The sequence below is a fragment of the Melghirimyces profundicolus genome (assembly GCF_003054245.1).
Lineage (GTDB): Bacteria > Bacillota > Bacilli > Thermoactinomycetales > DSM-45169 > Melghirimyces > Melghirimyces profundicolus.
Map to the genome: position 1 here is coordinate 1 of NZ_QBKR01000005.1, position 57,671 is coordinate 57,671.

Below are 57,671 nucleotides of genomic sequence, written 5' to 3' on the forward strand. Positions count from 1 at the left end.
ATGAAGGCCATGAGCCACCACATGGCCGGACCCTTCATATGATCCAACAACCCTCCTCCGATCATCGGACCGAAGAAGAGACCCAATTGCCCCAAGTTGTTGGCACCGTAGTAAGTGCCCCGCATCCGATCAAGGACAAGGAGGATTCGATTTGAGAATAGACGATGAAAAATAAAATCCCTGCCAGCACAAAATAGCGTAACGCCCGATCGCGCCGGATCACTTTCCAACATTCACGAAAGGGAACCGTATTGGCTTCGGGCCCCTGTACTTTCGGGAGATCGCGACGGTAACGCAATAAAAAGGTGCTTAATGAAAGAAAGTAAAGGGTATAAATGATTCCGGTGTATAGAAAGATCGTCATTCCGAGCGTGTTATAATCAAAAACCATACGATGGGGTGGTATCCCCTGTATTTGACCCAACGATATTTTTCTTGCCGTGAGAGGGTGCTGGAATTGGAGTGGTAGGACATAGGCACTCTGTGGCTCCCGTCGAAGTAACTTTCATTATGGTATCGGTTCAATCCAATCGGTACAATTCATTCGAAGCACTAAATGAATAATCCAGATAATATAGAAAAGGAGTATCGGGCGTGCTTTGTTGTCTGAGAGGGGATCGAGCTGTTTGTATTACATGACCTCTTTCCGATGAAATAGTGAAAAACCTGACGTTTGACGGATAGTCAGGGGAAGTGAGCTTTGGTACGATAACGATGCACCCAATTCCTATGGGCCTCTACGATTGTTTGAACCATGCCAACAGCGTTGACCCTCTTGCATGCCTCCTCGTTTGAGAGGAGGCTTTTTTTTGTCTTCTGTGTAGGTTGGCATAAATAAAAAAACCCTGAAGAAGGGGGCTCCGAAAAACACTTCCTGTATCTTCTCGTCGAAGTCTGGATTCCTAACTCAATGAAAAATGAAATGAAGCCGACCCAGGGCGTGTCAGGCACTTCAAACGAGGGAACGGTTGACGGGACCTTTTAAAAAATAACCGGTAAATCATCGGTCAAAACAAAAGAACCCCTCCGGAGGTGAGGTCGAGTAAGGGGTTCTTTTGTGTGGGATGTGGTATGACCAAAAAATCTTTGTCCCTTCATCCCAATCGATGTATAAGATCACAAATTTAGAGAAACATAATCCTGTCCACGGTTTTCGAAACCTCCTTTAGATAAAGGTCCCATAAAGGGGCCTTTATTCATGTCAGCTAAAGGAGATCTGATAAACCACTTGCCCAGATGTTCAAATAACTCCAAGTGCTCACCCGCACCGTGAACCAGTACAGCAACAGAGCGGGGGCTGTTGGGAACCCACATCCGATACCGAAGGTGAATCCCGTCCCATGTGCATAGCCTGTCCTCATGAATCTTAACAGACACATTGCTTCCTCCTGTTGGTTAGGGCTTCATCCCTCAGTATGTACAAATAGCGGGAAAACCCTTTTCACAGTTTTACCCAAAACCTATAGCCAAGCCCTTCATCATCAGGATTGATCTTTTTTACCAATGATCACCGGAATATCCGTTTCCATGAATGTGCATCATACCTCTTGTCCATCTGAAAAAAGGAGGGAATGAAGATGACCGTCGGAACGAAAATCCAGCAAACCGTTGCCAGCGCGGAAGGGGTCGCCGCTAATTTAAGGACCTTTGCACTGGATACGGACAATCAGCAGGCCAAACAAATGTACAACCAACTGGCGCAAAACGTGGACTCCGTTGTCCAACAGTTGAAAAGCCGTGAGCAACAAGTGATGACAGAAGAACCTCAGTATAAGCAACAGTAAAAATGTGAACCCATCTCCTTTCCTTGCCAAGGAAGGGGATGGGTTTATTTGCGGTCCCGTAAATCTCAGATTTACGCTCGTGCTATACATAGGGATCCCTATTTAAACAAAAAAATAAGCTCCACCTCTCTTTTTGAGATGGAGTAATGCAGATCGAAGGTGACTCCCACCTGTATGGATCGAATGGAAGATGAATGAATGAGTGCTTCCCCCACTTACCCAAGCAAAAGTGGGGGATGAGAGGTGCATAACAGTCGTCCCCAATCAGCGGAAGAGGAACAGGACTTGCAATACTCACTATACGTATCAAGGGCATATCCAATGATAAGAAACGATGGCGAAAGGTAGTGAAGGATCGGAGAACGCTTAACACACAAACACCCCACCTGAGCAGGGACGAACCTCCGATAGGGTGTTTGCGTCCATTTTGGGAGCTATTCTTGAGGCTTACACAAAATCCATATGCAGGTGTGGTGCATTTGTTTACATTTTCTCTTAATTAAGCGGGAAAGACCTAGCTGATGGAAGCATCCCATTTGAGCAGTTTAATGTGGCATGGAAATCGCTTGATTCCCGGCAAATGGAAACGGCGATATCCGCTAGGGGGTAGCCGGGATCAAACATTGTTAGCCTTCAGGTTGTTCACGGATCCTTTTGTTAGATATAGATCTTTGCCTTGTTCTTGCCATATCGGCATTTTTTTCTGTTTCTTTTTTGGGCCATCGCAATGGCTTTCTTCCCTGCCGGGCGTTTAGGGATGGGAGACAGGAGAGGCGAAATCTGAAGAAGAGGGTTTTTCAATGATATCATCCTCCTTTAGCGTTTTAAAAAAATCCTATTCTCGAAGATGGCTTTTGAAACGGTGAAAACCTATGAATGGTTATATTGAAACGAAACCCGTTTCCCTTTACGCAAAAAACAACTCTCCCAAAGGCTTCAGAGGAATCTTGCGAGAAAAGGCCTCTACTGATTTCCGACTCTCCCTGCAGCTGGAGGGATGGATTTAAAGAAAAAAACCCACCTTTTTGAGTGGGTTAGACATGAGTTTGAACTCCTCCCTTTATCTTTATATGTATTGTCCAATACCCGGGTAACCGAGCAGAAGCCCATTTTCGGCCCTGAAAGGGATGTATGGGACATTCCACATAAAGAAGGTGCACCGTGCGATGACCCGGTTAACCTGGTTGGCTCGTATTCGATCCTCCTGTGTTTATTCCTTCATCAAGGAGATTCGTGATACGGACTGTAGTGGAAATAAGCATTCTTTTTCCCCGCTAACAAAATGAATGACCTTCAACTCTTCATCGAATTCCCTTATCTCTCCCTTAGCTATACGGTAATAATTCCCGAGTGTATAAGTAATCTCTACTTTTTTGTGTTCTTCTGCAAGTTTTTTTAACATGTATTAAATCCTCCTGTTCTCCGGCTACCAGCGTGATCGCTCCGATGGTTTTCCAATAATCGTCGCAACTCGAGACGGAACGACGAAAAAGTCCGCCTTTTACAGGTGCATAGACTGTGGGCGTGTGTTACCCTAAAACTTGATATCCCTTTTCGCACCATGAGCTCCCCGTGTAACCCACGGGGATATTTGTATGTATCCTTACGCACCCGACATGATGAAGGGGCATTAGGGTTGAACCTTGCCATACGGTCTGCGGGAAGCTCAGAACACATCGTTGCCTTATACCATGCGAGAGGTGGTAGCCATCACTGATCTGATCGGCAGGGGAGATGATCCACAGATGGCCGATTGGATGGTGGAATCCTGGGAAGTGAGTGAAGGGGATTTAGCAGGTATCTTGGAAGGTCCCACAGGGTAAGATAAAACCTGCTATTTATAAAAGCACTTTTAAGCAGGTGAAGCACGTTTGAAACCGATCCTGACTCTCATCTTGAGCCTGCTTCTTCACTCCAGCGTTTTTTGTTCGATGCACCCCGGGGACGACCTTTGGATTCACGTCGATCTATGGAAAAAAAGCTTTACCTGATGGATGGAGATCAAATCCTCGATACCTTTCCTGTCGGTGTTGGAAAAGAACAATTCCCCACTCCCATCGGAAACTGGAAGGTGGTTGAAAAGTCCAGAGAATGGGGAGGAGGTTTTGGTCCCCGGTGGTTGGGACTCAATGTTCCATGGGGGAAGTACGGTATTCACGGCATCAACCGCCCCCATTCCGTCGGCCGTCATGCCAGTCACGGTTGTATCCGCTTGCTGAATCCGGATATTGAGGCGCTGTTTCCGAAGGTTCCTCTGGGAACCCGGGTTCACATTGAGGGTCCGATTCTGGGGCTGGGGGAAGGACTTCCGAAAACACTGGTTCGTGGAGACCGGGGATCATTGGTCCTCTTGGTTCAAAACCGTTTAAAAGCAGCGGGATACTATCACGGGCCATTGGATGGATGGTTTGGAGCCGGCTTGGAAAAAGCGGTGAAGAGGTATCAAAAAAGATCATCATTTAAAAATCACAGCCCAAATTCGGTTGGATGAATACCTGCAGTTGGGATTATGGGAATAAACGCGCCAAAAGCCCCTCCGGCCAGCACCAGGAAGGGTGTACGAAAGGGACGGGGAAGGGTGGAATGGGTCGAATAGGGAGACCGGGGATCGGGTTTCGAGGACCGGGAAGGGGATCGATGTTAAACTGGGTACTGAAAGCGTTGTGAAAAAGTGAGCGGCAGCCTTTACCCAAAGCCGCTCCGGATGAGTGCATAGCGAGACCGGGAGCGAAGCGACCCAGGCGAGACTTGTGCTCTGTGAGTGCATAGCGAGACCGGGAGCGAAGCGACCCAGGCGAGACTTGTGCTCTGTGAGTGCATAGCGAGACCGGGAGTGAAGGGACCTGGCGAGACTTGTGCTCTGTAAGTGCATAGCGGGACCGGGAGTGAAAGGACCCGGCGAGACTTGGGCTCCGCTTTGATTACCAATAAACGTATGTTAAGATTAAAAATTAGGATATTAAGGACGTTACCGATTTGAATACTGATCGAGGTGAAGCGGGATGGAAACGGATACGATTGCGGCCATCTCGACCCCCATGGGGGAAGCGGGCATCGCGGTGATCCGTGTCAGCGGACCGGAAGCGATCCAGACAGCCGACCGTATATTTAAGGGAAAGAACCGTCTGGAAAATGCAGAAAGCCATACGGTTCATTACGGATATATCATCGATCCCGAAACGGGGGATCGGATCGATGAAGTGCTGGTGACGGTGATGCGGGCCCCCCGGACCTTCACCCGGGAAGATGTGGTGGAGATCAGCTGTCACGGGGGCATGGTTCCCGTCCAGAATGTGCTGGAAGCCTTACTGACATCGGGGGCCCGGTTGGCGGAACCCGGGGAGTTTACGAAAAGGGCTTTTTTGAACGGCCGGATCGACCTGTCTCAGGCGGAAGCCGTGATCGATCTGATCCGTTCCAAAACCGATCGTGCGGCCCGGGTGGCGATGCATCAGGCGGATGGGAGGCTTTCCCGCCTGGTCCGTCGACTGAGAGACGAAATTCTGGAGACGCTGGCCCACCTGGCGGTCAATGTGGATTATCCCGAATATGATGCGGAGCAATTGACAGCTCAAAAGATTCTGGACCGCTGTCGATCCATCGAAACGGAGTTGGATCAATTATTGAAAACGGCCCGGCAGGGAAAAATTTATCGCGAAGGAATCGCCACCGTGATTATCGGAAGGCCCAATGTGGGTAAGTCTTCTCTGATGAACGCCTTGGCACATGAGAATAAGGCCATCGTGACGGAAATTCCGGGAACCACCCGGGACGTGATCGAGGAATACGTCAACGTCCGCGGGATTCCTTTACGTCTGGTGGATACGGCAGGCATCCGCGAGACGGAAGATGTGGTGGAAAAAATCGGTGTGGAACGGTCCCACCGGGCTTTGGAGGAAGCAGATCTCGTGCTGCTTCTGCTCAACTACGCGGAACCCTTGTCGGAGGATGACCGTAAGCTTCTTTCCATCGCCCGGGAATACACCACCATCGTCGTGGTGAACAAAACCGATCTCGAGCCGAAGCTGGATCTCGGAGAAGTGGAAAAACTGATCGGTGACTGCCCCCTGATCACCACCTCGATTGTCAAGGAGGAAGGTTTGGACCGTTTGGAGGAAGCCGTCGCCAATCTCTTCATGGAAGGAAAAGCCCAGTCCGCGGATGCCACCTATGTCAGCAACACCCGTCATATCACCTTATTGAAACAAGCGAAACAACAAGTCAGGGACGCCATCGGGGGAGTGGAATCCGGCGTTCCTCTCGACATGGTGGAAATTGATTTGAAAAACGCCTGGCAGTCCCTCGGGGAAATCATCGGGGAAGCCGTGGCGGAAGATTTGATCGACCAGATTTTTTCCCAGTTCTGTCTGGGGAAATAAAGGAGGGAATCCGGATGCCGACTTCGGGTGATCGATTTGACGTGATCGTGATCGGGGCGGGGCACGCCGGGTGTGAAGCGGCCCTGGCTGCAGCCCGCATGGGTTGCTCCACGCTGCTTCTCACCTTGAGCCTCGACACAATCGCTTACATGCCCTGTAATCCGTCCATCGGGGGACCCGCCAAGGGGCATGTGGTCAGGGAAGTGGACGCCCTGGGTGGTGAGATGGGGCGCAACATCGATAAAACGCATATCCAGATGAGGATGCTGAACACCGGGAAAGGGCCGGCGGTATACGCCCTCCGGGCTCAGGCGGACAAGGTGTTGTACCAGCAGGAGATGAAGAAAACACTGGAAAATGAGCCCAATCTGGTTCTGCATCAGAACATGGTGGAGAGACTCTTGGTAAAAGACGGTCGTTGTGAAGGGGTGCTGACCCGGACCGGCGCCAAATATTATTCTTCCACCGTGGTCCTGACCACGGGCACCTATCTTCGGGGGAAAATCATCATCGGGGATCTGACTTACGAAAGTGGCCCCAATAATCAGCAACCCTCCATCAACCTGGCTCACCACCTGCATGAACTGGGCTTTGAAACCGTCCGGTTCAAGACGGGGACACCTCCCCGCGTCAACAAGTTGACTGTGGATACCGATAAGATGGAAATTCAGCCGGGTGACGACGAACCGCGGGCCTTTTCCTATGAAACGAAGGAAACGATTACCGACCAATTGCCTTGCTGGTTGACCTATACCAACGAGAAGACCCATGAGTACATCCGCGACAACCTGCACCGGGCTCCGATGTACTCGGGGGTCATCGAAGGCCAGGGCCCCCGTTATTGTCCTTCGATCGAGGACAAAATCGTCCGTTTCGCCGACAAAAACCGGCACCAAATTTTCCTTGAGCCGGAGGGACGGGAGACGCTGGAGATGTACGTTCAGGGGTTGTCCACCAGTCTTCCGGAAGAAGTGCAGCAGTCGATTCTGCGAACCATTGACGGCCTGGAACGGGCGGAGATGATGCGGACGGGATATGCCATCGAGTATGATGCGATCGTTCCCACGCAACTGTGGCCGAGCCTGGAAACGAAAAAAGTGGAGAACTTGTTTACTGCCGGTCAGATCAACGGGACCTCCGGTTACGAGGAAGCGGCGGCACAGGGAATCATGGCGGGAATGAACGCAGCAAGAAAAGTGCAGGGGAAAGAACCCGTCGTGCTCGATCGTTCCGAGGCGTACATCGGGGTGTTGATCGACGATCTGGTCACCAAAGGGACCAATGAACCGTACCGCCTGCTTACTTCCCGTGCGGAGTACCGTTTGCTGTTGAGGCATGACAATGCGGATCTCAGATTGACGAATATCGGATATGAAGTGGGATTGATTTCCGAAGAACGATACCGTCGTTTCACCGCGAAACGGGAAGCGATCGAAAAAGAGATCGAACGGTTGAGGAATACAAAAGTGAAACCGACCCCGGAAGTGCAAGCCCTTCTTCGGGAAATCGGTTCCAGCAAATTGGATAATGCCGTGGAACTGGCCAAGTTGATCAAACGACCCGAGGTGAAATACGAGCATATCCACCGGTTGGCTCCGTCGGATGTCGCACCGGATTCCGAGGTGGCGGAACAGGTGGAAATCCAGCTTAAATATGAAGGTTATATCAAAAAATCTCTCCAACAAGTGGAGAAGATGAAAAAGATGGAGAACAAACGGATCCCGGATTGGGTGGATTATGATAAAGTGAAGGGAATTTCTTCGGAGTCCCGGGAAAAGTTGAAAAAAGTCCGGCCTTTGTCCCTGGGGCAGGCTTCCCGGATTTCCGGGGTCAACCCTTCCGATCTTTCCATCCTGCTGGTTACCATCGAACAGGGCAGTCATGCCGCCAGCGGTTGAATTCCACCGGCCGTCCGTTTTTCATCTGCCAGAAAGGAGATCCCGATGGAATGCCGAGATTGGTTGGGTGAACAGGTCCGGGTGGGGTTGGGATTGGAACTGAGCGGCGAACAGTTGGACCGTTTCTCCCTTTACTTCCGCCTGTTGGTGGAGGGAAACCAAAAGCTGAATCTGACGACGATCACGAAGGAATCGGAAGTGTTTATCAAGCACTTTTACGATTCTCTTACGGTGGCGGGTCATTTACCCCTGACCAGTATGGAAACCGTCATCGATGTGGGGACCGGGGCCGGGTTCCCCGGACTCCCCCTCAAGATCGCTTTTCCTCATCTTCGCCTGGTTCTGTTGGATTCCCTCAACAAGCGGGTGACGTTCCTGAAAGAGACAACGGAACAGTTGGGTTTAAAAGGGGTCCAATATCTCCATGCCCGAGCGGAGGAAGCAGCACGGAACCGATCCCACCGGGAGGCTTACGATCTGGCTGCGGCAAGGGCGGTGGCCAAATTGAATGTACTGTCCGAGTACTGCCTTCCCTTCGTGAGGAGGGGAGGATGGTTTGTGGCGATGAAGGGCCCGGACGTTTCAGAGGAAATGCAGGAATCCGAGAGGGCGATTCAGGTTCTGGGAGGCACTCCGGTCGAAACCGTCTCCCTGTCCTTGCCGGAAAATCAAGGAAAACGAAATCTGATTCTCATCCAAAAAAAGAGTCCGACACCGAAAACCTACCCGAGGAAAGCGGGAACTCCATTGAGAAAACCGGTGAAGTAAAAAGAACGACTGCCTGCCATACAGCAGACAGTCGTTCTTTTTATCCCAGATTATTGATCAGGTTGTGGAGGCCCCGCAAGGCCAGTTTTCTCTTCTCCAACTGTTCATCCTGTGAGTTTTCTGTGGAAAAAGGGCCCAGAAATTCATCGTAGGATTGTCCGAAGGGATCTTCAATACTGATGTCATCCTTTTTCAGTGCATCGGACTGTCCGGAGTTTTTCAGGACATTCCGGGCAGCTTCCTGTTTGAAGGAGGGCGCGAAATCGGAAGAGGTGTCATCTTCTGTCGTTCGTTGGTGCCGGGCAAAAGGTAAGGATGCACTCTCCTCCGTCTTCCTTCTCCTTCCCTGAAGCGGGCCCCTTTGGGAGGAATCGCCTTCTCTTCTCCGGAAGTTCGCCTGGTTGGAATCGATGAATTCCCGGTTCCAGCCTTTGCCGGAAGCCGGTCGGTTCTTATTTCCCTGGAAAGGTTCATAAGTCAGTTGTTGCGGCCGGTTGGGCGACTCTTCCTTCCGTGAGTCCGGGGTATGATCTTTTCTTTCCTTGGAGTCCCATACCCGGTGTCCGGGGATGTCCGGCTCTTTCTCCGGGTGGGAAGTGTTTTTTCGATCTTGACCCTGCAATAAATCCCGTTGCCGGGAGAACTTTCGGCGTTTCATTTTTTGCTCCATCGGAATGACCGATAAAGCGGGATGTTTTCCCGGAGGAGTTTTCCCCGAAAGCGGTCCGCTTTCGAGAGGACTCCGCGTTTCATCATCCGGTTGCCTCCGGGAGCGGATGTTGTTGGATCCTTTCTTTGTGGGAGGTTCCGCGACAGACGAAGGCGGCTCCTTTCGCACGGCCGGTTCGGTGGACCGATCCGGTGAGGAGGGTTGGTGGATCGGTTCCGTCGGCGACGCAGGGGTTGAATGCCGATTGCGGGCCAATTTTTTTCGCAGCCGCTTTTCCCTTTCCCGGAAGACGGGTTCACTCGAGGATTTCCGTTCTGTTTGATGGAAGGGGGGATGGGATTTCTTTTCACGGGTGGAGGTTTCCCGTTCCCCCGGAACGGGGTCCGGGTGATCGTCCTGAGGTGCGGGTTCCGGCGGGGCCGGTTCAGCGCCTTCTTTTTTTTCCGTTGGTTCCCCCGAAGGAAATTCCTCTCCCGATTCCGTCCATTTCCCCTGTTGGGACGGGGGCGTTTCGGTGCCCTTCCCTTTGGGTTTCAACATCGGTGACGAACCGGATTCAAAAGAAAGGCGGGGGTCCGGGACCTGATCGCTTTGAGGGGCCTCCTCTGTTTCTTTGAACAGCAGGTTGGATTTTTCCGACTGTTCCTGTGCCTGAAGGATATAAACCGAATGTTGGGTTTCTGCCTTTACTCTTTCATAAAGGAGTTTGGGAGACCAGTCATTGTTCTCTTCCAGACGAATGAGTTGAGCTTCCACCCCTTCACGTGGCCCTTGGGAGGAACCCTGTTGCGATGAGCTGCACATGACGGAGGCGACGGAACCCGGATTCAACTTGAGCAAAAGTGCCGTTTTTCCCATACGGGCCGCCTTTTTGGCTGCTTCTCTACCGGCCGGGCCTTTGCTGATGATGATGACATCATATTCTTCTCCCGAATGGGCCATGGTGTTCCCCTCCTTTGCCTTGCCCCGGAATCGGTACCGGGCAGGGAGAGCTCCTTTTTAAATGAAAAGGCTGCGGAATCCCCCAAGGCGATCGACCCTGGGGGATTCTCCCTAGGTTTGCATGCAGTATGGTTTATTTTTTGTTTTGTCCCTTTCTTGCGTTGACCCTTTTTTCTGCGGAGCTGGGAACGGTGAATTCCTCCTGGATGGTGGCGGCCACTTCTTTTTGGGATTTCATCGGTACAGCACGGGACTTGGATTGGGTGAACTTGCACAGCCCAAAGGCATTGGCGAACTGGGCGTCGATTCCGTAATCTTCGGCAAAAATCAGTTTGTCCCCGAAGCGTTCCCGGTAATAGGGTTTGAAGGGGATGGAGGAACCACCGGTCAAAATGATATAAGTGATATCATCGGCATAGTCGAGTCGGTTCCACACTTCATCCACCAAGAGGGTCCCCACTTCCTGAATGCAACCCTTGACGATTTCATTCACATCGTACACTTTACCTTTGAAGCTGATCTCACCGGTACGGATCACTCGATTCAGACTCCAGATGGGATATTCTTTCCCCTGTTTGTCCGGGTCCACTTCCCGGGAAAATTCAATCAAGCGTTTGGACAGGAGATGATAAACATTGATCATGGCATGCCGGGAAGTGAAACTTTGCCTTTTGATGATGGTTTCCCCGTGGAGAGTTTCCACATCGGAGGTTCCGAAACCGAGGTCATTGATACTGACTTTTTGAATGAACAGATCTTCGTTCAAAAGCTGGCCTTCCCGGTCCAATGCAATGTGGAAAAGGGTGGCCATGGGCTGGCTGATCACGTAAAGATTTTCCCGCTTGATTTCGAATTCAATTTTGCGGTAGGGAAGGTTTCCTTGTTTCACTTCAAAGCTGTGTTTCCCCACCAATCGGCGTTTTAATTCTTCTTTGTAGTCGATGTAACTATCCGTGGGCAGAGCGACGGATACGATGGGTTCATGGTTGTCACTGCCCTGAAGCATCAGTCCGGTGCTGACGCGAAACATGATAAGGTACTCTTCTTCACGAAACCAGGTGGGGCTGAACAGGCGGCGTTCGTGGGAATCGAACAGTTCGTCATCTGAAGATTGGTCAATGGCGAGCTTGCCGACAAACCATTCGTTGTCTCCTTCCCGTTCCCGGTACATGATGTTGTGTGGATCATTGTTGTAAGTGATCTCCCCGACCCGGTTGGGGACCACCATGTTGCGGATGAACATCTTCAGAAACTTGTCTCCGTTCCGACTCACAACTTTCGTTCCATAGTAACCTTGGTCATTTCCTATGTAGACGCTCATATCCAGTTCCTCCCGATTTTTGTCGAAGGTCGTCAAACTCTTCTTAATTGATTCTATCAAGGGGAATTGGAAAGGGTCAATAAAAAGAGGAGCGGGATTCCCGGGAAAACAACGCTCTTCGACCGGAATCCTCATGGGTCCTTCTTTTTTCCTTCCAAATTGAAAAAACGAAGATTGACGAATTTCAACATAAAATGGTTGGAAATACCGGAGAGGGAGAGATGAGCTTCGATTCTGACAAGAAAAATGTTTCACGTGAAACATTCCGGGAAGATGCAACCATAACGGGAGGGGGTTTTAGTAAAATATCGAATATATGATAACGGGATCCTATTTGATTTTACCCTGTTTAGGTGGTGTCCGAGAAGATGAGAGAGCCGTTCAGTCGGTTGTTCGGCATGGCGGAAAAAGTAGAAAGCGAAGAAGTGAAAGAGTTGGACGTAACCCGGGTGCAACCCAGCCCTTATCAACCGCGCACCGTCTTTGATGATGAACGGATCAACGAACTGTGCCAGACGATTAAAACCCATGGAGTGATTCAACCGATTGTAGTCCGGCAGGTGGCGGAGGGTTATGAGCTGATTGCCGGAGAAAGAAGACTGCGTGCGGTGAAGCGGATGGGGATGAGGACGATCCCGGCGATTGTCCGGGAAATGACGGATACGGAAGCGGCTTCAGTTTCTCTGATTGAGAATCTGCAGAGAGAAGGGTTGACGGCGCTCGAAGAAGCAACGGCTTATCAGAAATTGATCGAACTGCACGGACTGACTCAGGAGAGCCTCGCCCAACGCCTGGGCAAAGGCCAATCCACTGTTGCCAACAAGCTTCGTCTTCTTTTACTGCCCGGGAAGGTGCAAGAGGCGGTGTTAAACCGAAGCATCACGGAGCGGCATGCCAGAGCTTTGTTGGCATTAAAAGAGGAAGATCTCCAATTGAAACTGTTAAAGGAGATTCTTGACAAGGAACTCAATGTCAAACAAACGGAAGAAAAGGTCCGCAAGTGGACGGAACGAAAACGAAAGTCGAAACCGAAGCGAAAAGCTTTCTCCCGGGACGTGAGGATTGCCTTTAACACGATTCGCCAGTCGGTGGACATGGTAAAGAAAAGTGGACTGGCTGTTTCTTCCGATGAAAAAGAATTCGATGATTTTTATGAAGTCGTTATACGAATTCCCAAGTAAAAAGTGTACAATTTCAAGGTGACAAGAGCGAGCCACAGGCTTGGAACGAACTGCTTTACCTGAATCCTGCCAAGAAACGAGGTGCAAGTCATGAGTCGAGTCGTTGCCATCGCCAATCAAAAAGGCGGGGTTGGAAAGACCACGACATCCATTAACCTGGGTGCCAGCCTGGCTGACCAAGGAAAGAAGACCCTGATCGTGGATATCGATCCGCAGGGAAACACCAGCTCCGGACTGGGAATAAACAAAGCGGATGTGGAGAAGTGCATTTATGATGTGTTGATCAATGAGACCCCGATGCAGGAAGTGATGTTGAAAACCTCGATCGAAGGGTTGGATTTGATCCCCGCCACAATTGAACTGGCCGGCGCCGAAATCGAACTGGTCCAAACTCTTTCCCGTGAACACCGGTTGAAGCGTTCGCTTCAAATCATCCGGGATAACTATGATTATATCCTGATTGACTGTCCGCCTTCTCTGGGGGTGCTCACGGTCAACTCTCTCACGGCGGCGGACGCGGTGTTGATCCCGATTCAATGTGAATTTTACGCATTGGAAGGGTTGGGACAATTGCTTAACACGATCCGCATTGTACAGAGGCATCTCAATAAACGCTTGGAAATCGAAGGCGTGCTGTTGACGATGTACGATGCCCGCACCAATCTCTCCCTCCAGGTGATGGAGGAAGTGAAAAGTTACTTTCAACAAAAAGTGTATTCGACTGTCATTCCCCGCAATGTGCGCTTAAGTGAAGCTCCCAGCCACGGGATGCCGATTTTGAGTTACGATGCTCGTTCCCGAGGTGCGGAATGTTATGTAGAACTGGCAAAGGAAGTGATCCAGAATGGCCAACCATAAGGGTTTGGGAAAAGGACTGGGTGCCCTGTTTCCCAGCGCGCAGGTCAGTGAAGAGGATGCTGTGAACGAAGTCCCCCTGTCGGATCTGCGTCCCAACCCTTACCAACCGAGAAAGAATTTCGACCCCGAAGCGTTGGAAGAGTTGGTTTCATCCATCAAGGAACATGGGATCGTTCAACCGTTAGTGGTCCGAAAGAGCATCCGGGGATATGAGATTGTTGCCGGCGAGCGACGGTTTCGGGCAGCCAAAGATGTCGGACTGGAAATGGTACCGGTGGTGATTCGGGAATTTTCCGATGAGCAGATGATGGAGATTGCCCTGATCGAAAATCTGCAAAGAGAGGATCTGAACTCGATCGAAATTGCTCAGGCATACAAAAAACTGATGGACCATTTTTCGATGACTCAGGAAATGTTGGCGGCACGGGTGGGGAAGAGCCGCCCCCATGTCACCAACTACCTCCGTTTGCTCCAGCTTCCAGAAGAGGTGCAGGAGGATGTTTCACGTGGAACATTGTCCATGGGGCATGCCCGGGCTCTCAGAGGAATCAAGGATCGGGACGTTCTGTTGAAGTTGGCGAAAAAAACCGTGAAAGAAGGGGCCAGCGTCAGGCAGCTGGAAGAATGGGTGCAGCAATGGAATCAGGGATTGCAGAAAAACAGCAAGAAAAAACCCAAAACCAAAGAAACGAGCCCTCCCGAATTCAAAAGATACGAGGACTTGCTCCAGGAGGCATTCAGCACCCCGGTACGAATTCGACATGGAAAAAAGAAAGGTAAAATTGAATTCGAGTATTATTCCGAGCGTGAGCTGGAGCGCTTGGTGGAATTGCTTCAAAGTAACCGAATCCTGAACTGACGTGGTTTGATTTTAATGGAGGGTTATGAGTTGATTTACCTGGACAATGCCGCTACCACTTGGCCGAAGCCCGAGGGCGTTTCAAAAGCGGTGAAAGAATGCATGGACCGGTTTGGGGCCAACCCGGGAAGAGGAGGCCACCGGTTGTCGAGATCCGCAGGGGAAACGGTGGAAGAAACGCGCCGTTTGCTTGCTCGCCTGTTCGGGGTGCGTGACCCGAAGAATATGATCTTCTGCCAAAACGGAACTCATGCCATCAACCTGGCTTTGAGGGGGTGGCTTCGGCCAGGAGATCATGTGGTGACAAGCAGGTGGGAGCACAATGCTGTCGCCCGTCCGTTGGAGGCCCTGAAAAAAGAATGGGATATTCGGGTCGATTATATTCCTTCCGGGAAACATGGACCCCTGGATTTGGACCGTTTGAAAACGTCCATTACAAGGAGTACCCGTTTGATTGTCATCACCCATGCATCCAATGTGACGGGAAGTGTGATGCCTTTGGAGAAAATCGCCACCATCGCGGCGGAAAAGGGGGTTCCCCTTTTGGTGGATGCGGCACAGACCGCCGGAGTGTTGCCCATCGATGTGGAGTCGATGGGGATTTCTATGTTGGCTTTTCCCGGTCATAAAGGGTTGATGGGGCCCCAGGGGACAGGGGGTCTGTTCATTGCCCCCGGACTGGAGGTTCGGCCGCTGGTTCAGGGAGGGACGGGCAGTCGTTCGGAAGAGCTTCGACCGCCGGAAGAACGCCCCTGTTCCTATGAAAGCGGCACTCTGAACACGCCCGGAATCGCGGGGTTGGGGGCCGGGATTCGCTTTTTGATGGAACGGGGAGTGAAAGAAATCCACCGGAAGGAAACGTTGTTGATTCGGATGTTGCAGGAGGGAATCCAAAGTCTCGACGGGGTCCGACTCTACATTCCGGAGGCGCCTTCTGTCCCCGTGGTTTCGTTTAATGTCGAAGGGGTGGACGGTACGGAAGTGGCCGCCATACTGGATCAACATTACGGGATCGCCGTTCGGGCCGGGTATCATTGTGCAGCCCTGGCTCACCGCGCGTTGGGGACGGCGGAGACCGGAACCGTGCGTGCCAGTCCCGGCTATTTCAACACAGAACAGGATGTGAGCGAGTTCATACAGGCATTGAGGGAGATTCAACAAGCCTTTGCCGGGTTCTGAGGAGAGGGTGTCCTATGGGTGCTGATGGGTACGAGACCGGAATGCGTAAGGACATCCATGAAACGGTCATGCTAGAAGCGTTGTGATTGATTGTCAGGCTTAGAAGAAGGGAAGCGTTACCCGAAATAGGAACCGTTTTGCCGAACGGGTTTGTTACCGGAACATTGTCTATTGCACCGGAGCGATGTGCCGGGGGGCGGGGCAGCGGACGGCTTTGCCGTTCATCTTTTTTCGTCGAAGATGGGGGATGCTTTCACTTTTTCTTGAAGCCACAGGAAAGAGGTAGGGTTTAATGAAGGAGTTATATTCGTTGCTTTTGTCCAAGTCGGTGGAACTGATGATTCTGATCCTGATCCTTCAATTCGTCACGATCACGTGCTGCTTCATTCTCTGGATCCGTCAATCGCGGCAGGGGAAAATGTTGAAGCGGTTGGACGGAGACGCGGAGTGGCTTAAAGAGTTGACGGATGAAAACGGCGCCCAGGGCCTGCAACTGATGCATCTATTATCCCGGTTGGATTCATCCACCCGCAAGCTGCAGGGAAGGTTGGGTTTGGTCCGATATAATGCCGTGGGGGAACGAGCCACGGATATGAGCTTCTCACTGGCCCTGATAAATGAAGAAAAGGACGGAGTGGTGATCAGCAGTCTTTTCAGTAACCATGGACCATCTTATATCTACGCGAAACCGGTGGAAGGAGGAGAGTCTGCTTACCCTCTCTCCAAGGAAGAAAAACAGGCGATCGAGCAAGCTGTCCGAACAGAGGGTTCATGGGGGACGAAACGCCCGGATCACAACGTTCAGGGAAGCGGATAAGGAGTCATGCAAGACGGCGGTGGGAGGATCCCCGGTGTGAGCAACAATGGGAAGAAGGCTTGAGGGAGGGGATAGAAATGAGAGTCTTTATTGTCAATTCGGTTGCAGGGAACGGGAAAGGGCGAAAAGTATGGCCGGTGCTTGAAAAAAAGCTGAAAGAAGAGGGGGAACCCTACGAGGTGAACTTCACCGAATACCCCGGTCATGCGACGGAGTTGGCTTCCCGGGCGTCCCGACGTGAGGATGTCCGGGTCGTTGTGGGAGTGGGGGGAGACGGAACCGTCCATGAAGTGGCCGCTGGATTGGTCGGTACCCGGGTTCCTTTGGGATACATACCTGCAGGTTCCGGGAATGATTTTGCCCGGGCCCAAAAAATTCCCTCCGATCCCTTGGCGGCTTTGGATCGGATTGTGCGGCAGGAACCATCCATCGTCGACACTGCACGGATAAATGAAGAAAGAATGGTCAGCACGGCAGGCATCGGGTTCGACGGGAGTGTGGCACGGGCAGTGAACCGATCACCTTTGAAAAAATGGCTGAAAGGATTCACTTATGTACTGGAACTGGTTCGTCTTCTGTTCACCTATCAGCCGCGGAATGTCACCATGATCCTGGATAATCAAATTCACACTTTCCAGGATGTCTGGCTGATCGCCGTGGCCAACATCCCGTTTTACGGCGGAGGCATGAAAATCTGTCCTCAAGCCTCCAACCGGGACGGTATACTTGATCTCTGCGTCGTCAGAGGGATCAGTCGGTGGGAGTTGCTGGTGGTCTTTCCCAAAGTATTCAGGGGAACGCATGTTCATCATCCGGCCGTTTCCATGATGAAGGGTTCCCATTTGGAGATACGGTCGGATTTTCCCATGGTGATCCATGCGGATGGTGAAATCATCGGCGAAACGCCGGTCCGGATCGAGATCCAGCCGGAGAGCCTCCATACGGTATGAAAAACGACCCATGAAAGAGACCGTCGACTCGTTGTGATGAGGGGAACCGATTTCCGTTTCTTGCGCCGGGTTCCCTCCCAAAGGAGTGTTACAGCCCGTCCGTCCTCTGCGGTCCCAACCAATGGAAGGCGGTACAAGGGCACTAAACGGGATCAGCCTCCAACGATTTTTCATGATCGATGACCTGTGCCCACTGCTTCGAACGGCCCCGGATCGGGGCCGTTTTCAGTTGGTCTGTTGTTTGAGACGGGAGCAAGTGACTTTTTGAACGGCTGAGGCGATGACGTGGGCCATCTTCATCACCACACTCAGCCGCGTGTTCTGCAGGACGAAATATTCCATGAAACCGGCGACGTTGACAATGCCGGTGATATGGACTTGACCCACTTCCGGCAACTGTTTGTTGACCCCGGCTCCAGGTTTGAGGGGGCCGTTTCCCACCTGGATCCAACCTACGCTCGCCAGTTGTCCCAGACAGGCATCCACCGCGATCACCCTCGGATTTCTCAGCTCTTTCTTCATCCGGGCAAGGGTCTGATTCAGGTTGACCGCATGAACAGGCTCGTCCAATGTTCCGTATACCCGCAGGGTGGGCAAGGCCCATTTTTCCAGTTGGGTTCCCACTAAGGGGCCGAGCGCATCTCCCGTGGACCGATCGGTTCCGATACAGATGCATGCCAGTTCCCGTGAGCCGGGATAGAGTTGAAGCGTTTGCTCCAACCATTCGGCGCAACGGTGGACCGCACTGGGATGGCTGAAAAGGATCCGGGTCGGATCGGGTTCTGTGGACCCCGGGTGGGGCACCGGTTCGCGCATGGCCGTCCACCTCCGAAGTATGGTTCAATATCCTTACCAGTATACGGAAGGGCGATGAGAAATATACATGTAGGGACAACCCGGACAAGGGGGATCGATATGCGGTTCAATCTGTGGCACTCCCTTAAAATCAGCATGACCATCATCGGGACGATGATCGGGGCGGGCTTTGCGTCAGGGCGGGAAATATGGGAGTTTTTCGGTTCCTACGGAGCGGGCAGCAGCCCCAGTGTTCTGCTGGCCACACTCTTGTTGTTTGCCGCCAGTGTCGTGATTTTGAAAATCAGCTGGAAGTACAAGACCCAGCACTATTCGGAAGTGTTGGCTCAAGTCCTGGGTCCCCGTCTGGCCCGGGTGTTTGATTACCTGGTCATGTTGTTTTTGTTGACCAGCACATTGGTTATGGTGGCCGGCAGCGGTGCCACTTTTCAGGAGTGGAATGGTTCATTCATGTTGGGAGTTCTGGTCATGACGGGTGCCGTGATTCTGATTCTTCTGTTTGACCTTAAAGGGCTCATGTCGATGAATGCGGCTATGATTCCTGTCATGGTAACCGTACTCGTTGTGGTTTGCCTTCAATTCCTTCAGAACGGCGGATGGTTGTTTTCCATTGAGCCCAGGAATCCGGGCTCCTTCCCGGTCTGGCCTTCCGCGATCACCTATACGGCCTTCAACCTTATATCGTTGTTGGCGGTACTCTCCACCATGGGCAAACAAATCCGTCATCCGGCTGAAATCTGGGTTTCCGGAGGGGTCAGCTCGCTCTGTCTGGGTCTGTTGGCATCTCTCTATAATTATTCCCTTCTCAAGGCGGAGAGTTTGGTTTCCCAGTACGAGATTCCCCTGTTCGCTCTGGTCCGCGATTACTCCCCCATCTGGGTGTTCAGTATCTCCCTGGTATTGTGGATGGCCATTTACACCACCGCTGTCAGCAATGTCCACGGGATCTCTTTCCGGCTGTCGGAAAACCTCCCCTTCCCTTCCTGGGTGGTCGGGTCCGTGGTTATGCTGGCGCTGGTCCCCTTGACCCGGTTGGGGTTCACGACTCTGGTCACTTTTTTGTACCCCTTGTACGGCGTTCTCAATCTCTTTATCCTGACGATGGTTCTGTTGTATCCGTTTATGAACGAGAAATGAGTTCCGGCGGGATTCCCCCTGTTGCGCGGCAAATAGGGAAGAGAATGGAAAGGAGGGGGAAACGATTTGGCATGAAATGTTGTACAGGTTCATCCGCCTCATTATCAAAGGATATCACCGGGCGGAGATCACGGGTCGGGGCCGGGTTCCTGCGGAAGGTCCTTTTTTGTTGGTGGGCAATCGGCGAAAAAGGAATCCTTTTGCCATCCGCTGACCCATTGGTTTCTTCGCAAGGCGGACGCCTTCCCCGTCAACCGGAGGTGGATGTGCGGGCGAGTCGGACGCTCTTCAAGACAGGAGCGTCTGACCCGGATCATACCGGACTCCCTCCGGGAGTTGGGCTGCGTCCGGCCAAGTTGAAATCGGCCGGTATACTACCTATAATGAATGCATGAAAAGAGGGGGAATGAAGGCCGATGGAGCGGAAAAGTTTTCAGCTCGGGGATATCGTGCAGATGAAAAAGCCTCATCCCTGCGGGACCAATGCGTGGAAGGTGATCCGGATGGGCATGGACATCCGGATGAAATGCACGGGATGCGGACATAGTGTCCTTTTGCCCCGTTCCCGATTTGAAAAGCGGATGAAAAAAGTGCTGGAGCCGTCCCGTGAAGAAGGAAAACAGGATCAAAGCTGAAGCTGGAAGTAAAGAAGCACCGATGCACGGGGCTTCTTTTTTGGTTTTGCTTCCCCAAGCGGTACCGGCGGCTTTCCATGACAGGTTCTCCTCCTTCCGCTATAATAGACGGGGATTGGAAAGGCAACCATCGTGGAGCTTTTCACGTTTGCTCCGCGTCATTCGAATACGGAAACCCTGCAGCAGAAGAGGAGATGAAACAGGCATGCCGCTGACAACCGGAATCGTCGGTTTGCCGAACGTTGGCAAGTCGACGTTGTTCAATGCAATCACCCGGGCTGGTGCCGAATCAGCCAACTATCCGTTTTGCACCATTGACCCCAATGTGGGGGTGGTCGATGTGCCGGACCGTCGCTTGGACCGATTGGCGGAAATCGTCCGCCCCCAGAGAGTGGTTCCGACCTCCTTCCAGTTCACTGACATCGCCGGACTGGTGAAAGGAGCCAGCAAGGGGGAAGGCTTGGGAAACCAGTTTCTTTCCCACATCCGGGAAGTGGATGCGATCATCCATGTGGTGCGTTGTTTTGAAGATGAAAATATCACCCATGTATCCGGACAGGTCGATCCTGTGAGTGACATGGAGACCATCAACCTGGAGCTGATCCTGGCGGATCTGGAATCCGTGGAACGCCGTTTGGAACGGGTGGCCCGACAAAAGAAAAGCGGGGACCGGAACGCGGAAAAAGAGTACAACGTGCTTGAAAAATTGCGGGAAGGCCTCGTCGAAGGAAAACCGGCACGCCGGCTGGCACTGGAGGAAGAGGAACTGGAACGGGTCAAATCCCTCAATCTGCTGACCCTGAAAAAGATGTTGATTGCGGCCAACGTGTCCGAAGAGGATGTTGCGGCTCCTGAAAATAACCCTCATGTTCGTGCGGTCCGGGAACAGGCCTCCGAGGAGAGGGCGGAAGTGGTCACCGTCAGTGCTCAACTGGAAGCGGAGATTGTGGAACTGGAAGGGGATGAACGCGAGCAATTCCTGGCGGACCTGGGACTGGAATCCTCGGGGCTGGATCGTTTAGTGGCCGCGTCCTACCGACTGCTCGGACTGATCACTTTCTTTACGGCCGGGGAAAAAGAAGTGCGCGCCTGGACCATCCGGGAGGGAACCCGGGCTCCCCAGGCAGCCGGTCAGATCCACTCCGATTTTGAACGCGGTTTTATCCGGGCGGAGGTGGTTGCTTACGAGGATCTGATGAAGGCGGGCTCCATGGCCGGTGCCCGGGAGCAGGGACTCCTCCGTTCCGAAGGAAAAGAGTATGTGATGAAAGATGGAGATGTCGTTCATTTTCGGTTCAATGTTTGAGGTGGAGCGCAACCTTGCCTTAAAGGGCCACCTCTGATAAAATATAGTATCGTGAATACAGGATATTCACTCCTTGCCCCACCGGGAGGGTGGGGCCGCTTCAGTCCAAAAGGAGGTGTGGAGAAATGCACAAGTACGAACTGATGTTCATCACCCGTCCCGATCTGGACGAGGAAAAACTGAACGGTATCCGCGAAAAAGTCCAAGGGCAGATTTCCCAGTCCAACGGGGAAGTCATCGAAACCGAGCATTTCGGGAAACGGCGTCTGGCTTATATGATCGATAATCACCGCGAAGGCGTGTACACCGTGGTTACCTTCAATGGCGACCACGACACCGTGAACGAGCTGGACCGGCATTTGAAACTCAACGATGACGTGATCCGTCATATGATCATCAATATCGACGACAAAAAATAAAGGGCGTGTCACGGAACCAAAATCGGCTTTAGGGAGGGGTTGCCGATGTTAAATCGGGTGGTTCTGATCGGCCGGCTGACCTGGGATCCCGAGCTTCGTTACACCCCCGGGGGGGTCGCTGTCACCAGTTTTCGGCTGGCGGTGGACCGGCCTTTCACCAATCAACAGGGGGAACGGGAAACCGACTTCATTGATGTTGTCGTTTGGCGACAGTTGGCGGAGACCGTGGCCAACTATATGAAAAAGGGCCGACTGGTGGCCGTGGAAGGACGGTTGCAAGTTCGGAGTTATGAAAACAATGAAGGCCGCCGGATCCGCGTCTCCGAAGTGGTGGGAGACAATGTCCGCTTTCTGGACCGGGGCGGATCGGGTATGGGCGGACCGGGGCCGAACCCGGGTTTTGAGAACAACAGCGGCTTTGATAAGAAGGACCGTGGCTCCTCCGACGATCCCTTTGCGGATGACGGAAAGCCGATTGACATTTCCGATGACGATCTGCCCTTCTGAAGAAAGAACGGAAATCAACCACATAGGATGAAAGGAGGTATTCCCATGGCCCGTCGTCGTGGAAACAAGCGCCGCAAAGTCTGCTACTTTACGGTGAACAAAATCGATTATATCGATTACAAAGACGTGGATCTGCTCCGCAAGTTCATCAGTGAACGGGGGAAAATTCTTCCCCGCCGGGTAACGGGAACTTCTTCCAAGTACCAGCGGCAATTGACCCGGGCGATTAAACGCGCCCGGCAGATGGCTCTGCTCCCTTACACCACGGACTGAGCCGGAGGAGGGGCGTTTGTACGCGCCTCTTTTTTTTTATAGGAACATGCGTTTTGTCTGCCTCCTGAAAAGGAGGAAATTGGAGGATGGTTGTTGAAAATACCTCCTAAGCCTCAAGCCTTTTCAAAGGAGTGCGGAACCATGAGCAGGCCGGAGCGCAGCGTACATATCGCCAAAAGCATGAAAGTGATTGAATGGTTGAAGACCGAAATCTTGGACCAGATCGCCAACCTGTACAAAGGGTTGCACAACTCGAACCAATCCCTGATCGCTGACAGTTTGGCCAGTCTGGTGGTGGCCACCTATGTGCTCGCACGCCGGGTGGGAATTTCTTTTCGGGAAGTGGATCAGGCTGTGACGAGAAAACTGCGGGAAGCCGCCAAGGAACGGCATCAGTTGGAGGATTGGTACGGGGATCTGTCTCAGTTGGAAGAATATATAAACAAGAGGTGAGCCGGGTTTGCCCCAGATCTCTGACATCCGCGACGGCTTCATTACCGTGGGCCTGTTTCTGATCCTTGCCTTGATCACCCCTCTGTTGATCTTTACCATGTGGTTGTTGCCTCTCCCCTTTTTCCTCCACACGTCAAAAAACGGTTGGCGTTCCGCTCTCTTTCCCTTTTTTCTCACCGCCATTCTGGCCTGGATATTCACCGGCGAGCCCTTTGGTGTGGGTTTGGTTCTGCTGTTGGCGGTTACGGGGATGGTGATGGGAATCCTGTACCGAAAGACCGACACCACCGGGACCGATGTGGCCCTGGGCGGATTGACGGTGGTGTGGGTCGGCCTGCTCCTTCTGTTGGTCGGTGCGGTCATGGCCTATGATCTGGGGGAACAGCTGGACGTGATCCTGCAGCGGGAATGGGAACGGAATGAGGAGCTTCTCCGCCTTTATGGAGTGTCGGAGCCGCTTCCCGATCCGGACTCCATGGACGAGGTCCTCTCCTCCGTTCTTCCTGCCATGATCTTTCTGATGGCCGTGCCCGTTCCGCTCATCAACCTGGCCGTCGGTCGCCGATGGATGATCCGTCAACAGGGATTCCCCGGGAAATATTTGCCTCCGTTCCGGAATTGGCGGTTGCCGCGACCTTTTTTTTACTTCTATTTCGTTTCCCTCCTGACCGTTTTAATTTTTGGGTTGGAAGGGAATTCCGCAGTCGTGGTCCTTGGTAACGCTGTAACGGTGTTGTTCATCCTGTTTTTGATTCAGGGTCTTTCCTTCACCGCTTGGTTGCTGAATCGGGGTGACCAGGGAAAAGGATGGATGGTGCCGGTTTTAGTCCTGACCTTTCTGGTGCCGATCGTGACCATGGTGATTCACCTGATGGGGATTCTCGACTCCGGCACCCGGATCCGGGACCGTTTCGGGGCAGGGAAATAGGGATTTTTTTGACGCCGGAAGGAGAGGACAGGCACACCCCTTTCCCGCTATGAATTCCCTTGACCCTGGGGTAAAATAGGAAGCAGACACGTTTGGAAACGGCTCGCCGGTGATAAGGGGTTGTCTTGATTGCCAAACTTCATCACCAAACGATGGCACGGCTATCACATGGTGTTCGCCATGTGTTTCAGTTTGGTCCTGATCGCGCTTCTGGCGACGTACAACTGGGCGTATGCGTTGTTCGGCCTTGCTGTTTTCCTCGGACTGGGGTATGTGCTCTACCAGGCGGAACGGGCTTTTCGGGAGGATTTCACCGAATATGTGCTCACCCTCTCCAAAAGGGTGAAAGGGGCCAACCAGACGGCCCTGGAACGGATGCCCGTCGGAATCCTCCTTTATGACCGGAAGGGGCAGGTGGAATGGCACAATCCCTTCGTCAGGGAAATGACGGACCGGGATTCCCTGATCGGATGTCCGGTTGGCGAAATTTTTCCCGGCCTGGAAGAAAGCGAAAGCCGATCCGGCAAGATGGAGCTGGGGGAGCGGACTTTCGAAGTTCTTCACCATCACGAAGAACGGCTTTACTTTTTCCGGGACATCAGCCGCCTGGAAAAATTGGAAAGGCGGTATGATCAGGAACAACAGGTGATCGGTTACCTGCATATGGATAATTTCGATGAAGCCGGATCGGGCCTGGGGGACCAAGAACGGACCCAGCTTCTGACCAACGTGAGGGCTGCCATCACCCGATGGGCCCAGGAACACGACATCAGCCTCCGCCAGTTTGATTCGGACAAATTTTTTCTGGTATTCAAACGGGAAAGCTTGGATCAGTTGATCCGAAACCGATTTGATATCCTGGATGTGGTTCGCGATATGACCCGTCAGAACAAGATACCCATCACCCTGAGCATCGGTGTGGCCGCTGTCCGGACATCGATGGTGGAGCAAACCCAAGCCGCCCAAGCAGCACTGGACATTGCTCTTGCCCGGGGGGGGGATCAGGCCGCGGTTCAGGACGGGGACCGGGTGGTCTTTTTCGGAGGAAAGACCAATGCCGTGGAAAAGCGGACACGGGTGCGGGCCCGGGTCATCTCGCATGCCCTTGCCAATCTGATCAAGGACAGTGACCGGGTGTTGATCATGGGCCACGACCAACCGGACATGGATGCTGTGGGAGCGGCGATCGGCGTTTTGAGGGCGGTTCGGATGGCTGAACGGGAAGGGTATATCGTGCTGAAGGAGTCCAACCCATCCATCAGCGGATTGATGGAAGCCATCGCCGGAAACGAGACCTTGGAGGATGCATTCATTCCCCCGGATCGTGCGCTTCAGATGGTGACGGAAAACACCCTGCTGATCCTGGTGGACACCCATAAACCGTCCATGTCCATCGAACCCCGGCTGGTGGAACGTACCGACCGGGTCGTAGTGATCGATCACCACCGACGGGGAGAAGAGTTCGTCAAAGATCCGGTGCTGGTCTATCTGGAACCCTATGCGTCTTCCACGAGTGAGCTGGTGACGGAGCTTCTCCAGTACCAGGGAGATCGCATAACGATGGACAACCTGGAAACGACGGCTCTGCTGGCGGGTATCGTGGTTGACACGAAAAGCTTTGCCTTCCGTGCCGGCTCCAGGACGTTCGAGGCGGCATCATTCCTTCGCCGCCACGGTGCGGACCCGGCGATGGTGCAATCCCTCCTCAAAGAGGATCTCCATCGTTTCGTGAAACGGGCCGAGATTGTCAAAAACACGGAAGTGGTTTACGATAAAATTGCGATTGCCGTAGGGGAAGAAGAAGAAAAGTATGACCAGTTGGTCATCGCCCAGGCGGCGGATACCCTGCTCAATATGAAGGGGGTCAGCGCTTCCTTTGTGGTGGGTCTCAGGGACGACGGAAAAGTGGCGATCAGCGCCCGATCCCAGGGGGAGATCAACGTCCAGTTGATCATGGAAGCGCTGGGCGGAGGCGGCCACCTGACCAACGCTGCCGCCCAGTTTGACGGGGTGACCCCCGCGAAGGCCCGCGAACGCCTCTTGGAAGTGCTGAAAGAGAACTTCGAGGAAGGGGGCGACGAAGATTGAAAGTGATCTTTCAACAGGATGTCAAAGGAAAAGGGAAAAAAGGCGAAGTGAAGGAAGTGGCGGAAGGTTATGCCCGGAACTATCTCTTCCCTCGGGGACTGGCCATTCAGGCCTCCCAGGGCAACCTGAACGCACTCAAAGATAAAAAACGTCGGGAAGAAAAACAGAAAAAGGAAGAACTGGCACGGTTGCGCGAACTGGCCGAAAAACTGGAGAAAACGGAGATCACCCTCCGGACCAAAGCCGGGGAAGGCGGACGCCTGTTCGGTTCGGTTACTTCCAAGCAGATCAGTCAGTATCTGAAAAAAGAATACGGGTACCGTGTCGACAAAAAGAAAATTCAGTTGGATGAACCGATCCGCACCCTCGGCGTGACCAAGGTTCCGGTTAAGCTTCACCCGGAAGTGACCGCCACCCTTTCCGTTCAGGTTCTGGAAGAGTAGACCCAGAGAGACTTCGTGAAGAGCGGAGTTTCCGACTGGTGTTTCACCGGTTCCGGAGTGAGCGGAATGACGGTCTTGCCGCTCCGGCGCTCCCACAGGGTGGAGCGCTTTTTTCATGTCCATGGTTGGAGGATGATGGAAGATGAGTGAACTGTTTTCGGACCGGATGCCTCCCCACAACCAGGAAGCGGAGCGGGCGGTTCTGGGGGCCATTCTCATCGACCCATCGGTGCTGGTCACCGTAACGGAGAGGCTCCGGCCGGAGGATTTTTACCGGCAGGCCCATCAACGCATTTTTCAGGTGACGATCGATCTTTCCGAACAAGGGGAGCCCATTGATCTGGTCACTCTTACTTCAGAGCTGTCGGACCGGAAGCTGTTGGAGGAAGTCGGGGGGGTTTCGTATCTGACCGAGTTGGCGGAGGCGGTGCCCACGGCGGCCAATGTGGATTACTATGCCCGCATCGTGGAGGAAAAAGCAATCCTGCGCCGTCTCATCCGGACCGCCACCGAGATTGCCACTTCCGGCTATTCCGGGGGAGAAGAAGTCACGGAAGTGATCGACACCGCCGAGAAGAAGATCCTGGAGATTTCGCAGCGGAGGATGCGGAGGGAAGGCTTCACTCCGATCCGTGAAATCCTGATGGAAACCTATGAGCGAATTGAAAACCTCCATTACAATCAGGGGAAGCTGACGGGAGTCCCCTCCGGATACACGGACCTCGACCGCATGACTTCCGGCTTCCAGAAGTCCGATCTGATCATTCTGGCCGCCCGTCCCAGTATGGGAAAAACGGCTTTCAGTCTGAATCTGGCCCAGAATGTGGCGGTTCGTTCCGGTTATCCCGTCGCCATTTTCAACCTGGAAATGTCCGCTCCCCAATTGGTTCAGCGGATGCTGTCCGCCGAAGGCAACATCGACGCCCAGGCTTTCCGGACCGGACATCTGGAAGAAGAAGATTGGGAAAAGTTGACGATGGCCATCAGTACGCTTTCCGAGGCCCCTATCTTCATCGACGACACGCCGGGGATCTCCGTTTTTGAAATCCGGTCCAAACTGCGTCGTCTTCAGGCGGAACACGGCCTGGGGATGGTTTTGATCGATTACCTCCAGCTGATCGAGGGGCGGGGCCGGGACAGCCGGCAACAGGAAATATCGGAGATTTCCCGTTCCCTCAAACTGTTGGCCCGGGAACTGAACGTTCCGGTGATCGCCCTGTCCCAGCTCTCCCGAGCGGTGGAACAGCGGCAGGACAAACGCCCGATGCTCTCCGATCTCCGGGAATCCGGTTCCATTGAACAGGATGCCGATATCGTCTCTTTTTTGTACCGGGATGATTATTACAACGAAGAATCGGAGAAGAAAAATATTATCGAGGTGATTCTGGCCAAACACCGGAACGGACCCGTCGGCAAAGTGGAACTTTTGTTTCTGAAGAACTATAACAAGTTTCTCAGCCTCGATCTGCGCCATGAATCGGGGTTAACCGGTTAAAAACGAATGAATGGATATATTTATTATTTAATGTTCGGTTTTTGTTTGACACTGAGGGGCGTTTCTCTGTACACTGGTAAAGGGATTATGGTGAAACCGCCTCGGGAAAGGGGAGCATGGTTATGTCGACGGTGGTTGTTGTCGGGACCCAGTGGGGAGATGAAGGAAAAGGAAAGATCACGGATTTCCTGGCGGAGAAGGCGGAGGTGGTTTCCCGTTACCAGGGCGGGAACAACGCTGGCCACACCATCGAATTTGGCGGGAAACGGTATAAGCTTCATCTGATTCCTTCGGGTATTTTTTATCCGGAGAAGATTTGTGTACTGGGAAATGGAATGGTGCTCGACCCCCGGGCGCTGGTGGAGGAGTTGGAGTATCTCCGGACTCAAGGGGTCTCCACCCAAAACCTCCGGATCTCCGACCGGGCCCATGTGATTCTTCCGTATCATGTCAAGGTGGATATGGCGGAAGAAAGCCGGAAAGGATCGGGGAGGATCGGCACCACCGGCAAGGGGATCGGCCCCGCTTACATGGACAAAGCGGCCCGGAACGGCATTCGCGTCTCCGATCTTTTGGACCGGGACCGGTTTGCCGAACGGCTGAAGAAAAATTTGCAGGACAAAAACCGCCTCCTGGAAAAGTATTACGATACCGACGGTTTCAGCTTTGAGGAGATCTATGAGCCTTATATCGCCTGTGCGGAACAAATCCGGCCCTATGTGACGGATACCTCGGTGGTGCTGAACGATGCCATCGACCAGGGGCGCCGGGTGTTGTTTGAAGGCGCTCAGGGAGTGATGTTGGACATCGATCAGGGAACCTATCCCTTTGTTACCTCGTCCAACCCGGTGGCCGGAGGGGTTTGCATCGGTTCCGGCGTGGGTCCCACGAAGATCCATCAGGTTATCGGGGTGGCAAAAGCCTACACCACACGTGTAGGGGACGGACCCTTCCCCACGGAGATCCATGACGAAACCGGTGACCAAATTCGGGAGGTCGGACGTGAATACGGAACCACCACCGGCCGGCCCCGCCGGGTGGGATGGTTTGACAGCGTGGTGGTCCGTCATGCCCGCCGGGTGAGTGGCATCACCGGACTCTCTCTCAATTCGCTGGACGTATTGACCGGCCTTCCCAAGGTAAAAATCTGTACGGCTTACCGCTACCATGGACGTGTGCTGGAAAACTTTCCGGCAAGCCTGGACCTGCTGGAGGAATGCGAGCCGGTCTACGAGGAACTGCCGGGTTGGGAGGAAGACATCACCGGGGCCCGGAGTCTCTCCGATTTGCCGATGGCGGCGCAGCATTACGTGGAGCGCATCACTCATCTGACAGGGATTCCCCTGACTCTCTTCTCCGTCGGGCCGGGCCGTGAGCAGACCATTCAGGTACGACCGTCCTATGCGTCCTGATCTGAGAAAACGGAGGATGGATGATCCGGTTACGGTGTGTTGAACCGTGGAAAAACAGGATTTTTTCGACCCCGTATTTGTTATATCTGACCGGAAAAAGCGCCCCTGGGAAGAGGGGCGCTTTTGATATGCAGAGAAGGTTCCGCGGCCTCCCTCTCATTTGTGGTAGGTTTCCCCCCGGTTGATCTTGAAGGACCGAAAGACCTGTTCCAGCAGGATCACCCGCATCAGTTGGTGAGGAAAGGTCATCTTGGAGCAGGAAAGGGTAAAGTCCGCCCGTTGCATCACCGAATCGGAGAGCCCGTAGGAACCTCCGATAACGAAGGCGATCCGACTTTTCCCGTAGGTGGCCAATTGGTCCAAATGATGGGCGAGGGTTTCAGAGGAAAGCATCACCCCTTGAATGGCGAGGGCGATGGTGTATGTATCCGGGGAGAGGTGGCGGAGAATCCGTTCCCCTTCCCCGGTGACGATCCGCTGGATTTCTGCGTCGTTCAAAGGTTCCTGCCCCTTACTTTCCGGAATCTCCGTCACTTCCACTCTGGCGTACGGGGAAATCCGTTTCATGTAATCGTCCACAGCCAGGCGAATGTATTTTTCTTTCAGTTTGCCGACGGCCAATATCTGAATGTGCATGCGTGTCCCCCCCGGTTTTTTCTAAAGTGTGAACAGGAAAATCAGCTCGTTTCGAGTCGGATGAAACGGGTGATGGAAAGAGTTACAGTGAGGCGTTCGGTGAAAAAGAAGCCTGCGGGGGACGGCAGGAGTTGCCTTGCTGCCGCGCCCGAAGGAAGGGTCCCCGCCGCGTCTTATGTCTCCGGTAAGGTGATCCGGTAGAGCGGCGGTTGTCCGCACTCGTGGCATCCGTGGGCCCGTTCCCCCTCCTTCAGCAGAATCAGGTCAGGTGCCCGACCTCTTTCGTCCACGATCCCGTCCAGAACGGAATCGATATGTTCAGCGCACGCGTATCGCACCGTCGTTTCGGACATGACTCCACTCCTTTCCTGGATTGACAAGGAAACGCCCCGCGGGGGGGCGGGGCGATGGTTTGGTTTAACCGGGAGTTTGGGTCAGGGTAACCGTGGTGGTTTTCTTCGCTCCGTCCCGGTAGAAGGTCACTTTCATTTTCGCTCCGATCTTTTTTTCCTTCCAAAGGTAGGAGCGGAGCTCAGAACCATTTCGAATCTTTTTCCCGTCCAGCTGAACGATGACGTCCAGCCGTTCCAATCCGGCTTTGTCAGCTCCGCTGCCGGGGGTGACATCCAACACCACCGTCCCTTGATCGACGGAGTCCGGAAGGTTCAGTTCGCTGGAACGGGTCCGGGGATCAATGGTTTCGACATCCTTCAGGCTGACCCCCAGGAAAGGACGCCGGACCTCGCCGTACTGAATCAGGTTGTTGATGATCGGCTTGGCGTCGTTGGCGGGAATGGCAAAGCCGAGTCCTTCCACCCCCTGCTGGGCGATTTTAAGGCTGTTGATACCGATCACCTGACCGGCGGCATTGACGAGGGCCCCTCCGCTGTTCCCCGGGTTGATGGCGGCATCGGTTTGGATGACGTCCATATCCATCGTTTCGGAAACTTGAATCTGTCGGTGGGGGGAACTGATCACCCCGGAGGTGACGGACTGGGAAAACTCCAATCCCAGAGGGTTCCCGATGGCGATTGCGGGTTCACCTGCTTTGATTTTATCCGAGTTTCCGAATTCGGCCACTTCTTTCACATAGTTGGCTGGAATCTCCAACACTGCCAGATCCGTTGGCGGATCGCTTCCCAGGAGTTTGGCTTCCACCGTATGACCGCCGTTTTTTTCCCCGGGAATGACCACGCCGATCTGGTTGGCCCCTTCAATGACATGATGGTTGGTTACCACCAACGCTTTATCCCCTTTTTTGTCGAAGATCACGCCGGAACCGGTGCCCCTCTGAACGGTTTCCTGACTGAAGGGATCATCGCTCCGCTGGAGATTGACCACTCCCACAACGGCCGGTCTCGCTTTTTGCACTGCTTTCGTGATGTCGTTGTTCACATCCACGCTGACGGTTTTTGTCGGTCCCTGTCCCTCCGCAAGGAAGGGGGTTCCGCCTGCGAAATACTGTTGGGGCAAAAGGCCCGCTCTCACCAGTGCGGGTGACAGCGTGAGGACCAGGAGACCTCCGATCACGGCCGATATCACCGCTGTCAAAAAAATCACCCATCCCTGGCGAAAACGGTCCGAATTGTCGTAGTAACCCACGATCCCGCCTCCTCGTCGCTCGTTCATAGGTTTTCGACTCTCATCATTATGCGAATACCCCACACATATTATACTAATTTCCCCGATAGCCTGAAAGAAAAGAGGGATCATTTAAAAAGAGCCGAATGAAAGGGGTCTGAAAACATCCATGACCGGTCCATAATGGAAAAAAGGCAGGACGGGAGGCTTTCAAGGTGAAATCTGAGGAAAACTCCTCCCACCGGTCCCCGGTGATACCGGAAGTGGACTGGGGAGCACAGATCGCCGATTTGAAGGAACAAGGTTACCGGACGGAGCTTTGGCTGAACGCGATTCTAAACTGTCTGGAGGCAAAGGGAATGTTTACCCTTGAGGAGGTCCGGAAAGCCGTGGAAACCATGGATCGGCAATGGACTTGGTTGGCGGAGAGAAGGGGTTCCCACCGTTCCAAGACGGAACGAGAGCGTAGCGATTCTCCCGAAACGTGACCGAATGCCAAAAGGCAGCCCTTGTTTAAAAGGGCTGCCTTTTCCGTTCCAGGGGAAGGAGCGGGGTGGGCCGATCGGGTTGGGTTCCCCGCAACCGGACGTCCCGGCCCACGTCGAGCCCCTGTTCCTGAAGAATCCCTTTCACCGTGAGATGGGCAAGGTCGGTCAAATTGTTGTCCTGACTGAGATGGGCCAGAAACACGTCCTCGCCGTTTCCCCGCAGGAAAGTCAGGAGGGCTTCTCCCGCATCTTCGTTGGAGAGGTGGCCCACATCACTGAGGATTCTCCGTTTGACATTCCAGGGATAAGTCCCCATTCGGAGCATATTGACGTCGTGGTTGGCTTCAAGGATGAGGGCGTCGCACCCGGCCACCTTCTCGGCAATCCGGGGATTGATGTACCCGGTATCCGTCACCAGTCCGAGGCGGGATCCTTCGTGGTGAAAGCAGAAACCCATTGGTTCGGCGGCATCGTGGGAAACGGGGAAGGATTCCACAGTGAGGTCCTCCAGGTCCAGAGTGGACAAAGTGGGAAACACATGCTGCTGTTCGATCGGAATCCCGCCCACTCCGGAGGGAAGAGCGGCCCAGGTGGTTTCGTTCATGTAAACGGGCAAACGGTACCGCCGCGCAAACACCCCCAATCCCTTGATATGGTCGCTGTGCTCGTGGGTCACCAGTACGGCATGCAGGGAGGAAGGCTCCACCCCGATGGAGGTGAGAAGCTTTTCCAGACGCTTCCCGCTCAGGCCCGCATCCACCAGCACGCGGATCCGCCCCGTCTCCACATAGAGAGCGTTTCCGGTGCTGCCGCTTGCCAATATGCTGTACTTCATCCGGTTCATCCTCTTTCTTTCCTCCGAATTTGTTTATCGGTTCGGGACGGCTTCGATCACCTGTGTCAAAGCATTAATGTAAAACGTGGTCTCTTCCGTTTGGATTCTCCATACGGGAAAGAGGAAACGGGAGGAGCCGTCGTAAGCCTGTCCGTGGTAGCCCAGGGTCACGTCGGTTACCGTGGCTCCCTTGTCGATTCTCCCGTATTGGATCAGTCTGACCAAAGCATCCTGTGCGGACAGACCCGTACGGGTGTTGTTCTTGTTTTCCAGGATGGTCAAGGGGGTGAGTCTCAGCTCTTTCACCGCCCCGTCTTTCAACCGGACAATCAGGCGGCTGTCGAAGATGGGCCTTCCGTTGTGGATCTGAAAAAAGGTTTTTTGCTGATCCCCCTGGGGACCCAGCATCCGATATTCCTCGAAATCGGGGACATAGCGTTTCAGCATCTTATCCAGTCCGTCCACCGGTTCCACGGGAGTGTGGAAAACGAGGCGGTAATTCCCTTCCGACATGGATTCCCACCGGTCATCCTTTTCCAGAAGCGTCTCCTCATCCTTGGGCTTGGCTTCCAGGGAGGAAACTTGGAGCGCTGTCTTGGGGAGATCGGCTTTCAAAGTGATCTGCTGATCGGCGATCAGGTCTTTCAATTCCCTCTGCGTTTCCTCTGAAACCTTCTGGTTTTGGGCCTGTTCTCCCTTGGCTGTGAGCAGTTGGTCGGCGAGAAAGACGTTCAGAGCGAGAAAGGCCAGAATCAGAATGGATTTGGCTCGGCTCCAGTCCACCGTGCATCCCTCCCCGATTCGGATGTCGCGAGATACCCCTGCTTACCGTCTTGGAAAACGACCACCCAGACCGGCTTCAGTACTAAACTCTTTTTTTTGGCCGTTTTTTCGGTCCTGGCCTGATAACCGGGATAGATCTGGCGGATTTTCGTCAGGTCCGCCCCCAGTTCGTTCACCGCATCGAGAACTTGTTTTCCGGAGGGGAGCCGGTCCGCTTCCTTTGTGTCTGACCGAAAGGAAAAATACACGAGGGAACGCCCATATTTCGTGACCCCTTGGTGGGCGGTCAGGGAAATGGTGTCCAGTCCGGGATATTGTTCCGGACCGTAGACCGGCAATCCTTTCACGTGAAGACGGAAATCGTAGTCGCTCCCTCCATTGCCCCTGTCGGTTTCCACCCCGTCCAGGAGGTAGTTTCCCGTCCAACCGTTGTGCCGGTTCATAAAGGAAATGATCGTGTTCAGTTCCTCTTCGGGGGTGGATTCCTTTTCGGGCGGGCTGGCGGAATTGTAGTACATCATCTTTTTATGCTTTTCATTGTACTGCAGGGTCCGTCCGTTTTCGAGGGTGTCGGTGTAAACGTAATTGTCACCCGACAGCCGGATTTCTTCCACGCTGTTCGGATTCCGGAACAGAATCATTTTCATGGAGTCCATTTTGATTTCCTCTAATTCATAGGTCAGACGCGGAACCGCCGGGTTGGTTTCCGGCAGGTAGAACACATGGGGAACTCTGTCTCCTTCGAGATCTTCTTCCTTCAGCCCGGGTTTGTCCCCTTTGACATAAGGCAATAACGGCTCCCCGCCCGCCCGGCCGGCAAGGTCCATTACCTTGTCGTAATTCTGGATCAGGGCTGTGGCCTGAACCACGGTTTGCGTCTGATCGGAAATCATCCAGACGGTAACCCGGTTGTTTTCCCCTTCACCAAAAATCCAAATGCGGTTGAAGTCCTCGGTCTCGAACCCGTTTTCTTCTCCACTCCTAAAAAACGTCTGAGCCACGTCGGCGGGGAGGTTTCTGTGAAAGCGGAGTTCCAGACCGTTTTCTTCCTCCATCAACGCCTTCCATTGCGCAGGGGATGGTTCAATCTCCCGTGGTTTGTCCAGACGCGCATGATGGAGTTGATCCACCAGGACCCGGTGTTCTTTTCCAGGCAGAATGCGCCGGTGGTTCCCTTCTTCATGGAAAAGAATTTCGGGGGGAGCGGCCAGCTGGTGGATGTCCTCCTTTTGAAAGTCATCATGGCCGATGGGAGGGATATTTTCAAAATCCGTGGCCCCGCTGTCCTGATAGGAAGGGGAACTGTACCACAGCATTCCCGTCTGGACCACGCTCGCCGCCACAAGAAAGACGATGGTCAGGGATTTGAGATGTTCCTTCATGCGGGGTTCACCTCCGGCTCACAGGGAGGAAGGGTGAAGCGGACTGTGGTGCCTTCCCCGTACCGACTGTCCATGCGGATCGTTCCCCCGTGGGCCTGTACGATCTCCCGGGCGATGGCAAGACCGAGTCCGGTGCCGCCCATGCTCCGGGAACGGGCCTTGTCCACCCGGTAAAACCGTTCGAAGATGCGGTCCAGGTCCTTTTTGGGGATTCCGATTCCCTTGTCGGACACCACGACCTCCACATATCCGTCGGAACGCCGGTGTGCCGAAAGGGAGACGCTTTGACCTTCCGGGGTGTATTTGACGGCGTTGGAGAGGAGATTGTCCAGCACCCGGTCGATCTGGTCACGGTCGGCGTAAACCCGGGGCAAGGGCTTCCGGATCGAAAGGCTGAACGCGATGTCTTTCTGACGACATTGGAATGAAAAGCGGTCAGCGGCGTCTTCCAGAAGCTCCTCCAGTCGAAGGGGCTGTTTGTGGAAGCGGACTTTTTCCGAGTCCAGCTTGGAGAGCTGCAGTAAATCATGGATCAGGCGGGTCATTCTCTCGGCTTCCTGTCGGGTGACCCGAAGAAAGCGGGAAGCCAGCTCCGGTTCTTCCATGGCTCCGCCTTCGTCCAGGGCCTCCAGGTAGCTTTTGATGGTGGTAAGCGGCGTCCGCAGTTCGTGGGATACATTGGCGACGAACTCTTTCCGCTGCCGGTCCAGCTTTTCTTCTTCCGTTACATCCTGCAACACCAGGATCAGACCGACCGCTTCCCGGCTTGCCCGGAGTACCGGTGTGAAGGTGAGTTTGAGGATCAGTGTTTCATCTTCGTCCCGGTTCAACTCCAAAAAGGATTCCCGTTCTTCCGTCAAAGGAAAGGAGATCGGGTTGGCCAGGGGCAACACTTGGTTGATGTCCTCGTTGAGCTCGATGTCCTTGCCCAGCATTTTTCTTGCCCGACGGTTGGATACAATCACTTTTCCTTTGCGGTCGGTGGCGATCACCCCGTCGCTCATGTTGGCCAAGACCGATTGCAGCCGTCCTTTTTCCTCTTCGTTTTGGGAGAGGGCGTCCCGCAGGTGCTGGGCCAAATGGTTGAATGCGGAGGCCAGCTTTCCGATTTCATCGTCGCTCTTGACGGTCACCTTCCGGTTGAAGTCCCCTTCCGCCATGACCGTGGCTTGCTCCGTGATCTCTTTCACCGGGTTGGTGATGGTTCGGGCGAGGATGATGCCCAGAAGAGAAGTCCCCACCATGGCGGCTGCGGTGATCTTGATCAGGATCTTGCTGACGGTGCGGATGGTATCATACATCTCCTGCATCGGTGCTTCGATGTAAACCGCTCCGATAATATCCCCGTCGTTCTTGATGGGGTAACTGTAGACCATATACCGGTTGCCGGCTTTGTGGCTCACCTCGACACTGGGACTCTCGATTCCCTGAAGCACCCGGCTGACCCGGGGGCTTTTGTTTTTTTGGCCGATGCGGGAATTTTCGCCGGAGGTGGTGGCGATCACCACGCTCTCCTGGTCGACAATTTGAATCGTGTTCTTCTTGTCGAGAGGGAGTTTGTTCAGAATGTCGTCGATCGCCTTTCGCTGCTTTTCCGACTCGGTGCCGGGCGTCATCTTGTCTTTGATGACTTCCTGCAGAATGCCGGCCTGTTTTTCAAGGTTGTCGCGGAAGTTTTCGTAAAACCGGTCCTCCAGGTTCTGAAAGAAGTAGACCCCGATCAGCTGCATGGCGATCAGGAGAAGGAGGATATATATGGTCACCAGTTTCCATTGGACGCTGTTGAATATTTTGATCCACTTCATGATTCAGCTTGACCGATCACCGCCGGGGTCCCGCATCGTGTATCCGATTCCCCGCCGGGTGATGATGTATTGGGGATGGCTGGGGTCGTCCTCGATTTTTTCCCTCAGGCGTCGGATGGTGACATCCACGGTGCGGACATCGCCGAAGTAGTCGTACCCCCAGACCGATTGCAGGAGATGTTCCCGGGTCAGCACCTGATTGACGTGTTGGGCCATGTAGTTGAGGAGTTCAAACTCACGGTGGGTCAGGTCCAGGGTTTTTCCGTTTTTAGTGACGATGTAGCTTCCCTGGTCAATGGAGAGATCCCCCACTTTGATTTGGTTGGAAGGGTCTTGAGCGGGGGTGCCGTTGTCCCGGGAACGCCTTAAATTGGCTTTGATCCGCGCCAGAAGTTCCCGGTTGCTGAATGGCTTGGTGACATAGTCGTCGGCCCCGATCTCCAGCCCCAGCACTTTGTCGACTTCCGAATCCTTCGCCGTTACCATAATGATCGGCATCTGGTGGTTTTGCCGCACCCGGCGGCACACTTCGATGCCGTCGGTTCCGGGCAGCATCAGGTCCAACAGGATCAGATCCGGAGGTGTCTCATTCACCCGTTTCAAAGCTTCGTCGCCGTCATACACGCATTCCACTTCAAACCCTTCCTTGCTCAGGTTGAATTGAAGGATATCCGCGATGGGTTTCTCGTCTTCCACGACGAGAATTTTCACTGCCATCGGTCACCACCCCATTTTCAAGAATTATTCCATTTGCCTGCGCCATTCCTCAAAGGAAGCTTCGGGGGAGGATCCGAAGACCCGCTTCCAGGCGATATCAAAGGGAACGCTCCGGGACAACCGCTGGTGGAGCTCATACAGGGAGGATTCCCCGTGTTGTTCCACCATCCATCGGAGCCACCGGAAGGACTGACGATATGCGAGAGCCTGGTTGGGCAAACGGCTGAAGTTTTCATCCAGGTCCCGGTAATCATAGAGCTCATGCCACTTCAGATTGTTGGCCGGAACGACCCATTCGTATCCGAGCTCCTGGTACTCCACCCACTGTGCGAAAGCTTCCGTATACCAAAGAGGGTAATTTCCGCCCGTCTCCAGGTCGAGGTAGAAATGGGCCATTTCGTGATAGAGCGGTCCGTTTTCGTGAAACAGGCGGGCCCATTGTTCCGGCTCCCCGGTTGCTGACGGGAATCCCTCGTGCCAGGTTTCCGGGTTCAACAGATAGATGGCCCCGGAGAAATAAATTCCGGTGGCGCTTTGGCCCTTGTTCCAGGAAAAATGCTGACGGAGAGCCGGGCGGTTGGGAAAGAGGAAGACGGGAACCGGCCGTTTCACCTGAAATCCGAAACGCTTCTGGAAGGTGGTGAGGACCCGTTCGGCCTCAACGGCCACCAACTTTGCCTGGGACCTGAGTCCGGGAGGGTGAAAAACCGTCACGCGGTTGCTCTTCCATTCATCGTATTCGCGGAGTCGCCAGCTTTCCAGAAGGTGGTTTCCCTGATGAAGCACCGGTTGGGCGAACATTTTCCCCTGTGGACTGGTGAGGAAGGAAAACAGCAAAAGGAAAGAACCCAGCCACAGGAAGATGCACTTTATTGGATGCCACAATCGAGTTGTGAACATTTTGCCACAATCCTTTGTACGGAACAAACTACAGTTTGATCACCCTTCCATTTTAACATACGAAACAAAATTGGGCTGAAAGCCTCTCTCCGATGCCATAAACCCCGAATAAACTGTGAGCACGGAATAAGAATGGGGTGTCCATGATGAAGCGCAATTACCGTCAGATCGCCAGCAAGGGATTGAAAACCCGAGTGATGGAACAGCATCCCCTGCTTCGCTCCCACCTGCCCCGAACTGTTTGGTTTTCCATTGACTCCCTGAAACGGATGCTCCGGGAGTACCCGACGGTGTTTGTCAAACCGGATAAGGGGGGAGGAGGAGCGGGGATTGTCCGGATACGGGAGAGATCCGGAAACTATGAGGTTTGTTTTCGACAAGTCTGTCGAACGCTGGAAGGGGCGACATTGCCATTCACCGTTGAAAAACTCCTGTCCCCCGGGCGGAAGTATCTCCTTCAGCAAGGGATCGATCTGGCCACGGTACAAAGCCGTCCCTTCGATATACGGGTGTTGTTGCAGAAACCGAATCGTTGGACGGTGAGCGGTATGGTGGCCAAAGTGGCGGGCAAGGGTCAATTTTTGACCAATCATTCCCAAGGCGGCAGGCCCCTTCAACTGGAGCAGGCTCTGAAAAAGGTGGACCTCCCGAAAAAGCCGGAACGGCTGAAGAGGGTACTGGAGAGAGTGTCGCTGCTCGCGGCTGAGGTGCTTGAGGCCCGTTTTCCCGGGATCAAAGAACTGGGGATCGACGTGGGGTTGGATCAGCAGGGAAAATTGTGGATTTTCGAAGTGAACACCCGTCCACGCTTTCAGATGTTCCGCAAGATCGGCCGGCCGGAGATTTACCGCAGAATTCTCATGGTTCACCGGCGCTTGTGAAGGTTATTTCGGGGGCCGGGAGAAGTTGTCTTTATTCGACAAAATATTCTGTTGACTTTGCATACAAGCCATTGGTAGTATATTTGGCAAAAGAAGGATTCACAGCCCCATCAAGAGAAAAAAATGCGGGGCTGCCTTCTTTGTCTGTTGAATGGCTCTGACGACGGTTCCGGGGAAGGGCCGAAAGGTTTCCCATTCCAAACATGAAAGGCGGGTCAATAAGGATGGCAATTACCGTGGGAGTGTATCTGGGAAAAAAAGACCGTTTTTTGCGGAACTGGTACGATATTCTGCCCCGTGGCCAGTTTCCCTTGCTGGTCAAATACTGCATCCAGTCTTATCTGAAAGGAGTTTACTTTCCCCTCGACACGATCTGTGACCAGGACAACTTTCGTGAGCGGCTCCGTTCCATGCAGGAACTTTCCCCGACCCAACGGAATGTGACCTTCAGTGAAGAAGACGGCCCGGTCTACGGTTGGGTGGAAGAAGTGGACAACGGTTACCGGAGCGAAGAAATCAAGAGCATCCTGAAGGATACCATCGTACATACGTTGCTGGAGGAACATGAGCGGACTCCTTTGGCCAGACAACGCTACCGGAAATGGTGGAAGGGATCGGGTGAAGGAACGGGGTACGAGCCCGATGTCCGAACCGCTTATCAATGGCAGGAGGGGGAACCATCTCAGCCGGAGCGGAGGGAGCGCTGGACTTCCTCCGTGGCGCGGGAAAACCCGGCCGCTTATTCCATCAACGGAGAACCCCGTCGGGAATTGAGAAATGACGGGATTCCGATGAAGAAGGCCGTCTGGGAGAAATGAATCGGAGGAGATAAGAGGAGCTCTTTTCCTCCGGGGTAACGTGAAACACAAAAAAGAAAAGAGTGAGGGTCAAGATTCTCCATAAGGAATGGATCTCCGGCATCCCGGAGATCCATTCTGTTTTGATGTAATACAATTGTATGAACAAAAGCGGGTTGAAAGAATTCTTAGTATGAACAAATGTGCTGACAATCCGTTTCTGTGTTTACTCTTGTGAGCACATTTCGTTAAGATGAAATAGAATCATTTCATCTGACCGAAGGAGAGGACTCATCATGGATATTCCTCTGATCGCCGTGGATGCCGGGCGTCACGGCACCAAGGTGAAGAACGCACGGGGTATGTTCTGTTTTCCCAGTTCAGTGAGCAAGGCGATTGAAGGACATCGCGAGCATTTGGAAAACGACCTGGAGGTCCGTTATAACGGAAAAGACTACTTTGTCGGCGAATTGGCTCAACGGGAAGGGTATCCCCAGCGGCTGATGACGGAAAGCAAAGTTCATGATCAAACGCTTCTCGAAGTGTTGGTGGCCGTGTTTCGGTCGGAGGTGATGGATCGATGCCGGGTGATGACGGGTTTGCCCATTAATCTCTACACCGATGAACGGGAACGGGCCGGGCTGAAGCGGCTCTTGGAAGGGGAGCACGAAGTGACGGTGAACGGGGTTCACCGCAGGTTTACCATTGAAAAAGTGGGGTTGGCTCTGGAGTGCGCCTCCAGTTATTTCGCCGCTCCCGAATCGGGGACGGTCCGGATCGTGGACCCCGGAGCCCGGACCACCAATTACGCCACTTTCAAAGATGGCATCTACATAGGAAAGGAGTCGGGGACGATTCCCCTCGGCTGGGACAGTGTCCGTGGAGCGGATCCCGATCTGATGGCCGGGCAGATCGCCTCGGAGATCGGTAAATCCTGGTCCCCCTCCAACCGGGTGAAGATCATCGGCGGCAAGGCGGAGGAATTGGAGGAACCCCTCAAACGGATCGGTTTCGGGTTTGCCTACGCCGCGGAACGTCCCCTTTACGCCAATGTGGAAGGCTTTTATGAAGTGGGGAGGAGCCTGACCCATGCATGATCATGATCCATACCGGGGGAAAACCCGCGTCAACCGTCCCGTCAGTTTTAACCCGAGAGATCGGACTCAGCGTATGATGCTGGAGTACATTGACCGGGAGGATGTCAACTTCAGCGGGCTGGTCAAAAACCTCCTGTTCACCTATCTGACGGGAAACCTGGATCTTTCCGGTCGTTCCGTGGAGGATTCCCCGGTCGGTCGGCAAGAGCGGTCCAAGCCGGAGCCCCGCCCCGCTTCTCCCGCCTCCGTGAAGGAGCCTTTCGGGGGAATGCCCGTTGATTTTTGATCGGTGATTGTCGTATCCCGGTATCCCATGACTCGGACACGGCCGGGGCTGTGATCCGCCAGTCCGGTGAGATTTTGCAATGGTCCATCGGGAAGGCCACACATTCCGGCGTTTGACTTCCAAAACAAAAGATCCCCAAGGAGGGGATCTTTTGTTTTATTCGGGTTCGGCCACCGCGTCCCCCACCCTTCCTCCCGCTCTTTGCAGACGGGCTTTCGCTTCTTCGGGGCCACATCGGGCGAGGATGGAGACAATGGCGGTCTTGGGGTCTCCGCCGCATCTTTTGAGGACATCCGCCGCTTGCTGTCCGGACACCCCGGTGGACAGCTCCACGATGCGAATGGCCCGGTCTCTCAGCTTTTCGTTGGTGGGTTGTAGATCCACCATGAGGTTCCGGTGGATTTTGCCCAGGCGGACCATGGTGCCGGTGCTCAACATGTTGAGAATCATTTTTTGTGCAGTCCCTGCTTTGAGGCGGGTGGAACCCATGAGCACCTCCGGCCCCGTGTCCACTTCAATGGCGATTTCCGCCTCAGCTCCGACGGGGGATCCGGGGTTGGCGGTGACGGCGGCCGTGCCGGCGCCAAGTTTCCGGGCATGAACCAGGGCCCCCCGCACATAAGGCGTCCGTCCGCTGGCCGCGAGGCCGACGAGGAAGTCCGAGGGGGTGAAAGCGTGAGCTTTTAAATCCTCGGCTCCCTGTTCCGCTGAATCTTCCGCTCCCTCCACGGCGGAGCGGATCGCCTGATCTCCCCCTGCGATCAGTCCCGTCACCAGCCCCGGTGGAGTGGAAAAGGTGGGTGGGCATTCGGAAGCGTCCAGAATTCCCAATCGTCCGCTGGTTCCCGCTCCGATATAAAAAATGCGCCCTCCGTTGCGGATCGTCTCCTCCATCCGGTCGATGGTCCGGGCCACTTGGGGAAGGACCTGCGCCACCGCTTCGGGGACCGTTCGGTCTTCCCGGTTCATGGCCCGGACGATCTCCAATGCGCTCATCCGGTCAAGGCGGATGGTCTCCTCATTCACCTGTTCCGTTTTCAGGTTGGGGATTTCCCGCTCCATCGATGGTGTCTCCTTTCCATGGAAAACCCGCCGGAATCAAGAATTCCGGTTCACCTCAAGGGGCCACATTGAGTCCCGGCCCAGCCGGTGCTTCGTCTCCGTAGTGGGTGTCCATTCCTTTATTGAAACCGAAGAAGTAGGTGATGACAAATCCGGCTCCGTAAGAAATGACCACTCCCAGCAAATACAGAAGGATCTGTCCCGGTTGGATCAGGAGTGCCATCGGGAGTCCGGAGACGCCGATGGCGACGGAAGCGACTCCCAATACCGCCTGAAAGGCGCCTCCCACCGCCGCTCCGAGGCAGGCGGTGATGAAGGGGCGGCCCAGGGGCAGCGTCACGCCGTAGATCAGCGGTTCGCCGATCCCCAGGATCCCGACAGGGAGACCGCCTTTGATCACATTACGCAGCGTTTGGTTTTTGGATTTCACGTAAACTGCGAGAGCGGCCCCCACTTGTCCGGCCCCGGCCATTCCCAGGATGGGATACAGAGGGTCGAGGCCCGTCTGGTTCAATAGCTCCATATGAATGGGGGTCAGCCCCTGATGGAGTCCCGTCATGACCAGCGGGAGGAAGGTCCCGGCCAGAACCGCTCCGGAAACGATGGACATCCATCCGCTTTCCCCGGCGCTGAGAAGCCAGGTCAATCCTCCGGTGATCGAGTCGGAGATGACTCCCCCCACCGGCTGCAGGATGATATAGGTGGCAAACCCGGTGGCCAATACGGCAAGCGTCGGTGTAAAGATGATATCGACGGTGTTGGGGATCACCTTCCGGAACCATCGCTCCATGACCGTGATGAACCAGGCGGCCAACAGAACTCCGATCAGCCCTCCGCGATTGGGAACCAAGGCTTCACCGAACAGTGTGATGTTCGCGATGTCGGGAAAGATGATCAGCCCCCCCGCCACTCCGCCGAGGGCCGGAGTGCCGCCGAATTCCCGGGCGGTATTGATCCCCACGAAGATGGCCAGGTAAGCGAAAATGATCTTACTGACCGAGGAAAGCAATACAATCCATTGGTTTTTCTCACTGACATCAAAAGAGTGAATCGCCACATTGGTCAGGCCCATAATCATCCCGCCGGCAACGATGGCGGGAATCAAAGGGATGAAGATGCTGGCCAGCTTCCGGAGGAACAGCTTGAAAGGCGTCCGGTTTTTGTCCTGCACCGCTGCTTTCATGTCCTCCACTTCACCGGCCTGGATCCCGGTGCGCTCCGAAATGATGCGGGCCACTTTGGTAACGGTCCCGGGTCCCAGGATGATCTGGAGCTGGTCGGAGGAATCGACCACTCCCATGACACCGCTCTGGGCTTTCAGTTCTTTCAGTTGTACGTATTCCCGTTCACGGGGCGTGACCCGAAGCCGGGTCATGCAGTGGTTCAAGCTCTTGATATTCTCTTCCCCACCCAACAACTCCACGATTGAATCGGCCAACACTTTTTCTTTTTCCACCGTTGTCCCCCCCGAGAAAATATTTGTCCACTACTACAAAATTACGATCAGGATTCGGTGAGCATTCCACTCTGAGAAAAAATTAGAATATTTTATAAAATAATTTTACCATGATGGAAATGTGATTTGTATCGGAATTTGAAAGCTTTTGTCGAACCATGATTCACGGGAAGGAAATTTGGTGTTAAAGATGGAACCCTATCGTTATTCTCAAGGAAGATGGACATTCGTGGAAACGTCCCTTTCAAGGAATCTCGAATTCGTTGGATGAAATAAAGAAATGCCGACATCTGAATTGGGAGGTTCTAGCTGATGGATGGGTTTCAAACCCTCGACCAACTCCTGGTGGGGATGATGACCGGTCCGGGGCCGCGTTGGGTTGCCTTCGGGGTCAGCCTGTCACTGGCGGTGGCACTGTTGTGGAAAAGAAAAAGGTGGGCCTTTTATTTTCCTTTTCCCCTTTACTCCCTGATCATGCTCGGATCGCTGGCCGTCATGGATTTTTTTACGGGTGATCTTTCCTCCCTCTGGGTGTATTTGGTGGTTCTGGCCCTGTTGCACGACCGCGCTTCCGCGGAAAAGACGGTGGTATCCACTTTTCTTTTCTTTGGCGTGTATGCGTCGATGAAACTGGAGAATGACCTTTTCCGGGAGCCTTATCAGCTGGCGGCCGAAGCCGCTCTCTTTGGATTTTTCGCCTGGATGAGCATCTATCTGGAACGAACCAACCGACGGTCCGACACATTGAAAAGAGAGAACGCGAAACTTCTCGAAAAGGTGGATGAAGCCCAATCGCGACTCCATGAATACATCGATGAGCTGGAAGAGACAACCCGCCGGGATTATCTGACCGGAGTGTACAACTTCAGCGGGTTTCAGGAGCAGGTGAACAAAAGCCTCTCCCGGTGTTCGGCGGCGGACCAATCCTACCATGTGGTCTGCATCGATTTGGTGGATTTCCAACAGGTGAATATGAAGGAAGGAACCGATGCAGGTGACCAACTTCTGATGGAAATTGCGCGCCAGCTGAAAAAAAAGCTTCCCCCCTATGCCCAGGTGGCCCGCTATGACGGGGATCAGTTTGCCATCGGCCTGATGGGGAACGACTCCGCCATGCGTTTGTGCCTGGACACGGTGGAGCAGGCGATCGACGGACTCCGGTCGGAGCGATGTCTGGTCAACTATTGTCTCGGCACGGCCAGTTTCCCCTTGGAAGCCCAGAACGCTTCGGAGTTGATCCGTCTGGCGGAACACCGGTTGTCGATCGAACAAAAGCGGATTCGCCACCGGGAGGACGAGCGGCGGAGACACTTGGAAAAGCTCTCCGCCGTCGGTCAGTTGGCGGCCGGATTGGCTCATGAAATCCGGAATCCGCTTACTTCCATCCGGGGGTTTATCCAGATTTCGGCAGCGGAATCCCCGGAAGTGAAAAAGTGGGAGTCGGTGATCCTGCCGGAGATCGATCGGATCAACGATCTTTTGAAGCAGTTTTTGCATTTGTCCGAATCCCGGCCTGTCCGTTACACGTTGTTCAACCTGGACCGCTTGATCGACGATGTGTACCAGCTCCTCAATCCGAAAGCGATTCTGATGGGACATGAACTCATCCCGTATCCTCCGGATTCACCGGTGATCGTGGAAGCCGATGCGGAACAGTTGAAACAGGTGTTGATCAACCTGTTGCAAAACGGGTTGGAATCCCTTAACGAAAAAGGGGGGGTCAGCATCCGCTGGAAAGAGATGAGGGATCGGATCAGCATCCGGATCCAGGATAACGGCAGCGGGATTCCTCCGGAACATATGTCCCGCATCTTTGATCCCTTTTTTACGACCAAAGGAGACGGGACGGGGATGGGGCTTTCCATCTGTCACCGGATCATCACGGAACACGGAGGTCAGATCCATGTGACCAGCCAATCGGGGCGCGGGACCACCTTCAATATTCACCTTCCGTTACGCCAACCGAGCCGGAAAGGTCCCCCTTCGCAGGCAGGGGAGGATACCTCTGTGGATTTTTCGCTGAACCGGAGTGAAGTTGTGGAACGGGTCAATATGCTGAAGCATTATTAGAAGCATTGTGATCAAGGCCCTTTTTGAAAGGAATGCCACGGTGAGATAAAATAATGGGAGAAGAAAAGGGGTGAAGGCGCGTGAGCAAAAAGAAGAATTCCGGCTTCAATATCATCCGGGGGGATTCCACCACCCACGGGGGTTACTATACCGGCACCCTCAACTTGAGTGACTTGTCCTCGGTTTTGATCGACGGGGACGAGGCCAAAATCGATCTTGGGCTGATCCATGCCAAGAGTTCCGTGGAGCGGAGGATTAAATTTGTCAGCGATCCCGAAGAAGTGCCCGGCGGGAAGGAATACTGGGTGGTCTGGGTGGCCGTCGACCGGAACGAGAACGGACCCTATTACGCGGGGGCTGCGGCCTGTCCGATGCGGGTGGACCGGGAAGCCCGCCGCGGATGGAAAAACCTGGCTTTCCACGTCAACCGAATGGATGACGCGCTGAAACGACGGTACCGCCTGGAAGAGCTCGGGGAAAGGGAAAAGAGAGCCCTCCGCAAGTTGCTCGTGGAGAACGATTCAGCGATGTGGGAAAACTCCCCGGAAGAACTGAAAAAAGCGTTGGCCACCGAAAAATGAACGCTGTGTGAACAATAGATGATCCGGCTTGTACGGGAAGTCCGGGTAGGTTAAACTTAAATCCAGGTTACGGAACCGACTTGCTAGGACACCAAAAACAGCGGGCTCAGGGCCCGCTGTTTTTGGTGTCCTTTTTTTGTCCGGGACCATATCCAATGGCCCGGTTGCGCATGCTAAAGGGGAAAGGAGGCGTGTCCCCATGACATCACGTCAAGAAAGAGGGATTCGGGGGGAACACTTCGTCCGCCACGGCGGGGTCCCTTTCACTCCCAAGGTCTCCCCGGAGAAGATCACTCGATTTGTGAACGAACTCCCCCCTGAGAGAAGGGAAAGCTTCTATGAAATCATGAAAGAACTGAGTGAAGCCGGTTTGATCACCGTCCACAACAACGGGGTCCTGGTGGACGGCGAAGGAAAAATCGGCGGAAGTGACGATTGCTGATCCCTTAAAAATGGTGGCCGGCTCAACCGGACCACCATTTTTTGATGCGTTCCCAGAGGGAAGGCTGTTCGACAGGTGACGGGACGGAGGGCCGGTGTACCGAACAGGATGATTTCGGCTCCGTTCCGGAGAGGAACCAGAGTTCCGAGGATTGGGGACAGGTGTCGGTCGCCCGTTCCCCCGTTTGCGGGTCCACCTTGACTTTCACCACACCGTCGGGCGGACGGAAATCCTTCGCTGACCGGCTTTCCAGAGCTTCTTTCATGAAACGGCCCCAAATGTTGTGCGTCAGGCGGGATGTGCCCGGGGGAAGGGGTTTCCCTTTGTCGTATCCGACCCAGACCGTGGTGGTGAGATCGGGGGTAAAGCCGGAAAGCCAGGAATCCCAATCCGTGCTTCCTGTTTTTCCCGCGACCGGACGGGACAGGATCTGTTTGATCCGGTTGGCGGTTCCTCCGGGTGCGAACACCCCTTTTAACATGGAGGTCATCACGTAACTTTCCGCCGGTGTAAGTACTTGTTCCGGCGTGTTCCTCGATTCAGCCAAAATGTTTCCTTCCGAATCCTCGATCCGGAGGATGGCGGTCGGAGGTTGGTGAAGACCGCCTCCCGCCAGGGTGGCGTATACTTTCGCCATTTCAAAGGGGCTGACCGCGCTCGTCCCCAAGGCCAAGGAGGGGACGGGTTTTAACGGACTTCGGATCCCGAGCCGGCGTCCCATCCGGACGGCTTCTTCTTCGCCGATGGCGAGATGGGTGTGAACCGCATAGATATTGTCGGATGTGGCCAATGCTTCCGCCATGGTGATCGGGCGACGGGCGTAACGACCGTGATAGTTGGTCGGCCGGTATTTCCCCCCCCGATAGAGGAACGTGGTCGGCTGGCTCGCAAACCGGGACGCCGGCGTCAGTCCGTTTTCCAGAGCCGCCAGGTACAGGATGGGTTTGAACGTGGACCCCGGCTGCCGTTTGCCGAAAACCCGGTTATACTGAGATTGGTGGTAATCCTTTCCCCCGACCATCGCTTTAATGTGGCCGTTTTGCGGATTCAGGCTGATCAGCGCTCCCTGAAGCTCCCGGTCGTTCTTCAAATAATGTTTCAGTGCGGTTTCCGCCTTCTCCTGCATGTTCAGATCGAGGGTGGTGTGGATTTTCAAGCCGCCGTTTCTCACCTGGCTCTCTTCAAGACCGTATTTCGAGACGGCGGCCTGAATGACATAATCCCGGAAATACGAAGCCCGTGCCGGTTGGGGACGGGGTGGATCCGCGTAGACCAGGGGTTCCTTTTTGGCGGTTTCCGCCTCGGCCCGGGTGATGCGGCCGTTTTTGACCATGGCGTTCAAAATGGCCTTCTGACGGATGTTGGCACTCGACGGGTTGTCGAGAGGGGAATACCACCGGGGGCCTCGAGGAATTCCCGCCAACATCGCACTTTCCGCCAGGGTCAGATCCCGTGCCGGCTTACCGAAATAGATGCGGGCTGCCCGTTCGATCCCGTAAGCCCCATGTCCATAATAGATTTTGTTCAGGTACATCCGGAGGATTTCATTTTTTGAAAAATGAAGTTCCAGCTGAGCAGTCAAGGTGGCCTCTTTCCATTTGCGGGACCAGTTCCGGTCATGAGTGAGGTAAAGGTTGCGGGCCAGCTGTTGGGTGATCGTGCTGGCTCCCTGGGAAACCCTTCCCTGCTTCAGGTTGACCAGGGCCGCCCGGAGGATTCCTTTCGGGGAGAATCCCCAGTGTTCGTAAAAATGCTGATCTTCCGCCGTCAAGGTGGCGTCGATCACGGATCTTGGGAGTTCTTTCAGCTTCACGGGGTCCCGTCGCTCTCCCCGGTCCAGGTGGTCGATCAAGTTCCCCCGGGCATCGACGATCTGCGTGGTGAGCCCGATCTGAGGTGGCGGAAGGGGCTTGGATTTCAAATAGAGCACCGTGATCAGCGCCAACCCCACACCGACGGTCAGGCAAAAACCGAACCAGCGGGCTGCGGTGTGGATTCTGGCCCACCATTTGCCGAAGGGGAGATCTTCCCACGAAGTTTCCGGCGGCAGGGTCCGGTTCATGTCATCTCCCATCAAGCCCCCTCCTTTCTTCGCATGAAATCCGCCGGTGGTACCGGCGCCGAATTCTCATTTTAGTATGATTCGGGGGGGAGGGTTGCTATTCACACGCGATTGGCGGTGCTTCTTCTCCGATCCGTGATTGTGTCGAAGCTTCAGTTGGATTATTCTAATGGAAGGTTCTTTTAAGAGTTTGACGGACACTGGAAGGAGCTATCAGGAACGATGGACATGGAACTTTGGTATACGGAAAAGCAGACCCCCGATTTCGGAATCACGGCCCGGATCGGTCGGACCCTTCACCACGAAAAAACGGAGTACCAGCGATTGGACGTGATCGAGACCCGTCAGTTCGGACGCATGCTCGTGCTCGACGGCATGGTGATGACGACGGATCGCGACGAGTTTGTCTATCATGAAATGCTGACCCATGTCGGGATGAACACCCACCCCGATCCGAGACGTGTTTTGGTGGTGGGCGGAGGAGACGGGGGAGCCATCCGGGAGGTATTGAAGCATCCTTCCGTGGAAAAAGCCGTTCTCTGTGAGATCGATGGACGGGTGATTGAGGTATCCAAGGAGTACTTTCCCCACATCGCCGGGGCGCTGGAGGATCCCCGGGTGGAGATCCGGGTGGAGGATGGTATCAAGCACATTGAAGCCCACCCCGGTCAGTATGATGTCATCCTGGTGGACTCCACCGAGCCCGTGGGACCGGCTGTGGGGCTTTTCCAAAAAGCCTTTTACCGGGGGATTCACGAAGCTTTACGACCCGGGGGGGTGATGGTCGCCCAAACGGAGTCCCCCTGGTTCAACCGGGATCTGATTGCCCGGGTATACAAAGACATTTCCGACATTTTCCCCATTACCCGCCTGTACACGGCCAGCATCCCCACCTATCCCAGCGGGCTGTGGAGTTTCACCCTGGGCTCCAAGGGCCGCGATCCCATGGCCTTGGAGGAAGAGGAATTGAAAGCGCCTGACACCCGCTATTACCGTCCGGAGCTCCATCGATCCCTCTTCCATCTGCCTCGCTTTGTGGAAGAGCTTACCGGTTGAAGGAGGGAGAATCATGCGGTTTGACGAAGCGTATTCCGGCAATGTGTTTATCGGGTCTTCCCCCGATCTGGACCGGGCGCAAACCGTTCTCTTCGGGATGCCGATGGATTGGACGGTCAGTTTTCGCCCCGGTTCCCGGTTCGGTCCCAAACGGATCCGGGAAGCTTCCCTGGTACTGGAAGAGTTCAGTCCCTATCTGCGCCGGGATCTTTCGGAGCTGACCTATTATGATGCCGGAGACATCCCCCTTCCCTTCGGCAACGCGGAAAAGAGCGTGAGCGAAATCGGAGCCTTTGTGGAGAAGGTTTTGCAGCAAAAGAAGATGCCCTTGGGAATCGGAGGGGAACACCTGGTCACCTGGCCGGTGGTCCGGGAGGTGCACAAATACCACAAGAAACTGGCGGTCATCCACTTGGATGCCCATGCCGACCTGCGGACGGATTATGAGGGGGAAATTTTATCCCATGCGACCCCCCTCCGCAAAATCGCCCAACTTCTCGGACCCGACAATGTTTATCAATTTGGCATCCGGTCGGGAACCCGCGAGGAGTTTGAATATGCCGAAGGGGAGAACGTCCACTTTCATCCCTTTGAAGTGCTCCGTCCTCTCCGAGGAGTGTTGCCTGAACTCAAAGGGCGTCCGGTCTATGTCACCGTGGATATCGATGTTCTCGACCCCGCTTATGCTCCGGGCACCGGAACACCGGAGCCGGGTGGAATCAGTTCCAGCGAATTGCTGGCGGCGATCCATGCCATCGCCCGTTCTTCCGGGGTGGAAGTGGTCGGTGCGGACCTGGTGGAAGTGGCCCCGGCATACGATCCCACCGAACAAACCCCGGTGGTGGCCGCCAAGGTCATCCGGGAGATGTTGCTCGGGTTTTCCCGCTAATCCCGGAAGCGGTTCCCTCCTGGAAGGGAGGGAATTTCTATTCACTGGAAAACGAAAACGGCCCATGGTAAGATACAATACAATCGGAAAGGAGATCTGAGCCCTTTGAAACGGATCCAACTTTCGGTGGAGTCTTTCATCGATCCTGAAGATGGCGGGGATCAGGAAGAGATAAAACAGCAAATGGAAGGCCGTTGGGAAAAACGGAACCATCATTGGGTGCTGAAGTACACCGAAAACCCCGGGACCCCGGATGAAGTGAAAACCACGGTGAAAGCGGGCAGCGACGATGTGACGGTGATCCGTCAGGGGATGGTCTCCTACCGGCAACGGTATGTTCCGGGGAAGACCACTTACTGTGTCGTCGATACCCCCGGAGGCACGACGGAGATGGAGGTCCGGACCCTTTCCTACCATCGTCAATTTTCCGATGACAGCGGCCGGATTCAATTTTCGTTCCGGCTGTTCATGGGCGGGGATGCGATGGGGCGCTATCAGTTGACGATCGAATGGACGGAGGTGGGCGAAATCACATGAATACATTGGAACGGATGAAAGAAAACCTGAAACAGGAGATCCGGGAAGCGGTGATGGGAGCCGGGCTGGCTTCGGCCGAGGAGATGCCCGAAGTCATGCTGGAAGTTCCCAGGGAGAAATCACACGGTGACCTGGCGACCAACATGGCCATGCAACTGGCCCGGATCGCCAAGAAAAACCCCCGCGCGATCGCGGAGGAGATCGTGGGAAAGATGAACCGGGACAAGGTCTTCGTCAAAGACATCCAAATTGCCGGACCGGGATTCATCAACTTCTTTATCGACCGGTCCTATCTGACAGAGGTCCTGGTGGAAATGGAAAAGGCGGGGGACGCATACGGCAGGAGCGGGATCGGCGAAGGGGAGAAAGTGCTGGTCGAATTCGTGAGCGCCAACCCCACCGGCAGCCTTCATCTGGGGCATGCCCGCGGAGCGGCGATCGGCGATGTGCTCTGCAACGTTCTGGAGGCCGCCGGGTACGACGTCACCCGGGAGTACTACATTAACGATGCCGGAAACCAAATCCATAACATGACCCTCTCCCTGGAAGCCCGTTACCGGGAAGCGCTCAAGCTGGACGCTCCCTTCCCGGAAGACGGATACCGGGGACAGGATATCGTGGAACTGGGCAACCGTCTCGCGGAAGAAGAAGGAGACCGGTTGACCCACCTGGACAGGGAAGAGCGCTACGCGTTCATTCGGCGATATGGATTGAAGCACCTTCTGGAGAAAATCAAGCAAGATCTCCGGGCTTATCGGGTGGAGTTTGACAGTTGGTTCAGCGAGCAATCCCTCCACGATGCGGGGGCGGTCCGCGAATGTGTGGAGGAGCTCACCCGACTCGGCCAGACTTATGAAAAAGAAGGGGCCCTCTGGCTGGAATCCTCGAAATACGGGGACGACAAGGACCGGGTTCTGGTCAAACAAGACGGTTCCTATACTTACATTACACCGGACATCGCCTATCACCGAAACAAATACACCCGGGGATTCGACCGGATCGTCAACATTTTCGGTGCGGATCACCACGGGTACGTTCCCCGGATGAAAGCGGCGATGGCGGCCCTGGGCTACGACGTGGACAAGATGACCTTCCTGATTACCCAGATGGTGAAATTGTATCAGGGAGGGGAAGTGGTCAAGATGTCCAAGCGGACGGGCAAAGCCATCACCCTGGTCGACCTGATGGAGGAAGTGGGAGTGGATGCCACCCGTTACATCTTTGCGTCCCGCAGCCCCGACAGCCATCTGGATTTCGACATGGATCTGGCCGTTTCCCAATCCAACGAAAACCCCGTCTTCTACGTCCAATATGCCCACGCCCGCATCAACAGCGTCTTTCGCCAGGCACAAGAGCGGGGATATCCGGTGAAAGTGGATCGGGACAGCCTTTCCGCATTGCGGGAAGAGGCGGAGTTTGATCTCCTTCAGAAACTGGCGGAATTTCCGGAGGAGATCTCCTCTGCGGCCGAGCAGATGGCACCCCACCGGGTGGTCCGCTACCTGTACGATCTGTCCACTCTGCTCCACAGTTACTATAACGCTCATCGGGTGATCCAGGAAGATGAGCGTCTCCTCCGGGCCCGCCTCTCCCTCCTGGCGGGTGTGGCCCAAGTGCTCAAAAACGGGTTGACCCTGATCGGGGTTTCCGCACCGGTGAAGATGTGATGGAGTTGCGGGATACACGAGCCAAAGGGGGAAGGCTCTGTCCGGAACCGGGCCGGAAGCCGTCTGAAGGATGAAAGTTTACCTCCTGTCTGCCCTGACGGGCTTGATTGTCGGATTTCTGTTCGCTCTTTTACGGTTGCCGATTCCCGCCCCCAACGCGCTGCCGGGTGTGTTGGGCATCATCGGCATCTATTTGGGTTATAAAATCTTTGAATGGATCACCCGCTGTTTCTGAATCAAAAAGAGAAGGCCGCCCTTTGTCAGAGGGCGGCCTTCTCTTTTTCAGCCGGGTATCCGGACTCACAGTCCGATGTAAAGGAGTCCGGCACCCATGAAGGCTCCGGCGACCGCGAAGGAATAAATCAACGCGATCACCTGGTTATGGCTGGACATCCTTTCCACTCCCCACTTTATCTTAGTTTCGTAAAATCCTTGGTTGAAGGTATGAATGGAAAACATAGGTTTTCAGGATCACGATAACAAAATATAACATTATCGAAGCGCGGAATTCAAGCTTTTTTTGTCGATCGGATGACATTTTCCAAGGGCCCTGTTTTCTCTCCATGGTAACCGAACCGTGTGAATCGGAGGTGGCCTTCTCTTAAAGTTTCCGTGAAGCCGGTTGTCCTTCCGTAGTGCCGCTGAACGGGCCAGTTCGGGTAGTTGTCAGCCCCCTTCCAGCGGCGTCTGCGTTAGTTTCGTGCTGAATACCAGTCCAACACTCGTAAGGCGCGGAGTGTGTTCCAGCGGCTGGGTTCGCCTTCCCCGCCTTCCATGTCGAAGTGGACTCGATCGGGGTGAGGGTTCTCGAGCGGCCATCGCCCGTCTTGCTGTTGCTTCTTCGTCACCAGGCCGACCGCCTCGGCGATCCGATCATCGGGTTTGACGCCGGCGCTGCGCAGGTAGTCTAACCCCCGCAGCCCGTCGTAATGCCAGGTGGTCGGAAACGAAAAACGCGTCCAGTTGTGATCGATTACCTCGCCGGATGACAGGGACCGGAACATGCGACGCTCCAGCAGATACTCCTGTGCCCGGACGCGGGCTTCGGTCACCGCAGCGGTGGCACCCTTGGCCTTCTCGTACTCTGACAGTCCTTCCAGGACGCAGATGGTGCTGTGGAACGAGGACCGCCGACTTTTCGGGGCCTCGCAATTCCAGCCTCCGTCCTCAAGCTGCTCGCCGAGGAGCCGGTCGAGCAGTCGATCGCTCGCCACGCCGAAGTAGGCGCCCACTGCCAAGATCCACCCGTTGATACAGGGCTCGGTCTCACCGTCGAAGTAAGGCCGGCCGTCGAGCTGCCACCAGGTGATGCGGTCACGCACGAGGCCGATCGATCTGCGGGCTTCCTCACCCGACGGATCCAAACCCAGGTCCTTCAACAGCAGCAGAGTGTAGGTGGTGCACATCCAGTTCCGAACGTCGGCCTCACCCCCCCAGTGGCCCTCGGACGCCTGCAGGTCGAGGAGCCGGGCACCCCAACCTTCCGAGGCAACCCGCGACCGCTCGGCGGAAACGAACGATTCGGGCTCTTCGGTGAGGTCACGCATGACCTGCCAACGGATCGAAGGGTCTGAATCAAGCAGCCACTGGATGACCGATCTCTTTGGCTTCGGGACTTGCCCTTTGAGTTTTTTGGTCGCCATCTGCTGGTTCCTCCTTACTTTGGTCAAGAGCGGTGTTGGTGGCCTGACATGGATTAGACTGTCAGCGTACCTCGCCGAAGGGCCCGCATGTTATCGGCATAAGACGCCCCGTAGCATTGGGCAGCTTGCTGAAACCCAGCTACTTCACAGACTACGTTGTCACTGGCTCTTGAACAGGAAGGCTGTGCTAACCCTCATCATGTCTGGTCTGTTTACAGCCACCGACTCCGTTTGCCTCTCGTTTTACAATATTTCAACGGGAGCGGAATCAATCCCTTCGGGTACGACTCATTTGTTGTCGTATTATTCGAATCTTATGTTAAATATTAGGTCCGAAGGTGCAAAGCTCCGCTTTGAGGAAAAAACATCTAAAGAGCTGGGTATTACATGGATGAACGGTCGGACTGCCGGTCCGGGATCGGGAAACGCGTGTGTTGGAATGGTTGGCCAAAATGAAGAAAATAAGCCCAAAAACCGAACGCCGGGGTTTTTTGGGGGGGCCGGGCCTTCAGTCTGGAGAGTGGCGGGCGCAGCGGGCTTTTACCACTGGAGGGTGGTCGCAGACGGTCCCCCAGCTTTGGGAGATCAACAACCGGACGTACTCCGCATGGGAGGACAGGTCGGGCACACTCCCCCCCGGCTCCCCGGCCGGAAGCCAACGTTCGGGAAAGCCCCCCCGCTCTTCGGCGATCTCTTCAAGCTGCGAAAGATACGGGGTAATATCCCGGTCCAGGTCCAGTTCATAATGGGCGCGATTCCCGATGGTTACCACCGGCAGTCCTTCCGGCTGTTCCTCTGATGTTCGGCCGTAAGAGGGACTTTCAATCAGGGCGTTTCGGACCCCGGGATCTTCCGGGGCCAAGAGGCCGAACCGGACTCGGCGGAGCGCTGTTTCCGGGTTCAGGGAGTCGGGCCCGGTTTCATGAAGGCTGTCCCTCCACCGATCGGCTCTTTCCAGGTACAGGCGGGCCGAGTCGGAATCCCCGCAGGCTTGGGCCAGATTGGCGGCACAAACCAAGGCGGCGATACAGATTTCCGGGTCTGTCGACCCTTCGCCGGCCCGGCAGAGGAAATCGGCTGCCGGCCGGATTCCTGTTTCATAGAGACGGTTGGACTCCAGATGCCACGCCAACAGAATGGCGCCGGCCATTTCCGCGGAAGCGTCCATTCCATTGGAACCGGGAAAGCCCCCTTCCTCCACTTGCCGTCGAAACCATTCTTTTACAGCCTTCCTGGGAGTCCGGTGTTTCCCGGCCGCCCATAGAGCGGTCAAAACAGGGCAGAGTTCCCGGACGGACCCACTCCAGCCGTCGGATTCCAAGGTCCGAAGGGCTTGGGTGAAAGATTCCCGTCACCGCTTTCTCCGACAAGGAAAACCAGACTTTGGAGTGGTTATTCCGGGCGGTCCCCCACCCCTGGTTCCATTCCCGCCGGACCGTGTGAGCGGTTGGGTGTTCCATATCGAAACCTCCCGAATGTTCATCCATCATTCTTGCCATATCTCCATCTTACCAAACCCGTGGGGTTCAAAAGAGACAAAATTTTCAACCGGTTCATTCCTCCCTTCCACCGTCACCCTCTTTCGCTTCCCGCCGGGCAACTATGGTTAAAAAAGGAGTTATCCGAGTGTGGGGTGATTTCTTCGGAAAGATACCATCGGCATTGCTTCAGACGGCTTGGATATCGTATTCGTCTTACTCACGGTTGACCTGTTTCCGCTTCGGTTTTGAGAGAGGGTTCCCCGGTTTCCGATCCAACCGGAAGACAGGTCCGCAGGAATTCCCCCATCTGACGGGACTCCTTTCCGTAAACCGGTTGTAAGATTCCATCCCTTGCCGGTAAGATCGGAACCAAGAAGTTTGGAAAAAGGTCCAAGTGAACCAAACTGAAATGGAAAGGGGAACCAAACGTGAAACCATCCAGTTGGATGACTGTCGCGATCATTATCATTTTGACCGCAGCCGTATTGCCCTCCGATCTTTTCGCTCAGACCAAAGTCGTCTCCCCGGATCACAAAGAAGACCGACGGGGTTTGCACCGGATGGAGAATGTGGATGCATGGGGGGGTCGGGAAGGTTTGTTCAAAGAAGAGACCTCCATCAAAAAGTCGGGTGAAGGCGAGGTTCCGATCCGGGCGAGTCCCATGGAGGCTGACCGGATCCGAAAGCTGGGTTTCCGACCTTTGAGGATCCTGGAAGCCAACAAAAGGTGGAAGGATCCGGGAGTGATCATGGCTGGGTCCGTTGTGGTCCCCTCTCTTTGTTTGAAAGATCCTTAGAAGCGTTGTGATTGATGGTCAGGCTCAGAAATAAGGGAAGCGTTTACCCCGGGGCTTCGGGTAAATGCCGCCGTTCACTTTTAGGAAGGTCATCCACATTCCATCTTTGAAGTCCACTGCTTTGGCATCCTGCCGGCAAGGGGGGGTCAGGGGACGTCAACCTTTTTCCTGAAGAAGTCTCCGAACGGCTGATCCCTGCCTTTCCGGGCTTCGGAGCGGACA

At 54.4% G+C, this 57,671-nt stretch carries 55 protein-coding genes and 2 pseudogenes; 37 read left to right on the forward strand and 20 right to left on the reverse strand.

Annotated elements, in window-relative coordinates; all coding sequences use genetic code 11:
- Positions 1-1,577 precede the first annotated feature (1,577 nt).
- A complete protein-coding gene (locus C8P63_RS04810; protein WP_108022213.1) occupies positions 1,578-1,784 on the forward strand; it encodes a DUF1657 domain-containing protein in 207 nt (68 codons plus the stop codon).
- Between the two features lie 1,210 nt (positions 1,785-2,994).
- Here the strand turns inward: C8P63_RS04810 and C8P63_RS04815 are convergent.
- Positions 2,995-3,186 (reverse strand): hypothetical protein, encoded by a 192-nt coding sequence (locus tag C8P63_RS04815; RefSeq protein WP_108022214.1) that lies wholly within the window; start codon positions 3,184-3,186, stop codon positions 2,995-2,997.
- Between the two features lie 567 nt (positions 3,187-3,753).
- Here C8P63_RS04815 and C8P63_RS04820 point away from each other — a divergent pair.
- From C8P63_RS04820 to rsmG, 4 genes are all read left to right on the forward strand, one after another.
- Complete coding sequence (locus tag C8P63_RS04820; protein ID WP_108022215.1) at positions 3,754-4,275, forward strand: L,D-transpeptidase family protein; 522 nt, start codon at positions 3,754-3,756, stop codon at positions 4,273-4,275.
- 511 nt (positions 4,276-4,786) lie between these two features.
- Positions 4,787-6,163 (forward strand): tRNA uridine-5-carboxymethylaminomethyl(34) synthesis GTPase MnmE, encoded by a 1,377-nt coding sequence (gene mnmE / locus C8P63_RS04825; protein ID WP_108022216.1) that lies wholly within the window; start codon positions 4,787-4,789, stop codon positions 6,161-6,163.
- 14 nt (positions 6,164-6,177) lie between these two features.
- The gene (gene mnmG, locus C8P63_RS04830; protein WP_108022217.1) at positions 6,178-8,061 is read left to right on the forward strand and encodes a tRNA uridine-5-carboxymethylaminomethyl(34) synthesis enzyme MnmG; all 1,884 of its coding nucleotides are present in this window, start codon (positions 6,178-6,180) and stop codon (positions 8,059-8,061) included.
- 45 nt (positions 8,062-8,106) lie between these two features.
- Complete coding sequence (gene rsmG / locus C8P63_RS04835) at positions 8,107-8,829, forward strand: 16S rRNA (guanine(527)-N(7))-methyltransferase RsmG (RefSeq protein WP_108022218.1); 723 nt, start codon at positions 8,107-8,109, stop codon at positions 8,827-8,829.
- A gap of 40 nt (positions 8,830-8,869) precedes the next feature.
- On the opposite strand, the gene C8P63_RS04840 is transcribed toward rsmG, so the two are convergent.
- Positions 8,870-10,441 carry an FAD-dependent oxidoreductase gene (locus C8P63_RS04840; protein ID WP_108022219.1) on the reverse strand — a complete coding sequence of 524 codons (1,572 nt, stop codon included), beginning with the start codon at positions 10,439-10,441 and terminating at the stop codon, positions 8,870-8,872.
- Positions 10,442-10,574: 133 nt separating this feature from the next.
- Positions 10,575-11,762 (reverse strand): ParM/StbA family protein, encoded by a 1,188-nt coding sequence (locus C8P63_RS04845; RefSeq protein ID WP_146172111.1) that lies wholly within the window; start codon positions 11,760-11,762, stop codon positions 10,575-10,577.
- Between the two features lie 368 nt (positions 11,763-12,130).
- On the opposite strand from C8P63_RS04845, the gene noc reads away from it, so the two are divergent.
- The 6 genes from noc to C8P63_RS04875 all read left to right on the forward strand — a co-directional run bounded on the left by noc (position 12,131) and on the right by C8P63_RS04875 (position 17,606).
- Positions 12,131-12,943, forward strand: a complete 813-nt coding sequence (gene noc, locus C8P63_RS04850; protein WP_108022221.1) for a nucleoid occlusion protein — start codon at positions 12,131-12,133, stop codon at positions 12,941-12,943.
- A 90-nt stretch (positions 12,944-13,033) separates the two neighbouring features.
- Positions 13,034-13,801 (forward strand): ParA family protein, encoded by a 768-nt coding sequence (locus tag C8P63_RS04855; RefSeq protein WP_108022222.1) that lies wholly within the window; start codon positions 13,034-13,036, stop codon positions 13,799-13,801.
- Entirely contained in the window at positions 13,788-14,660 is an 873-nt protein-coding gene (locus C8P63_RS04860) for a ParB/RepB/Spo0J family partition protein (protein ID WP_108022223.1), read from the forward strand. Before C8P63_RS04855 ends, C8P63_RS04860 begins: the two co-directional genes overlap by 14 nt.
- A gap of 30 nt (positions 14,661-14,690) precedes the next feature.
- A complete protein-coding gene (locus C8P63_RS04865; RefSeq protein WP_245920702.1) occupies positions 14,691-15,839 on the forward strand; it encodes an aminotransferase class V-fold PLP-dependent enzyme in 1,149 nt (382 codons plus the stop codon).
- A gap of 292 nt (positions 15,840-16,131) precedes the next feature.
- Positions 16,132-16,656, forward strand: a complete 525-nt coding sequence (locus tag C8P63_RS04870) for a DUF4446 family protein (protein ID WP_108022225.1) — start codon at positions 16,132-16,134, stop codon at positions 16,654-16,656.
- A 77-nt stretch (positions 16,657-16,733) separates the two neighbouring features.
- Positions 16,734-17,606, forward strand: a complete 873-nt coding sequence (locus tag C8P63_RS04875; RefSeq protein WP_108022226.1) for a diacylglycerol/lipid kinase family protein — start codon at positions 16,734-16,736, stop codon at positions 17,604-17,606.
- 225 nt (positions 17,607-17,831) lie between these two features.
- Here the strand turns inward: C8P63_RS04875 and yyaC are convergent, their stop codons facing one another.
- Complete coding sequence (gene yyaC / locus C8P63_RS04880; RefSeq protein ID WP_108022227.1) at positions 17,832-18,422, reverse strand: spore protease YyaC; 591 nt, start codon at positions 18,420-18,422, stop codon at positions 17,832-17,834.
- Positions 18,423-18,521: 99 nt separating this feature from the next.
- Here yyaC and C8P63_RS04885 point away from each other — a divergent pair, with 99 nt between their 5' ends.
- The 12 genes from C8P63_RS04885 to C8P63_RS04940 all read left to right on the forward strand — a co-directional run bounded on the left by C8P63_RS04885 (position 18,522) and on the right by C8P63_RS04940 (position 29,518).
- Positions 18,522-19,559, forward strand: coding sequence for a YkvI family membrane protein (locus C8P63_RS04885; RefSeq protein ID WP_108022228.1), 1,038 nt, complete (start codon positions 18,522-18,524; stop codon positions 19,557-19,559).
- Between the two features lie 416 nt (positions 19,560-19,975).
- Complete coding sequence (locus tag C8P63_RS04890) at positions 19,976-20,194, forward strand: DUF951 domain-containing protein (RefSeq protein WP_108022229.1); 219 nt, start codon at positions 19,976-19,978, stop codon at positions 20,192-20,194.
- A 205-nt stretch (positions 20,195-20,399) separates the two neighbouring features.
- Positions 20,400-21,500 carry a redox-regulated ATPase YchF gene (gene ychF / locus C8P63_RS04895; protein ID WP_108022230.1) on the forward strand — a complete coding sequence of 367 codons (1,101 nt, stop codon included), beginning with the start codon at positions 20,400-20,402 and terminating at the stop codon, positions 21,498-21,500.
- A gap of 125 nt (positions 21,501-21,625) precedes the next feature.
- Positions 21,626-21,919: a 30S ribosomal protein S6 gene (rpsF, locus tag C8P63_RS04900; RefSeq protein WP_108022231.1), complete on the forward strand. Its 294-nt coding sequence runs from the start codon at positions 21,626-21,628 to the stop codon at positions 21,917-21,919.
- 45 nt (positions 21,920-21,964) lie between these two features.
- On the forward strand, positions 21,965-22,426 hold the full coding sequence (gene ssb / locus C8P63_RS04905) for a single-stranded DNA-binding protein (protein ID WP_108022232.1): 462 nt from the start codon (positions 21,965-21,967) through the stop codon (positions 22,424-22,426).
- Between the two features lie 45 nt (positions 22,427-22,471).
- The gene (gene rpsR / locus C8P63_RS04910; protein ID WP_108022233.1) at positions 22,472-22,699 is read left to right on the forward strand and encodes a 30S ribosomal protein S18; all 228 of its coding nucleotides are present in this window, start codon (positions 22,472-22,474) and stop codon (positions 22,697-22,699) included.
- 141 nt (positions 22,700-22,840) lie between these two features.
- A complete protein-coding gene (locus C8P63_RS04915) occupies positions 22,841-23,152 on the forward strand; it encodes a MazG-like family protein (protein WP_108022234.1) in 312 nt (103 codons plus the stop codon).
- 7 nt (positions 23,153-23,159) lie between these two features.
- Positions 23,160-24,080, forward strand: a complete 921-nt coding sequence (locus tag C8P63_RS04920; RefSeq protein ID WP_108022235.1) for a DUF2232 domain-containing protein — start codon at positions 23,160-23,162, stop codon at positions 24,078-24,080.
- A gap of 129 nt (positions 24,081-24,209) precedes the next feature.
- Entirely contained in the window at positions 24,210-26,168 is a 1,959-nt protein-coding gene (locus tag C8P63_RS04925; protein ID WP_108022236.1) for a DHH family phosphoesterase, read from the forward strand.
- Positions 26,165-26,611, forward strand: a complete 447-nt coding sequence (gene rplI / locus C8P63_RS04930) for a 50S ribosomal protein L9 (protein ID WP_108022237.1) — start codon at positions 26,165-26,167, stop codon at positions 26,609-26,611. Before C8P63_RS04925 ends, rplI begins: the two co-directional genes overlap by 4 nt.
- Before the next feature lie 142 nt (positions 26,612-26,753).
- Positions 26,754-28,106 carry a replicative DNA helicase gene (gene dnaB / locus C8P63_RS04935; protein WP_108022238.1) on the forward strand — a complete coding sequence of 451 codons (1,353 nt, stop codon included), beginning with the start codon at positions 26,754-26,756 and terminating at the stop codon, positions 28,104-28,106.
- Positions 28,107-28,228: 122 nt separating this feature from the next.
- The gene (locus C8P63_RS04940) at positions 28,229-29,518 is read left to right on the forward strand and encodes an adenylosuccinate synthase (protein WP_108022239.1); all 1,290 of its coding nucleotides are present in this window, start codon (positions 28,229-28,231) and stop codon (positions 29,516-29,518) included.
- Positions 29,519-29,674: 156 nt separating this feature from the next.
- On the opposite strand, the gene rlmH is transcribed toward C8P63_RS04940, so the two are convergent.
- The 3 genes from rlmH to C8P63_RS04955 form a co-directional block, all read right to left on the reverse strand.
- Positions 29,675-30,154 (reverse strand): 23S rRNA (pseudouridine(1915)-N(3))-methyltransferase RlmH, encoded by a 480-nt coding sequence (gene rlmH / locus C8P63_RS04945; RefSeq protein ID WP_108022240.1) that lies wholly within the window; start codon positions 30,152-30,154, stop codon positions 29,675-29,677.
- Between the two features lie 173 nt (positions 30,155-30,327).
- Entirely contained in the window at positions 30,328-30,507 is a 180-nt protein-coding gene (locus C8P63_RS04950) for a CxxH/CxxC protein (RefSeq protein WP_108022241.1), read from the reverse strand.
- A gap of 64 nt (positions 30,508-30,571) precedes the next feature.
- Positions 30,572-31,783: a S1C family serine protease gene (locus tag C8P63_RS04955; protein WP_108022242.1), complete on the reverse strand. Its 1,212-nt coding sequence runs from the start codon at positions 31,781-31,783 to the stop codon at positions 30,572-30,574.
- Positions 31,784-31,950: 167 nt separating this feature from the next.
- On the opposite strand from C8P63_RS04955, the gene C8P63_RS04960 reads away from it, so the two are divergent.
- Positions 31,951-32,223 carry a hypothetical protein gene (locus tag C8P63_RS04960; protein WP_108022243.1) on the forward strand — a complete coding sequence of 91 codons (273 nt, stop codon included), beginning with the start codon at positions 31,951-31,953 and terminating at the stop codon, positions 32,221-32,223.
- Positions 32,224-32,248: 25 nt separating this feature from the next.
- On the opposite strand, the gene C8P63_RS04965 is transcribed toward C8P63_RS04960, so the two are convergent.
- The 7 genes and pseudogenes from C8P63_RS04965 to C8P63_RS04990 all read right to left on the reverse strand — a co-directional run bounded on the left by C8P63_RS04965 (position 32,249) and on the right by C8P63_RS04990 (position 38,546).
- Positions 32,249-33,058: an MBL fold metallo-hydrolase gene (locus C8P63_RS04965; protein ID WP_108022374.1), complete on the reverse strand. Its 810-nt coding sequence runs from the start codon at positions 33,056-33,058 to the stop codon at positions 32,249-32,251.
- A 33-nt stretch (positions 33,059-33,091) separates the two neighbouring features.
- Positions 33,092-33,841, reverse strand: coding sequence for a two-component system regulatory protein YycI (gene yycI, locus C8P63_RS04970; RefSeq protein ID WP_170109508.1), 750 nt, complete (start codon positions 33,839-33,841; stop codon positions 33,092-33,094).
- Entirely contained in the window at positions 33,811-35,223 is a 1,413-nt protein-coding gene (locus tag C8P63_RS04975) for a YycH family regulatory protein (protein WP_108022245.1), read from the reverse strand. Before C8P63_RS04975 ends, yycI begins: the two co-directional genes overlap by 31 nt.
- On the reverse strand, positions 35,220-35,597 hold the full coding sequence (locus C8P63_RS19975) for a sensor histidine kinase (protein WP_425437247.1): 378 nt from the start codon (positions 35,595-35,597) through the stop codon (positions 35,220-35,222). The genes C8P63_RS04975 and C8P63_RS19975 overlap by 4 nt, the downstream gene beginning before the upstream one ends.
- 132 nt (positions 35,598-35,729) lie before the next feature.
- Positions 35,730-37,028: pseudogene (locus C8P63_RS04980) on the reverse strand (histidine kinase dimerization/phospho-acceptor domain-containing protein); the annotation flags it as partial.
- Between the two features lie 3 nt (positions 37,029-37,031).
- Positions 37,032-37,745, reverse strand: coding sequence for a response regulator YycF (gene yycF / locus C8P63_RS04985; protein WP_108022247.1), 714 nt, complete (start codon positions 37,743-37,745; stop codon positions 37,032-37,034).
- Between the two features lie 24 nt (positions 37,746-37,769).
- Positions 37,770-38,546, reverse strand: coding sequence for a peptidase MA family metallohydrolase (locus C8P63_RS04990; RefSeq protein WP_170109509.1), 777 nt, complete (start codon positions 38,544-38,546; stop codon positions 37,770-37,772).
- A 245-nt stretch (positions 38,547-38,791) separates the two neighbouring features.
- Here C8P63_RS04990 and C8P63_RS04995 point away from each other — a divergent pair, with 245 nt between their 5' ends.
- From C8P63_RS04995 to C8P63_RS05010, 4 genes are all read left to right on the forward strand, one after another.
- Positions 38,792-39,526, forward strand: coding sequence for a YheC/YheD family protein (locus C8P63_RS04995; RefSeq protein ID WP_170109510.1), 735 nt, complete (start codon positions 38,792-38,794; stop codon positions 39,524-39,526).
- 224 nt (positions 39,527-39,750) lie between these two features.
- Positions 39,751-40,344 (forward strand): hypothetical protein, encoded by a 594-nt coding sequence (locus tag C8P63_RS05000; RefSeq protein WP_146172113.1) that lies wholly within the window; start codon positions 39,751-39,753, stop codon positions 40,342-40,344.
- 275 nt (positions 40,345-40,619) lie between these two features.
- Positions 40,620-41,420, forward strand: coding sequence for a ParM/StbA family protein (locus C8P63_RS05005; RefSeq protein ID WP_108022251.1), 801 nt, complete (start codon positions 40,620-40,622; stop codon positions 41,418-41,420).
- The gene (locus tag C8P63_RS05010; RefSeq protein ID WP_108022252.1) at positions 41,413-41,706 is read left to right on the forward strand and encodes a hypothetical protein; all 294 of its coding nucleotides are present in this window, start codon (positions 41,413-41,415) and stop codon (positions 41,704-41,706) included. The genes C8P63_RS05005 and C8P63_RS05010 overlap by 8 nt, the downstream gene beginning before the upstream one ends.
- 156 nt (positions 41,707-41,862) lie before the next feature.
- Here C8P63_RS05010 and murQ read toward each other — a convergent pair whose 3' ends face one another.
- Both murQ and C8P63_RS05020 read right to left on the reverse strand, forming a co-directional pair.
- A complete protein-coding gene (murQ, locus tag C8P63_RS05015) occupies positions 41,863-42,768 on the reverse strand; it encodes an N-acetylmuramic acid 6-phosphate etherase (protein ID WP_108022253.1) in 906 nt (301 codons plus the stop codon).
- Positions 42,769-42,823: 55 nt separating this feature from the next.
- Positions 42,824-44,224 (reverse strand): PTS transporter subunit EIIC, encoded by a 1,401-nt coding sequence (locus C8P63_RS05020; protein ID WP_108022254.1) that lies wholly within the window; start codon positions 44,222-44,224, stop codon positions 42,824-42,826.
- Positions 44,225-44,536: 312 nt separating this feature from the next.
- Between C8P63_RS05020 and C8P63_RS05025 the strand changes: the two genes are divergently transcribed.
- The 3 genes from C8P63_RS05025 to C8P63_RS05035 all read left to right on the forward strand — a co-directional run bounded on the left by C8P63_RS05025 (position 44,537) and on the right by C8P63_RS05035 (position 47,317).
- A complete protein-coding gene (locus tag C8P63_RS05025) occupies positions 44,537-46,294 on the forward strand; it encodes a sensor histidine kinase (RefSeq protein ID WP_108022255.1) in 1,758 nt (585 codons plus the stop codon).
- A gap of 80 nt (positions 46,295-46,374) precedes the next feature.
- Positions 46,375-46,875, forward strand: coding sequence for a YwhD family protein (locus C8P63_RS05030; protein WP_108022256.1), 501 nt, complete (start codon positions 46,375-46,377; stop codon positions 46,873-46,875).
- 199 nt (positions 46,876-47,074) lie between these two features.
- A complete protein-coding gene (locus C8P63_RS05035) occupies positions 47,075-47,317 on the forward strand; it encodes a hypothetical protein (protein WP_108022257.1) in 243 nt (80 codons plus the stop codon).
- Between the two features lie 22 nt (positions 47,318-47,339).
- Here the strand turns inward: C8P63_RS05035 and C8P63_RS05040 are convergent, their stop codons facing one another.
- On the reverse strand, positions 47,340-49,391 hold the full coding sequence (locus C8P63_RS05040; protein ID WP_245920703.1) for a transglycosylase domain-containing protein: 2,052 nt from the start codon (positions 49,389-49,391) through the stop codon (positions 47,340-47,342).
- Between the two features lie 216 nt (positions 49,392-49,607).
- Between C8P63_RS05040 and speE the strand changes: the two genes are divergently transcribed.
- The 5 genes from speE to C8P63_RS05065 all read left to right on the forward strand — a co-directional run bounded on the left by speE (position 49,608) and on the right by C8P63_RS05065 (position 53,763).
- A complete protein-coding gene (speE, locus tag C8P63_RS05045) occupies positions 49,608-50,435 on the forward strand; it encodes a polyamine aminopropyltransferase (protein ID WP_108022376.1) in 828 nt (275 codons plus the stop codon).
- A gap of 13 nt (positions 50,436-50,448) precedes the next feature.
- Positions 50,449-51,324, forward strand: coding sequence for an agmatinase (gene speB / locus C8P63_RS05050; protein WP_108022258.1), 876 nt, complete (start codon positions 50,449-50,451; stop codon positions 51,322-51,324).
- 105 nt (positions 51,325-51,429) lie between these two features.
- On the forward strand, positions 51,430-51,861 hold the full coding sequence (locus C8P63_RS05055; RefSeq protein ID WP_108022259.1) for a YwiB family protein: 432 nt from the start codon (positions 51,430-51,432) through the stop codon (positions 51,859-51,861).
- Positions 51,858-53,528 (forward strand): arginine--tRNA ligase, encoded by a 1,671-nt coding sequence (gene argS, locus C8P63_RS05060; protein ID WP_108022260.1) that lies wholly within the window; start codon positions 51,858-51,860, stop codon positions 53,526-53,528. Before C8P63_RS05055 ends, argS begins: the two co-directional genes overlap by 4 nt.
- Before the next feature lie 70 nt (positions 53,529-53,598).
- Positions 53,599-53,763: a XapX domain-containing protein gene (locus C8P63_RS05065; RefSeq protein WP_108022261.1), complete on the forward strand. Its 165-nt coding sequence runs from the start codon at positions 53,599-53,601 to the stop codon at positions 53,761-53,763.
- 457 nt (positions 53,764-54,220) lie between these two features.
- Here C8P63_RS05065 and C8P63_RS05070 read toward each other — a convergent pair whose 3' ends face one another.
- From C8P63_RS05070 to C8P63_RS19980, 3 genes and pseudogenes are all read right to left on the reverse strand, one after another.
- Positions 54,221-55,171 (reverse strand): prenyltransferase/squalene oxidase repeat-containing protein, encoded by a 951-nt coding sequence (locus tag C8P63_RS05070; RefSeq protein ID WP_108022262.1) that lies wholly within the window; start codon positions 55,169-55,171, stop codon positions 54,221-54,223.
- Between the two features lie 508 nt (positions 55,172-55,679).
- Positions 55,680-56,444 (reverse strand): hypothetical protein, encoded by a 765-nt coding sequence (locus C8P63_RS05075; protein WP_146172114.1) that lies wholly within the window; start codon positions 56,442-56,444, stop codon positions 55,680-55,682.
- Positions 56,445-56,481: 37 nt separating this feature from the next.
- Positions 56,482-56,670: pseudogene (locus C8P63_RS19980) on the reverse strand (hypothetical protein); the annotation flags it as partial.
- 410 nt (positions 56,671-57,080) lie between these two features.
- Here C8P63_RS19980 and C8P63_RS05085 point away from each other — a divergent pair.
- A complete protein-coding gene (locus C8P63_RS05085; RefSeq protein WP_108022265.1) occupies positions 57,081-57,449 on the forward strand; it encodes a hypothetical protein in 369 nt (122 codons plus the stop codon).
- The last annotated feature ends 222 nt before the right edge of the window (positions 57,450-57,671 follow it).

Coding starts and splice junctions, on each gene's coding strand:
- C8P63_RS05005 (WP_108022251.1), top strand. CDS start 40,620: ATGGATATTCCTCTGATCGCCGTGGATGCCGGGCGTCACGGCACCAAG.
- C8P63_RS05000 (WP_146172113.1), top strand. CDS start 39,751: ATGGCAATTACCGTGGGAGTGTATCTGGGAAAAAAAGACCGTTTTTTG.
- C8P63_RS05035 (WP_108022257.1), top strand. CDS start 47,075: ATGACATCACGTCAAGAAAGAGGGATTCGGGGGGAACACTTCGTCCGC.
- C8P63_RS04840 (WP_108022219.1), bottom strand. CDS start 10,441: ATGGCCCATTCGGGAGAAGAATATGATGTCATCATCATCAGCAAAGGC.
- C8P63_RS04870 (WP_108022225.1), top strand. CDS start 16,132: ATGAAGGAGTTATATTCGTTGCTTTTGTCCAAGTCGGTGGAACTGATG.
- C8P63_RS04845 (WP_146172111.1), bottom strand. CDS start 11,762: ATGAGCGTCTACATAGGAAATGACCAAGGTTACTATGGAACGAAAGTT.
- C8P63_RS04940 (WP_108022239.1), top strand. CDS start 28,229: ATGTCGACGGTGGTTGTTGTCGGGACCCAGTGGGGAGATGAAGGAAAA.
- C8P63_RS04990 (WP_170109509.1), bottom strand. CDS start 38,546: ATGTTCGCCCAACCGGTGCTTCATCAGGGAAACCACCTTCTGGAAAGC.
- rpsF (WP_108022231.1), top strand. CDS start 21,626: ATGCACAAGTACGAACTGATGTTCATCACCCGTCCCGATCTGGACGAG.
- C8P63_RS04855 (WP_108022222.1), top strand. CDS start 13,034: ATGAGTCGAGTCGTTGCCATCGCCAATCAAAAAGGCGGGGTTGGAAAG.
- dnaB (WP_108022238.1), top strand. CDS start 26,754: ATGAGTGAACTGTTTTCGGACCGGATGCCTCCCCACAACCAGGAAGCG.
- rlmH (WP_108022240.1), bottom strand. CDS start 30,154: ATGCACATTCAGATATTGGCCGTCGGCAAACTGAAAGAAAAATACATT.
- mnmG (WP_108022217.1), top strand. CDS start 6,178: ATGCCGACTTCGGGTGATCGATTTGACGTGATCGTGATCGGGGCGGGG.
- rpsR (WP_108022233.1), top strand. CDS start 22,472: ATGGCCCGTCGTCGTGGAAACAAGCGCCGCAAAGTCTGCTACTTTACG.
- C8P63_RS05010 (WP_108022252.1), top strand. CDS start 41,413: ATGCATGATCATGATCCATACCGGGGGAAAACCCGCGTCAACCGTCCC.
- yyaC (WP_108022227.1), bottom strand. CDS start 18,422: ATGCGCGAACCGGTGCCCCACCCGGGGTCCACAGAACCCGATCCGACC.
- C8P63_RS05025 (WP_108022255.1), top strand. CDS start 44,537: ATGGATGGGTTTCAAACCCTCGACCAACTCCTGGTGGGGATGATGACC.
- argS (WP_108022260.1), top strand. CDS start 51,858: ATGAATACATTGGAACGGATGAAAGAAAACCTGAAACAGGAGATCCGG.
- C8P63_RS04965 (WP_108022374.1), bottom strand. CDS start 33,058: ATGAAGTACAGCATATTGGCAAGCGGCAGCACCGGAAACGCTCTCTAT.
- C8P63_RS05040 (WP_245920703.1), bottom strand. CDS start 49,391: ATGGGAGATGACATGAACCGGACCCTGCCGCCGGAAACTTCGTGGGAA.
- C8P63_RS04875 (WP_108022226.1), top strand. CDS start 16,734: ATGAGAGTCTTTATTGTCAATTCGGTTGCAGGGAACGGGAAAGGGCGA.
- rsmG (WP_108022218.1), top strand. CDS start 8,107: ATGGAATGCCGAGATTGGTTGGGTGAACAGGTCCGGGTGGGGTTGGGA.
- C8P63_RS04820 (WP_108022215.1), top strand. CDS start 3,754: ATGGAAAAAAAGCTTTACCTGATGGATGGAGATCAAATCCTCGATACC.
- speB (WP_108022258.1), top strand. CDS start 50,449: ATGCGGTTTGACGAAGCGTATTCCGGCAATGTGTTTATCGGGTCTTCC.
- murQ (WP_108022253.1), bottom strand. CDS start 42,768: ATGGAGCGGGAAATCCCCAACCTGAAAACGGAACAGGTGAATGAGGAG.
- C8P63_RS04975 (WP_108022245.1), bottom strand. CDS start 35,223: ATGAAGGAACATCTCAAATCCCTGACCATCGTCTTTCTTGTGGCGGCG.
- C8P63_RS04950 (WP_108022241.1), bottom strand. CDS start 30,507: ATGTCCGAAACGACGGTGCGATACGCGTGCGCTGAACATATCGATTCC.
- C8P63_RS04860 (WP_108022223.1), top strand. CDS start 13,788: ATGGCCAACCATAAGGGTTTGGGAAAAGGACTGGGTGCCCTGTTTCCC.
- C8P63_RS04885 (WP_108022228.1), top strand. CDS start 18,522: ATGCGGTTCAATCTGTGGCACTCCCTTAAAATCAGCATGACCATCATC.
- noc (WP_108022221.1), top strand. CDS start 12,131: ATGAGAGAGCCGTTCAGTCGGTTGTTCGGCATGGCGGAAAAAGTAGAA.
- C8P63_RS04915 (WP_108022234.1), top strand. CDS start 22,841: ATGAGCAGGCCGGAGCGCAGCGTACATATCGCCAAAAGCATGAAAGTG.
- ssb (WP_108022232.1), top strand. CDS start 21,965: ATGTTAAATCGGGTGGTTCTGATCGGCCGGCTGACCTGGGATCCCGAG.
- yycF (WP_108022247.1), bottom strand. CDS start 37,745: ATGGCAGTGAAAATTCTCGTCGTGGAAGACGAGAAACCCATCGCGGAT.
- ychF (WP_108022230.1), top strand. CDS start 20,400: ATGCCGCTGACAACCGGAATCGTCGGTTTGCCGAACGTTGGCAAGTCG.
- C8P63_RS04890 (WP_108022229.1), top strand. CDS start 19,976: ATGGAGCGGAAAAGTTTTCAGCTCGGGGATATCGTGCAGATGAAAAAG.
- C8P63_RS05070 (WP_108022262.1), bottom strand. CDS start 55,171: ATGGCGACCAAAAAACTCAAAGGGCAAGTCCCGAAGCCAAAGAGATCG.
- C8P63_RS04810 (WP_108022213.1), top strand. CDS start 1,578: ATGACCGTCGGAACGAAAATCCAGCAAACCGTTGCCAGCGCGGAAGGG.
- C8P63_RS04955 (WP_108022242.1), bottom strand. CDS start 31,783: ATGAACGAGCGACGAGGAGGCGGGATCGTGGGTTACTACGACAATTCG.
- mnmE (WP_108022216.1), top strand. CDS start 4,787: ATGGAAACGGATACGATTGCGGCCATCTCGACCCCCATGGGGGAAGCG.
- C8P63_RS04815 (WP_108022214.1), bottom strand. CDS start 3,186: ATGTTAAAAAAACTTGCAGAAGAACACAAAAAAGTAGAGATTACTTAT.
- speE (WP_108022376.1), top strand. CDS start 49,608: ATGGAACTTTGGTATACGGAAAAGCAGACCCCCGATTTCGGAATCACG.
- C8P63_RS04995 (WP_170109510.1), top strand. CDS start 38,792: ATGAAGCGCAATTACCGTCAGATCGCCAGCAAGGGATTGAAAACCCGA.
- C8P63_RS05065 (WP_108022261.1), top strand. CDS start 53,599: ATGAAAGTTTACCTCCTGTCTGCCCTGACGGGCTTGATTGTCGGATTT.